General features: G+C 56.9%; 54 protein-coding genes (2 of these 54 cut by a window edge). 26 read left to right on the forward strand and 28 right to left on the reverse strand.

Features of this window, described 5'->3' with window-relative positions:
* A protein-coding gene (locus HK24_RS11185) for a Smr/MutS family protein (RefSeq protein WP_233126244.1) crosses the window boundary here: on the reverse strand, window positions 1–456 show its 5' portion. 78 nt of this gene lie to the left of the window's left edge; only the first 456 of its 534 coding nucleotides appear in the window; the start codon lies at window positions 454–456; its stop codon lies off the left edge, out of view.
* Between the two features lie 355 nt (window positions 457–811).
* On the opposite strand from HK24_RS11185, the gene HK24_RS11190 reads away from it, so the two are divergent.
* On the forward strand, window positions 812–1,018 hold the full coding sequence (locus HK24_RS11190; RefSeq protein WP_086634536.1) for a hypothetical protein: 207 nt from the start codon (window positions 812–814) through the stop codon (window positions 1,016–1,018).
* A 60-nt stretch (window positions 1,019–1,078) separates the two neighbouring features.
* Here the strand turns inward: HK24_RS11190 and HK24_RS11195 are convergent, their stop codons facing one another.
* The 4 genes from HK24_RS11195 to HK24_RS11210 form a co-directional block, all read right to left on the reverse strand.
* On the reverse strand, window positions 1,079–2,539 hold the full coding sequence (locus tag HK24_RS11195) for a cytochrome-c peroxidase (RefSeq protein ID WP_064273998.1): 1,461 nt from the start codon (window positions 2,537–2,539) through the stop codon (window positions 1,079–1,081).
* A 96-nt stretch (window positions 2,540–2,635) separates the two neighbouring features.
* On the reverse strand, window positions 2,636–3,466 hold the full coding sequence (locus tag HK24_RS11200; protein ID WP_046899662.1) for a site-specific DNA-methyltransferase: 831 nt from the start codon (window positions 3,464–3,466) through the stop codon (window positions 2,636–2,638).
* Complete coding sequence (locus HK24_RS11205; RefSeq protein WP_086634537.1) at window positions 3,463–4,608, reverse strand: murein transglycosylase A; 1,146 nt, start codon at window positions 4,606–4,608, stop codon at window positions 3,463–3,465. Before HK24_RS11205 ends, HK24_RS11200 begins: the two co-directional genes overlap by 4 nt.
* A gap of 16 nt (window positions 4,609–4,624) precedes the next feature.
* On the reverse strand, window positions 4,625–5,380 hold the full coding sequence (locus HK24_RS11210) for a Tim44/TimA family putative adaptor protein (RefSeq protein ID WP_086634538.1): 756 nt from the start codon (window positions 5,378–5,380) through the stop codon (window positions 4,625–4,627).
* 180 nt (window positions 5,381–5,560) lie between these two features.
* Here HK24_RS11210 and secB point away from each other — a divergent pair, with 180 nt between their 5' ends.
* On the forward strand, window positions 5,561–6,085 hold the full coding sequence (gene secB, locus HK24_RS11215) for a protein-export chaperone SecB (protein WP_046899665.1): 525 nt from the start codon (window positions 5,561–5,563) through the stop codon (window positions 6,083–6,085).
* A 4-nt stretch (window positions 6,086–6,089) separates the two neighbouring features.
* On the opposite strand, the gene HK24_RS11220 is transcribed toward secB, so the two are convergent.
* Together HK24_RS11220 and hemC are read right to left on the reverse strand one after the other, a co-directional pair.
* On the reverse strand, window positions 6,090–6,761 hold the full coding sequence (locus tag HK24_RS11220) for a uroporphyrinogen-III synthase (protein WP_086634539.1): 672 nt from the start codon (window positions 6,759–6,761) through the stop codon (window positions 6,090–6,092).
* Window positions 6,762–6,763: 2 nt separating this feature from the next.
* Window positions 6,764–7,813, reverse strand: a complete 1,050-nt coding sequence (gene hemC / locus HK24_RS11225) for a hydroxymethylbilane synthase (protein ID WP_064273994.1) — start codon at window positions 7,811–7,813, stop codon at window positions 6,764–6,766.
* Window positions 7,814–7,871: 58 nt separating this feature from the next.
* On the opposite strand from hemC, the gene tsaD reads away from it, so the two are divergent.
* The 3 genes from tsaD to HK24_RS11240 are packed head-to-tail and all read left to right on the forward strand — an operon-like array spanning window position 7,872 to window position 10,771.
* The gene (gene tsaD / locus HK24_RS11230) at window positions 7,872–8,945 is read left to right on the forward strand and encodes a tRNA (adenosine(37)-N6)-threonylcarbamoyltransferase complex transferase subunit TsaD (protein WP_086634540.1); all 1,074 of its coding nucleotides are present in this window, start codon (window positions 7,872–7,874) and stop codon (window positions 8,943–8,945) included.
* A 24-nt stretch (window positions 8,946–8,969) separates the two neighbouring features.
* Window positions 8,970–9,797, forward strand: a complete 828-nt coding sequence (locus tag HK24_RS11235; RefSeq protein WP_086634541.1) for a 23S rRNA (adenine(2030)-N(6))-methyltransferase RlmJ — start codon at window positions 8,970–8,972, stop codon at window positions 9,795–9,797.
* Window positions 9,794–10,771 carry an NAD(P)H-dependent glycerol-3-phosphate dehydrogenase gene (locus HK24_RS11240; RefSeq protein WP_086634542.1) on the forward strand — a complete coding sequence of 326 codons (978 nt, stop codon included), beginning with the start codon at window positions 9,794–9,796 and terminating at the stop codon, window positions 10,769–10,771. The genes HK24_RS11235 and HK24_RS11240 overlap by 4 nt, the downstream gene beginning before the upstream one ends.
* A gap of 8 nt (window positions 10,772–10,779) precedes the next feature.
* Here HK24_RS11240 and HK24_RS11245 read toward each other — a convergent pair whose 3' ends face one another.
* The gene (locus tag HK24_RS11245) at window positions 10,780–12,024 is read right to left on the reverse strand and encodes a NupC/NupG family nucleoside CNT transporter (protein ID WP_086634543.1); all 1,245 of its coding nucleotides are present in this window, start codon (window positions 12,022–12,024) and stop codon (window positions 10,780–10,782) included.
* Between the two features lie 89 nt (window positions 12,025–12,113).
* On the opposite strand from HK24_RS11245, the gene HK24_RS11250 reads away from it, so the two are divergent.
* Window positions 12,114–12,608, forward strand: coding sequence for a glutathione peroxidase (locus HK24_RS11250; RefSeq protein WP_083956279.1), 495 nt, complete (start codon window positions 12,114–12,116; stop codon window positions 12,606–12,608).
* Here the strand turns inward: HK24_RS11250 and HK24_RS11255 are convergent.
* Window positions 12,549–13,004: a DUF4112 domain-containing protein gene (locus HK24_RS11255; RefSeq protein WP_086634544.1), complete on the reverse strand. Its 456-nt coding sequence runs from the start codon at window positions 13,002–13,004 to the stop codon at window positions 12,549–12,551. The genes HK24_RS11250 and HK24_RS11255 overlap by 60 nt on opposite strands.
* Before the next feature lie 105 nt (window positions 13,005–13,109).
* On the opposite strand from HK24_RS11255, the gene HK24_RS11260 reads away from it, so the two are divergent.
* From HK24_RS11260 to HK24_RS11275, 4 genes are all read left to right on the forward strand, one after another.
* Entirely contained in the window at window positions 13,110–13,346 is a 237-nt protein-coding gene (locus HK24_RS11260) for a hypothetical protein (protein ID WP_086634545.1), read from the forward strand.
* Between the two features lie 64 nt (window positions 13,347–13,410).
* Complete coding sequence (gene murJ, locus HK24_RS11265; RefSeq protein WP_086634546.1) at window positions 13,411–14,967, forward strand: murein biosynthesis integral membrane protein MurJ; 1,557 nt, start codon at window positions 13,411–13,413, stop codon at window positions 14,965–14,967.
* 98 nt (window positions 14,968–15,065) lie between these two features.
* The gene (gene mutS, locus HK24_RS11270; protein ID WP_086634547.1) at window positions 15,066–17,696 is read left to right on the forward strand and encodes a DNA mismatch repair protein MutS; all 2,631 of its coding nucleotides are present in this window, start codon (window positions 15,066–15,068) and stop codon (window positions 17,694–17,696) included.
* Window positions 17,693–20,542: a [protein-PII] uridylyltransferase gene (locus tag HK24_RS11275; RefSeq protein ID WP_086634548.1), complete on the forward strand. Its 2,850-nt coding sequence runs from the start codon at window positions 17,693–17,695 to the stop codon at window positions 20,540–20,542. The genes mutS and HK24_RS11275 overlap by 4 nt, the downstream gene beginning before the upstream one ends.
* On the opposite strand, the gene HK24_RS11280 is transcribed toward HK24_RS11275, so the two are convergent.
* Entirely contained in the window at window positions 20,511–22,199 is a 1,689-nt protein-coding gene (locus tag HK24_RS11280) for a tetratricopeptide repeat protein (protein ID WP_086634549.1), read from the reverse strand. The genes HK24_RS11275 and HK24_RS11280 overlap by 32 nt on opposite strands.
* A gap of 152 nt (window positions 22,200–22,351) precedes the next feature.
* On the opposite strand from HK24_RS11280, the gene HK24_RS11285 reads away from it, so the two are divergent.
* From HK24_RS11285 to HK24_RS11310, 6 genes are all read left to right on the forward strand, one after another.
* Complete coding sequence (locus HK24_RS11285; RefSeq protein ID WP_233126245.1) at window positions 22,352–22,690, forward strand: hypothetical protein; 339 nt, start codon at window positions 22,352–22,354, stop codon at window positions 22,688–22,690.
* 37 nt (window positions 22,691–22,727) lie between these two features.
* Complete coding sequence (locus HK24_RS11290; protein WP_233126246.1) at window positions 22,728–23,732, forward strand: major royal jelly family protein; 1,005 nt, start codon at window positions 22,728–22,730, stop codon at window positions 23,730–23,732.
* Window positions 23,733–23,754: 22 nt separating this feature from the next.
* Window positions 23,755–25,155: a threonine synthase gene (gene thrC, locus HK24_RS11295; protein ID WP_086634550.1), complete on the forward strand. Its 1,401-nt coding sequence runs from the start codon at window positions 23,755–23,757 to the stop codon at window positions 25,153–25,155.
* Window positions 25,156–25,223: 68 nt separating this feature from the next.
* Window positions 25,224–26,489, forward strand: a complete 1,266-nt coding sequence (locus HK24_RS11300) for a pitrilysin family protein (protein ID WP_086634551.1) — start codon at window positions 25,224–25,226, stop codon at window positions 26,487–26,489.
* Window positions 26,486–27,817, forward strand: a complete 1,332-nt coding sequence (locus HK24_RS11305; protein WP_086634552.1) for a TldD/PmbA family protein — start codon at window positions 26,486–26,488, stop codon at window positions 27,815–27,817. The genes HK24_RS11300 and HK24_RS11305 overlap by 4 nt, the downstream gene beginning before the upstream one ends.
* Window positions 27,817–28,722 carry a TIM44-like domain-containing protein gene (locus tag HK24_RS11310; protein WP_086634553.1) on the forward strand — a complete coding sequence of 302 codons (906 nt, stop codon included), beginning with the start codon at window positions 27,817–27,819 and terminating at the stop codon, window positions 28,720–28,722. The genes HK24_RS11305 and HK24_RS11310 overlap by 1 nt, the downstream gene beginning before the upstream one ends.
* A 126-nt stretch (window positions 28,723–28,848) precedes the next feature.
* Here HK24_RS11310 and HK24_RS11315 read toward each other — a convergent pair whose 3' ends face one another.
* The 3 genes from HK24_RS11315 to HK24_RS11325 all read right to left on the reverse strand — a co-directional run bounded on the left by HK24_RS11315 (window position 28,849) and on the right by HK24_RS11325 (window position 31,732).
* Window positions 28,849–29,796 carry a heme o synthase gene (locus HK24_RS11315; RefSeq protein ID WP_086634554.1) on the reverse strand — a complete coding sequence of 316 codons (948 nt, stop codon included), beginning with the start codon at window positions 29,794–29,796 and terminating at the stop codon, window positions 28,849–28,851.
* Entirely contained in the window at window positions 29,793–30,968 is a 1,176-nt protein-coding gene (locus HK24_RS11320; protein WP_086634555.1) for a cbb3-type cytochrome c oxidase subunit I, read from the reverse strand. Before HK24_RS11320 ends, HK24_RS11315 begins: the two co-directional genes overlap by 4 nt.
* Window positions 30,969–31,051: 83 nt before the next feature.
* Window positions 31,052–31,732, reverse strand: coding sequence for a class I SAM-dependent methyltransferase (locus HK24_RS11325; protein ID WP_046899684.1), 681 nt, complete (start codon window positions 31,730–31,732; stop codon window positions 31,052–31,054).
* 163 nt (window positions 31,733–31,895) lie between these two features.
* On the opposite strand from HK24_RS11325, the gene HK24_RS11330 reads away from it, so the two are divergent.
* Window positions 31,896–32,102: a hypothetical protein gene (locus HK24_RS11330; protein ID WP_086634556.1), complete on the forward strand. Its 207-nt coding sequence runs from the start codon at window positions 31,896–31,898 to the stop codon at window positions 32,100–32,102.
* Between the two features lie 36 nt (window positions 32,103–32,138).
* Here the strand turns inward: HK24_RS11330 and gshB are convergent, their stop codons facing one another.
* The 6 genes from gshB to HK24_RS13615 form a co-directional block, all read right to left on the reverse strand.
* Complete coding sequence (gene gshB / locus HK24_RS11335) at window positions 32,139–33,116, reverse strand: glutathione synthase (RefSeq protein ID WP_064273979.1); 978 nt, start codon at window positions 33,114–33,116, stop codon at window positions 32,139–32,141.
* An 83-nt stretch (window positions 33,117–33,199) separates the two neighbouring features.
* Complete coding sequence (locus tag HK24_RS11340; protein WP_086634598.1) at window positions 33,200–33,613, reverse strand: NUDIX domain-containing protein; 414 nt, start codon at window positions 33,611–33,613, stop codon at window positions 33,200–33,202.
* An 11-nt stretch (window positions 33,614–33,624) separates the two neighbouring features.
* On the reverse strand, window positions 33,625–34,125 hold the full coding sequence (gene greB / locus HK24_RS11345) for a transcription elongation factor GreB (protein WP_086634557.1): 501 nt from the start codon (window positions 34,123–34,125) through the stop codon (window positions 33,625–33,627).
* Window positions 34,125–35,006: an aldose 1-epimerase gene (locus tag HK24_RS11350; protein WP_086634558.1), complete on the reverse strand. Its 882-nt coding sequence runs from the start codon at window positions 35,004–35,006 to the stop codon at window positions 34,125–34,127. The genes greB and HK24_RS11350 overlap by 1 nt, the downstream gene beginning before the upstream one ends.
* 64 nt (window positions 35,007–35,070) lie before the next feature.
* Window positions 35,071–37,278, reverse strand: a complete 2,208-nt coding sequence (uvrB, locus tag HK24_RS11355; RefSeq protein WP_086634559.1) for an excinuclease ABC subunit UvrB — start codon at window positions 37,276–37,278, stop codon at window positions 35,071–35,073.
* A gap of 98 nt (window positions 37,279–37,376) precedes the next feature.
* Window positions 37,377–37,544 (reverse strand): hypothetical protein, encoded by a 168-nt coding sequence (locus HK24_RS13615; RefSeq protein WP_158093003.1) that lies wholly within the window; start codon window positions 37,542–37,544, stop codon window positions 37,377–37,379.
* Window positions 37,545–37,596: 52 nt separating this feature from the next.
* Between HK24_RS13615 and HK24_RS11365 the strand changes: the two genes are divergently transcribed.
* From HK24_RS11365 to HK24_RS11395, 7 genes are all read left to right on the forward strand, one after another.
* Window positions 37,597–37,821: a hypothetical protein gene (locus HK24_RS11365; protein WP_086634561.1), complete on the forward strand. Its 225-nt coding sequence runs from the start codon at window positions 37,597–37,599 to the stop codon at window positions 37,819–37,821.
* A 106-nt stretch (window positions 37,822–37,927) separates the two neighbouring features.
* Entirely contained in the window at window positions 37,928–38,344 is a 417-nt protein-coding gene (locus HK24_RS11370) for a hypothetical protein (RefSeq protein WP_086634599.1), read from the forward strand.
* 214 nt (window positions 38,345–38,558) lie between these two features.
* The gene (gene gmd, locus HK24_RS11375) at window positions 38,559–39,542 is read left to right on the forward strand and encodes a GDP-mannose 4,6-dehydratase (RefSeq protein WP_086634562.1); all 984 of its coding nucleotides are present in this window, start codon (window positions 38,559–38,561) and stop codon (window positions 39,540–39,542) included.
* Between the two features lie 9 nt (window positions 39,543–39,551).
* Entirely contained in the window at window positions 39,552–40,463 is a 912-nt protein-coding gene (locus tag HK24_RS11380) for a GDP-mannose 4,6-dehydratase (RefSeq protein ID WP_086634563.1), read from the forward strand.
* A gap of 135 nt (window positions 40,464–40,598) precedes the next feature.
* Window positions 40,599–41,813: an HAD-IIIA family hydrolase gene (locus HK24_RS11385; RefSeq protein WP_233126247.1), complete on the forward strand. Its 1,215-nt coding sequence runs from the start codon at window positions 40,599–40,601 to the stop codon at window positions 41,811–41,813.
* Between the two features lie 367 nt (window positions 41,814–42,180).
* Window positions 42,181–43,641 carry a glycosyltransferase family 1 protein gene (locus HK24_RS11390; protein ID WP_086634564.1) on the forward strand — a complete coding sequence of 487 codons (1,461 nt, stop codon included), beginning with the start codon at window positions 42,181–42,183 and terminating at the stop codon, window positions 43,639–43,641.
* Window positions 43,638–45,011 (forward strand): glycosyltransferase family 1 protein, encoded by a 1,374-nt coding sequence (locus tag HK24_RS11395; RefSeq protein WP_158093004.1) that lies wholly within the window; start codon window positions 43,638–43,640, stop codon window positions 45,009–45,011. The genes HK24_RS11390 and HK24_RS11395 overlap by 4 nt, the downstream gene beginning before the upstream one ends.
* A 72-nt stretch (window positions 45,012–45,083) precedes the next feature.
* Here HK24_RS11395 and HK24_RS11400 read toward each other — a convergent pair whose 3' ends face one another.
* The 8 genes from HK24_RS11400 to alkB form a co-directional block, all read right to left on the reverse strand.
* The gene (locus tag HK24_RS11400) at window positions 45,084–46,445 is read right to left on the reverse strand and encodes an AarF/ABC1/UbiB kinase family protein (RefSeq protein ID WP_086634566.1); all 1,362 of its coding nucleotides are present in this window, start codon (window positions 46,443–46,445) and stop codon (window positions 45,084–45,086) included.
* Between the two features lie 7 nt (window positions 46,446–46,452).
* Window positions 46,453–48,270 (reverse strand): M3 family oligoendopeptidase, encoded by a 1,818-nt coding sequence (locus HK24_RS11405; RefSeq protein WP_086634567.1) that lies wholly within the window; start codon window positions 48,268–48,270, stop codon window positions 46,453–46,455.
* Window positions 48,271–48,360: 90 nt separating this feature from the next.
* Window positions 48,361–48,855, reverse strand: coding sequence for a DUF523 domain-containing protein (locus tag HK24_RS11410; RefSeq protein WP_198942126.1), 495 nt, complete (start codon window positions 48,853–48,855; stop codon window positions 48,361–48,363).
* Window positions 48,856–48,943: 88 nt separating this feature from the next.
* Window positions 48,944–51,613, reverse strand: coding sequence for a pitrilysin family protein (locus tag HK24_RS11415; RefSeq protein ID WP_086634569.1), 2,670 nt, complete (start codon window positions 51,611–51,613; stop codon window positions 48,944–48,946).
* 131 nt (window positions 51,614–51,744) lie between these two features.
* Window positions 51,745–52,197 carry a hypothetical protein gene (locus tag HK24_RS11420; protein ID WP_086634570.1) on the reverse strand — a complete coding sequence of 151 codons (453 nt, stop codon included), beginning with the start codon at window positions 52,195–52,197 and terminating at the stop codon, window positions 51,745–51,747.
* Window positions 52,194–53,384 (reverse strand): nicotinate phosphoribosyltransferase, encoded by a 1,191-nt coding sequence (locus HK24_RS11425; protein WP_086634571.1) that lies wholly within the window; start codon window positions 53,382–53,384, stop codon window positions 52,194–52,196. Before HK24_RS11425 ends, HK24_RS11420 begins: the two co-directional genes overlap by 4 nt.
* The gene (locus tag HK24_RS11430) at window positions 53,381–54,775 is read right to left on the reverse strand and encodes a class II 3-deoxy-7-phosphoheptulonate synthase (RefSeq protein ID WP_086634572.1); all 1,395 of its coding nucleotides are present in this window, start codon (window positions 54,773–54,775) and stop codon (window positions 53,381–53,383) included. Before HK24_RS11430 ends, HK24_RS11425 begins: the two co-directional genes overlap by 4 nt.
* A 48-nt stretch (window positions 54,776–54,823) precedes the next feature.
* Window positions 54,824–55,480, reverse strand: coding sequence for a DNA oxidative demethylase AlkB (alkB, locus tag HK24_RS11435; RefSeq protein WP_086634601.1), 657 nt, complete (start codon window positions 55,478–55,480; stop codon window positions 54,824–54,826).
* Between the two features lie 96 nt (window positions 55,481–55,576).
* Here alkB and HK24_RS11440 point away from each other — a divergent pair, with 96 nt between their 5' ends.
* Window positions 55,577–56,032 (forward strand): hypothetical protein, encoded by a 456-nt coding sequence (locus tag HK24_RS11440; RefSeq protein ID WP_086634573.1) that lies wholly within the window; start codon window positions 55,577–55,579, stop codon window positions 56,030–56,032.
* Window positions 56,033–56,116: 84 nt separating this feature from the next.
* A complete protein-coding gene (locus HK24_RS11445; protein WP_086634574.1) occupies window positions 56,117–56,938 on the forward strand; it encodes an alpha/beta fold hydrolase in 822 nt (273 codons plus the stop codon).
* 9 nt (window positions 56,939–56,947) lie between these two features.
* Here HK24_RS11445 and HK24_RS11450 read toward each other — a convergent pair whose 3' ends face one another.
* Window positions 56,948–57,671, reverse strand: partial view of an FUSC family protein gene (locus HK24_RS11450; RefSeq protein WP_086634575.1) — the 3' portion only. The gene runs 1,316 nt beyond the window's last position; 724 of the gene's 2,040 nt are visible here — the last part of the coding sequence; its start codon lies beyond the right edge, outside the window; the stop codon is at window positions 56,948–56,950.

The following is a 57,671-nucleotide window of genomic DNA, read 5'->3' on the forward strand; positions in this document are numbered from 1 at the left end:
GGGTCGGATGTCCGCTCTCTGAAGCCAGAGTGGCAGCTCCCGACGGATCAGTCCGCTCGTGGCGCCACTCCCCAGCCCTGTCACGACTTCAACGCACCGCCAGTTTCGTGCTTTGGCGCGATGCATGAAGTCAAGCAGGCGCTCAAAAGCGTCCTGCACAATATATCCATGCAGATCCAGCTTCGCATCGACCTTGAGCTCCCCGCGGGAGAGGCGCTTCCAGCTCGTATCATCCAGACCAGGTGATCGAACACCGACCCGCAGATCCTGCGGTCTGGGTCGACGAAAAACTGGACGCGCCAAAAGAGCGCGGAATGACAGGTCCTGCTCAGCGGGTGGAGACGGAACAAGCGGAACCCGAGCAGGCTTTACCGCTTCGACTTTTGGCGTGGGTGGCGGGACGGGTTTGGATTTGGGTCTGGAAGGGTGTAGCGGCACGATGTCGCGCACAACCATGCGCCACAGGCTTTCCTCCTCCTCTTTCAGAACCCGTTTTGCCACCAAAGAACCCCACCTGACCTGATTCAGTCTTGCATCCCGCAAATAACCTGCACTGCGTGTAACTGTTTCCATGCTGATCGAACAATGGAAAAGACGTAATTTCAGGCCTCTCGCAATTTTGGCATCAGGCTCTTCTTCAGAACGTTCGGTCCTACAACTCGATGACTGGCCACGATGGCACTGCTCCCTCAAGAGATCCGAACATTTCTGGCGCACGATCAATTCGGGAAGAGACCATTTTTTTTGTCCGAGCGGCGCCTTGTAGAACCGTCGGCAGCGTTCCCAAGTCTTCTCATATAGGAGACAGACCGTGAGCAAATTGACCAAAGAAGAGCGAGACAGCCTACCCGACGATGACTTCGGCCTTCCGGAAAAAAGGGCCTACCCCGTCGACACAAAGGCCCGGGCCCGAAATGCGAAAGCGCGCGCAACGCAGGAGCTTGAACGCGGTCTTCTGACGCCGGAGGAAAGAAATGAAATTGATCAGGCGGCAGATCGCAAATTACAGGAAGAATAATCCAGAATCAGAAACGGCCCCGAATTTCTTCGAAGCCGCTCTCTGACGTCATTGGAACATTTAGTTGGCTTGCGCGCCCCGAAGCGGAGCATCTGCCGGAACATCCTTGAGCGGAATGCCCTGATACTTTCCTGTCAGAGTTTTCAGGAAGGCCACAATGTCCGTAACATCCTGTTCTGTGATGTCATGATCGGGCGTCTCATAACGGGCCATGGCACGAACCGCAGCGTCCAGCGTCTTTGCTGATCCGTCATGGAACCACGGGCCTGTCAGCTCCACGTTCCGCAGGTTGGGGACCTTGAAGCGCTCACGATCAGACGGATTGTTCGTGAAGGCAAAGCGGCCATCATCCACAGCCGTCAGCTTGGTGTGACGATCCTCGAAATACGGCCCTTCCAGACCCAGAATTTCGTAAGCGTCTCCACCGACCGCAACACCGCTATGGCAGCCCGAGCAGCCAATTGCCTTGAAGCGTTCATAGCCACGCTTTTCCTGAGCCGTAATCGCGTCTGCCTTGCCCTTCAGGTACAGGTCGAAGCGGCTGTCTGGGGTGATCAGTGTTTTTTCATATTCGGCGATCGCGTCCGTCACCGTGTTCTTGGTGATATCGTCCGAACCATAGATGGCCGTGAACTGATCAGCATATCCAGGCTCAGCACGCACACGATCGGCAACGGATGCCCAATCATGAGATCCCATTTCCAGCGGGTTCATCACTGGGCCTGCAGCCTGCTCAGCCAGATCCTTGGCACGACCGTTCCAGAACTGACCGATATTGAAGACGGAATTGTAAACCGTCGGTACGTTAATCGGGCCGGTCTGACCATTAATGCCGGTCGCCGTGGTCTGATTATCCACACCGCCCTTGTTCAAACCATGGCAGCTCGCACAATTGAGCTGGCCATTGCCTGAAAGCTGCTTGTCGAAGAACAGGGTCCGGCCCAGTTCAGCCTTTTTCCAGTCTACGGCAATTGTTTCCGGGATCGGCTGAAGAACTTCGCCACGGAATTCTGGCGCCACGTCAGAGCTGGCATAATAGCGCTCACGCTGATCACGTACCCACTTCAGAATGTCCGCACGCTGTTTCTCATCCAGATGAGCATGGGGATGCATCGTCAGGTAAGCCGCAGGCGGCATACGGTTCTGAACAATCACTTCCTCAATACGGGAAAGCTGTTCAACCGATGGGGGCTTGCCCTGCTGGAACGCTTCAATGATCGGCGCAAACTCAAAATGACGCTGCCCCTGCTCCAGATCACGGCTCATAATCTGATTGGCGAGCGGGAGTTTGAAGTAGAATGGCAGATCGGCGTTGCGCGTGTGGCAGTAGTCACAACGGACTTCCTGAAACGCTGCAAACGCTGTCATGGCGATAGGGTCATGCCGTGTGGGGCTGCTCGCGGGAAGCTGCGGCGCACCAGCATGATCGAAATGCTCAAGATAGGTGACTGTTCCGCCCCAGGCGACAACGCCCAGTGCCACCAGACCGGCAATTCCTTTGGTAATTGTGCTGCGACGCACCGCAAATCTCCTCACTGTCACGAGAATGTGAGGTTTGGAGATTGTAACACAAGAAGTCAAAACGATTGATCCTGTCAGACCTACAGGTCTGACCGATCATTCGTCTTCCCAGTCTTCCTCCCGGGTCCCAATCGCAGCCCTGAGGCGCTTACGGGCAATGTTGACGTAGCGTGTGTCTTTTTCCACGCCAATGCCGGACAACCCCTTGCGTTCCGCCGCAATCAGGCTGGTCCCCACCCCCATAAACGGGTCCAGCAGGACCCCGCCCGGCTTGGCGCCATGCAACCGCAGACAGGCTTCCGGCAACGCGATTGGAAACGTCCCCGGATGGCTGAATTTTTCTTTTCGGCTTCGCACGGTCTCATAAGGAATGAACCATGTGTCTCCACGGCATCGACGATCCATCTCATGCTGTCGGCGCGAGATATTGCTCTTGTCCGTAAATGGAACGCCAGCATCCAACCGGGCAACTTTGACGTCCCCCTTTTTCGTCAGATGAAAAATATGCTCGTGATTACGGTTAACAAAGCGGGGTGAATTCAGCGGCTTGAAATGCCCATAGGTAATTTCACCCACCGAAATCGACTTGATCCAGGTGATATGGTTCTGAAGCACAAAAAGCTTCCGCAACCGGGACATCAGTTCGAACGGCAGCCAGGGCTGTGAAGATGATCCAGCGATATTCAGAAAGAACGATCCATCGTCCTTCATGATCCGTTTCACACTGGCACAGACGTCTTCCATCCAGTCCAGATAGGCATCTTCCGGCAATTGGTCCTGATAGGTGCGATATTCGATCCCAAGATTATAGGGCGGAGACGTCACCACGACATCCACCGTCTGCGACGACATGCGCCGCAGAACTGTGGTGCAGTCTCCCCGGATCAGCGTATGGGCGCCGAGTGTTTCCCGGCGGCTCCGGATCATGGAGTGGACGAATCCACTGGAGGACGCGGCAACAGAATGACCATTCGGCCATTTTCATGCAGATTGCCGGCAACATACTGGGCAAAAGCACCCCATCCGGTGAACAGATCGGCACGTCCCGCCCCCTTGATATCGGTTCCGATATCCTGAGCGAACACGAGGTGCTGCCAAGGCGCTGGCTGGCCCTTTGCATCCGGAAGCTTTGTCTCAACCCAGAGCGGGGTCGCAAACGGCACGATCGATCGGTCAATCGCAACGGACCGCCCAGCGGTCAGTGGCACACCGAATGCTCCTGTCGCGCCCTGTGCCAGACTTCCCGTATCTTTGCGGAAGAAAACGTAATTCGGGTTACGCTCCATCATCGCCATCATGCGATCCGGATGCGCCTCCAGCCATGCACGGATGCTTTCCATACTGACAGCAGAGGGAGCCAGCTCGTTATCCTGAACCAGCACACGGCCAAGCGGGACATAAGGCTGGCCATTCTTGCCGTCATAACCAGCCCGGATCTGTGATCCGTCTGGCAGGATCAGACGACCGGAACCCTGAATTTGCAGAAAAAACAGGTCCACAGGACTTTTCAGCCATGCAATTTCCAACCCGCGCCCCGCCAGGGCACCACCGTCAATCTGAGCACGATCGTAATATGGTTTGAACTGACCGTTCTCCCAACGTCCCGTGACCATCTGACCGTTGGTTGCTTTGGCACGAACCATATCTGTCGGACGCCCATACAGAGGCGTCTGGTATGGCCCCTCGCGCGTCAGAGATGCCTCAATCTGAGGTTCAAAATACCCAGTATAAAACGCTTTGGTATCGGTCTCGTAAGGCTGGAACCATGTCTGCAGGTAAGATTTGGCATCCGCAGCACTCTCCAGTCCGGCGCAAGCACCAGACCAGTCTCCAACCTGACGGCCATACGGAAGGATGTCTGCTCCCCCGAGAGGCGTTTCAGGCGGCAATTGCGTCAACCGATGGCACTCCTGCCGCAGAACGGGCAGGAGCGAAGCGAAATCCTCCCGATCCCACCCCGCGAGTGCATCGAAGCCTACAGGCGTCAATGAAACAGAAGATGACGGTTCATTCGACGTGGTGCACCCGGCCAACATGGTCAGGGCAGCCAGACTCAGCAGCTTTTTCATAATGGACGAACTATTTTCAGGCTGGGCGCGATGCCGCAAGACGCCACCGCGCGTCCGACGTCCCAAACTGACGTTCAAACAGCCATAGATCATGGAATTCCGTCACGGCATCCGTGCCCTGTACAGGGTCTCCGTTGCGATCCGTCAGCATATTAACCTGACGAGACACAATCCGAACTTCGATTCGACCAATCTGGGCAGCCGCATCGTTGGTGGGAAGCATCGCATCCAGAATGGCCATGCTTTCGATACCGCGCAGATCGCTGCGCTGTGTTTCGCCTGCTTCGGCGCGCGCGTTGATCGCGGAAAGAAAGGCGTCTTCCGTCTCCTGTGTCATCAGACCTGACAGAGCCGCGCGGTCCCCCGCAGCGAAAGCCGGAACAATCTGGCGGAACGTGTTTTCAGCATCCTTAAGAAAAGCCTGAGGCGTAAAACCCGCATCAAGCTGGGTCATACGACCCAGTACGCTGCCCACCCGGGTTGCCGGAGCGGGAATGTCGTATTCGACCTGCGCCACGACCGTTTCCTCACCCCGCTGGCTTGTACCAGGCAGCGGTGGAGGCGTCGGACGCGCGGAAGCCTGCCCACCAGCAGCGAAAACCGGCGGACGCTCCTGACGCACACCCTGCATGCCAATGCGACGCCCCAGCACGCGGTACAGGCGAAAGCCCAAGGCAATCGCCAGAATTGCCAGCACCACGATGTCCCATGGGAACGCGTGACCGGAATGGCCCATCAGAGCGGAGGGAAGATGAATGTCGTCAGAAGACATGAAGATTATGTTTCACACAGATCGTTGGAATTTCCGTTGTCTTACAGATAGGGCGACAGCGGACCAATCTCAACCTTCCGCATGCAGGAACCCCGTCTTGGCGCGCATGACACATCATGCTACCGCCACTGTATCGCAATCGTTCCATCGCTATCCGCCTCGCGGATCCGGAGACCGTACATGTCCGAGAATACCACCGACAACACTGCACAGAACATGGAAGGCGCTCCGCCGCAGATGCCGCTTGCCGTCAATCTGCAGTACACGAAGGACCTGTCCTTTGAAGTCCCGGCTGGCGCTTCCATTTTCGCAACCCTGCGCGCTGCACCGCAGATCTCCGTGAACATTGATGTTCAGGCAAATCGCCTGGAAGAAGAGCAGCCGGTTTATGAGGTTGCCCTGGCCGTCCGCGCCGAAGCTGCTGAACCCGCAGCAGAAGAAGGTGGCAAGGCTGGCCGCACGGTTTTCATTGCCGAGCTGACCTATGCTGCCATCGTAACTCTCGGCAACGCTCCGCAGGAACTCGTCGAGCCGATCCTGCTGGTTGAAGTGCCGCGCCTGATCTTCCCGTATGTGCGTTCCATCATCAGCGACGTCACCCGTGACGGTGGCTTCCCGCCGGTGGTTCTGCAGCCGATCGACTTCGTTGCTCTGTGGCAGGCCAAGCGCGCCCAGCAGTTCCCTGAGCCAGCTGGCGAAGCCTGATCCTTCAGGCGACGAAAGGCCCGAGCCGTTCCAGCGGATCGGGCCACTCCACTGCACGCCAGTCCTTTTCGGTCAGGCGTGTAGCGATGGCCTCTGACAGGCAGAGCGCCCTCACACCGGACAGAGCATTTCGCTCCGGCGCTCCCAAAGCCTCCATGAAGGCTTCAGCCGTTTTTCCGGAATAAAGAACAACCCCTTCGACACGGTCGCTCAACAAAGCGTCTCGCGCAGCATCCGTAAGAGCTTGCCTCTTCGTCACTGCGTATGCGTCGATGCGCCTGGCCCTCAACGCTGCGGCCAGATCGAGGCCATAACCCTTGCCACATGCCAGCATGAGGGACTGTCCCGCCAGGTTGTGACGACGGCAGAACTCCAGCAGAGCTTCAGCGTCGCCATCTGCGGCATGAACATTGGAAAAGCCCATGGCGCGAGCATGTTCAGCCGTTTTTGCTCCTACCGTGACCATCAAACGGTCTCGCGGCCAATTTTTAAGAGCGGCCAGCGCATTGGCGCTTGTCAAAGCTACAGCCGCGCAGTCAGTCACGGCTATAGGTTCGTAGGTCTGAATTTCCAGCATCGGGCAGGCAATCGCCTTCCATCCCTGAAGCTGAAGGGCCTCGGAGGTAGAAGCCAGACCCGGCTCGGGACGCGTGACCAGAACAGCGCGCCGCGCCATGATCAGGCGCGTGTCATCTCGGCAAAAATTGCAGCAGGCGTATTGCGGCGCAGCTCGTCTGCCAGTTCCGTTCCCATCCGGGCGGCCTCAAGTGGCGCACCAGTGATTTCACGGCGGATCAGGAACGTTCCGTCTTCGCTCGCAACCATACCTGTCAGCTTCAGTACGCCAGCCTCAATTCTGGCATATCCGCCAATTGGCGTTCGGCAGGACCCGTCAAGCTCGGCCAGCAGAGCACGCTCCGCAGTTGAAACGGCCCGGGCTTCCGGGTCTTCGATGGCAGACAGAAGCTCACGCAGCTCCGTGTCACTCTCGCGTACCGTTACACCGACGATACCCTGCCCTGCGGCTGGAAGCATCTGGTCCGGCTCAAGAACGATATCGACACGGTCTTCCATCCCGAGACGCCGTAGTCCAGCAAGCGCCAGAAGCGTGGCATCACACGCCCCCGCCTGCAACTTGTCGAGACGCGTCTGAACATTGCCACGCAGCAGCCCAAACCGGAGATCCGGGCGACGGCTCAGCATCTGCGCCTGTCGACGGACGGACGCACAACCGATCAAGGCACCCTCTGGCAAGGACGCATACGGATCAGCCGGGTCAACTTTGGTGGACCGGTCACGCAGGATAATGGCATCCCGAGCGTCTTCACGCTTCAGCGTGCACGCCAGGACAAGACCGGGAGGGAGATTGGTTTCGAGATCCTTGAGGCTATGAACTGCGAAGTCGATCCGGCCCGCTACAAGAGCTTCATGGATTTCCTTGGCAAACAGGCCCTTGCCACCAATTTCCGCCAGACGCTGGCTGAGGTTCCGATCACCTTCAGTGCTGATCTGATGTTCCTGGAACGCTCCCATGTCACGCAGGACCGGGCAAAAACGGGTCAGACGTGTCAGAAACGTCCGCGTTTGCCACAGCGCCAGCGGTGACGCGCGCGAGCCCACTCTGAGTGGGAGTTTGCGCTGGCCGGACGGGCTGGCGGCATGAGATCGGCGGACGGCTTCCGCCGCGACCTTTTGAAGGGCGTCGGAAGACAGGACGGAAGCATTCATGGACCGCACCTGTAGCTCATTCAGGCGGGGCTGTCATGATATGAGAGACTCGGTCATAATGCATGCCATGTCTGACCCTGCTGCATCCCGCCCCCTTCTGGCGATCGAAACGTCCTGCGACGATACCGCCTGCGCTATTCTGGCCTATGACGGCACCATTCTCGCCGAAGGTGTTCTTTCCCAGAACGATCACGCCATTCTTGGGGGCGTCGTACCAGAAATTGCAGCACGAGCTCATCTTGATGCCTTGCCCGCCCTTGTCCAGTCCGTGCTCGACAAGGCCGCCCTCACCTTGCAGGACATTGATACCTTCGCAGGAACGACTGGCCCGGGCCTGATTGGTGGGCTGATTGTGGGCAGTTCCTATGCAAAAGGGCTGGCTCTCGCACTGGGCCGACCTTTTATTGCCGTCAACCACATTGAAGGGCACGTCCTGACGGCTCGACTGCCGTCTCTTGAGGCTGATCTTCAGTTTCCCTTTCTGACGATGCTAGTCTCAGGCGGTCACTGCCAGTGCATTTCCGTGGAGCAGACAGGCCAGTACGTGCGTCTTGGTGGCACCATTGATGACGCCGCCGGCGAGGCCTTCGACAAAGTTGCCAAAATGCTTGGTCTTGGCTGGCCGGGTGGGCCTGCTCTTGAAAAGCTGGCACAGGAAGGCCGCGCTGATGCTTTTGCGCTTCCTCGCCCGCTTAAAGGGCGTGAAGGCTGCGACTTTTCTTTTTCCGGCCTGAAAACAGCCGTCAGCCGCCTGATCGAGCCCTTGGGATCAGGCGCTCTTCCGCGCCAGTTCGCTGCCGACGTCGCCGCATCCTTCCAGCAGGCTGTGGCAGATGTCATGGCAGACCGTGCGGAACATGCGCTTGCAATGGCGCCTCACACGACTGCACTCGTCGTCGCAGGTGGCGTAGCTGCGAACCGGACACTTCGCGGTGCGCTGGAAGCTGTTGCAGACCGCCACGGTATCCCATTTATCGCTCCTCCGCTTCGCCTTTGCACGGACAATGCTGTCATGATCGGCTGGGCAGCCCTTGAGCGCCTCCATGCGGGTGAGCATCCCAACGAAATAGATGTCGCAGCCCGCCCCCGCTGGCCTCTTGCGGAACGTCATCCCGCTCACAGCCCTTCCTGATTCCATAGCCGGAACCCGTCTCCCGTGAACTACAGACACGCCTACCACGCCGGAAATTTTGCGGATTGCATGAAACACGCGATCCTTCTGGTGCTTCTGAAGTCCCTCGCGCGCAAACCTGCGGGATTTTGTGTTCTCGATACACATGCAGGCTGCGGACAGTATGACCTGTCTTCTGAAGAAGCCCAGAAAACCGGCGAATGGAAAAGCGGGATCGGCCGACTTCTGGACTCGGAAGATCCCGCTCTTCAGGATTATCTGTCCGCCGTGCGCGACCTTGGCCTTTATCCGGGATCACCGGCCCTCGCTCGCCATGCGCTGCGCCCCCAGGACCAGCTTGTGGCCTGCGAACTTCACCCAGAAGATGTTCGCCCGTTACGTCGCCTTTTCCGGGATGACCCGCAGGTCTCCATTCATCATCGCAACGGTTATGAAGCTCTACGCGCGCTTCTCCCCCCTAAAGATCTGAAGCGTGGTCTGGTTCTGATTGATCCGCCATTTGAGAAGCTGGACGACTTTACGCAATGTGCTGAGGCGATCTCGCTGATCCGCAATCGCTTTCGCGCAGGCATTGTCGCGGTTTGGTATCCCATCAAGCACCGCACCCCGGTTCGAGCCTTTTACAATGCCCTGAAAGATGCAGGCATTCGCGACATTCTGGCATGTGAATTTCTTCTGCGCCCGGCGTTGGACCCGTCTCGCCTGAATGGATGCGGAATGCTGGTCGTGAATGCTCCTTTCGGATTTAAAGAAGATGCCGCGCGCGTCCTGAATGCGTTGAAGCAGGGGCTTGCGACGGATGACCCGGAAGACGACATGCAGGTGCATATTGAACGTCTGGTAGAGGAATGAACATGAACGGGCGCCATATCGCAGTCATCGGCGCAGGCGCCTGGGGAACGGCTCTCGCATGTGCCGCGGCCCGTACTGGAGCACGCGTTACACTCTGGATGCGAACTCCGGTTCCTGCTGGCGTCCGGGAGCTTCCTCGCTTGCCCGATATCCAGCTTCCTGACGCGGTCACCGTTACAGGCGTTTTCCCAACACATGCGGACGTTGTGCTTCTGGTTGTGCCCGTTCAGACTGCCCGATCCGTATCCGTCGCACTGGAAGGTGTTCTCGCTCCAGGTGTGCCGGTCGTGACGTGCTGTAAGGGCTTGGAACAGGCGACCTCGCTTCTGCCACTTACCGTACTCGCCGAAACGATGCCTGATCGGCCAACTGCCGTTCTCTCCGGGCCAAACTTCGCCATTGAAATTGCAAAAGGCCTTCCGGCAGCAGCGACATTGGCCAGCACAGATCTGGCGCTAGCAAAAGATCTCACCAGTATCCTCAACTCGTCATCGCTTCGTCTCTATGCCAGTGATGACATTGCGGGTGTGCAGCTTGCCGGAGCAGCAAAAAACGTTGTGGCGATCGGCGCGGGTATCGTGATCGGAGCAGGCCTGGGCGAAAATGGCCGGGCAGCCCTTATCACCCGGGCTGTCGCAGAGATCGCGCGCCTGGCCGAAGCGTTGGGCGGACGTGCTGCCACTCTGGCGGGCCTATCTGGCGTTGGAGACCTGATCCTGACCTGTACCGGGCGAGGCTCACGGAACTACAGTCTCGGTATTGAGCTCGGAGAGGGTCGCCCCCTGTCAGAAATCCTCGCTTCCCGTACAACGGTTGCTGAGGGCGTTTTGACGGCGCCAGCGCTCGTGGCGCTCGCTCACAAGATGGGCGTACATGTCCCGATCCTTGAGACGATCACCCATCTGCTTTCAGAAAAACTTACACTGGAAGAAGCCAGAACGCTGCTGCTGGACCGACCTCCGACGCTGGAATAATCGGCTTTTCAGACGAACAGCCCGGCGATCACAGCGCTCATGGCGTTAGAAAGCGTACCGGCCACCACGGCGCGCACCGCCAGTTTCGATACATCCGTCCGCCTGCGCGGCTCCGCACTGCCAAACGCACCAATCAAAATGCCAATGGTGGAAATATTCGCAAATCCACACAGTGCGAAAGACAGGATCGTAATGGTTCTATGCGAAAGGACATGCGCATGAATCATTGGAGAAAGATTCACGTAGGCGACGAATTCATTGAAAGCGATTTTCTGGCCGAGCAATCCACCCGCCACTACACACTCAGACCATGGCACGCCCATCAGCCAGGCAAAGGGCGCAAAAACGTAACCAAGGATTTGCGCGAGAGACAGCCCGACCATCGCCAGAAGACCATCTGTCAGGGCAATAATGCCAACAAAGGCAATCAGAACTGCCCCGACTGCAACCGCGATTTTGGCACCGTTCATGGCACCTTCGGCTAAGGCCTCAAACATGCTGTGATGGCCATGATCCGCCCCAGCAATCTCTGTGCTGACATGCCTCGGGCCGGGGAACAGAACACGTGAAAACAGCAGGCCACCCGGAATAGCCATTGCAGATGCAGCGAGCAGGTTCTCCATCGGAACCCCTAGCGATGCATAACCTGCCAGAACTGAGCCTGCGATGGATGACGTCCCGCTGCACAGAACCGTCGCCAGCTCTCCAATAGAGAGACCGGCCAAGCAGGTCTGGAGCGCAATCGGCATTTCACTCTGGCCAAGGAAAATGGTCAGAACGGCTGAAAAAGATTCCAGCTGCGTGGTGCCGAGAATTTTCGCGAGAGCGCCACCGATGATGCGCGACAGGAACTGAAGCACACCCCAGTGCTGCATCAGCCCCAGAAGCGCCGCGACATACACGATTTCAGGCAGAACCTTGAGGGCGAAGATAAATCCTCCGTCCCCGAAAACCGTGTCCATTTTCGGCCCTACAAGACCACCGAAAAGGAAGGCACTTCCCTGATCCCCGTAAGACAGGACCTTCGTCACGGCCCCGGAAATCATGTGGAGCCCATGTGCCCCGGCAGGAATCCAGAGAATTACGGCTGCAATAGCCACCTGAAGGGCTAAGGCACGCGCAACCAGTTTCCAGTCGATCGCCCGCCAGTTCGTGGAAAATAACGCGCCAAGACAGAGAAGACCGGCCATGCCGATCAGGACGCGCAGGATCACGAAGGCAAGCTCCCTTTCAAAAACAGAACGGTTGCACAACCTGTCTGCATGACAGCGCCATGTCCAGCCCTGCTCTCGCCTCTTTAGCAGTATGATATTACAGTAGATGAAAATGAGGGGGAGAAACCATGACCTGCGCCTATGATTTCCACCTGCCCGGGCTGTCTGGGGAAACAATTGATCTTTCCCAGTTCCGTGGTCGGCCACTCCTGATCGTCAACACAGCCTCAAAATGCGGCTTTACCCCCCAGTATGAAGGCTTGCAGCATCTGTGGTCCCTCTATGGGCGCGACTACCCGGACGGCATGACGGTTCTTGGCGTACCTTCGAATGATTTTGGCGAGCAGGAGCCGGGCTCAGCAGAAGAGATCAAGACATTCTGCCACCGCAATTACGGGGTCTCATTCCCTATGGCGGCCAGAGCCCATGTCAAAGGGCCAGACGCCATCCCGCTCTTCAAATGGTTGGGTAAAGAGGGCGGATTTTTATCCCGCCCCCGCTGGAATTTTTATAAGTATCTCGTGAACCGTGAAGGGCATCTCGTGCGATGGTTCACACCGCTCTCAAAACCGACGCCCGGACGGGTAGAAGAGGCCGTCCGCCGGATTCTTCTCGATCACTGAATTATAGGGTGCCCCGGTTTCCGGCCGGGACAGCGCCTCTTCAATCAGGCGGACATTGCGCATGTCGGCTTTGAACACGGTATCGAACAGGTCCCCCATTAGCGGAACAACACCAACTACCCCTTCGATGCCCACATTAAGCAGCATCTTGCGAACGGTTGCTGCTCCCACACCCATCCGGTGGCCTTCCCAGACAATATAGAGGGACAGGAGCGTTCCAAGAGCCAGCCCTCCTCCGGGAATGAGCCCCAAGACCGTATCAATACCTGCTCTCAAGCGAAGCCCGGGAATTCGGACAGCCGAGTTCAGAACCCAGGCCAGACGCTTGAGCCGCTCCAGCCTTCGTAAGAGTTCTGCGGTGTCTGATGGAGATGAGGAAAATGCGGTTTTGACCATGATACAAAATAACACGCAGACGGGATCGAGAGTTTCCTCTTTTTCCTTGACGCAGCGTATCAAAAAACGCGAGCCTCATGACAGGAATATGACAGGAGACTTCTCATGACAGCGTCTCTCCTTCGGCCCATTCTGCCGCTTCTGGTGGTTGCTGCCCTTGGCGCCTTCACGCCTTCTGTCGCACATCACGTCACGAGCTTTCTGGGCCTGCCCGGCATCTTCTGGGCGAGCGTCATGCTGACGCTGGAAATTGTTCTGCTTTGTATCGGTCTGGCTGCCGTTCGCCCTTCCATGATGCGTCCTTCGGAAAAACTTTACGCGCGCGAGACTGTTCTTCGCTAAAAATCGTTCCTTCTGGCTTCAGGAGGATATGTTACCCGTCAGCGGGATACGCTAGAGACAGGAAATGCTTCGCAATTTCCTGACAGTTGGCAGCTGGACCATGCTTTCGCGTGTTCTGGGCCTGATTCGTGACCAGCTTCTCGCTGCCTTCCTTGGAGCCGGCCCCGCACAGGACGCCTATCTGGTGTCCCTGCGCCTGCCGAACATGTTCCGGCGACTGTTCGGAGAAGGCGCGTTCAACGCAGCCTTCGTGCCGATGTTCACTGCCAAGTATGAGACTGAGGGACGCACCGCAGCCCTGCGTTTTGCGGGGCAGGCTCTGTCCGCTCTGGTGGCATGGCTGATGATCCTGACGATCATCTGTGAACTGTGCATGCCCCTCATCATCTCGATTCTTGCCCCCGGTTTTCAAGGCGAGCGTTTTGAGATGGCCCTGACGCTGACACAGATCACTTTCCCCTACATGGTCATGATCTGTGCGGCGGCTCTGGTTTCCGGTGTGCTGAATGGTCTGGGGAAATTCAGCGCTGCATCCGCTGCCTATCTGAGTTTCAACATCATCGGCATCGCAGCGATCTTTCTAGGGGCCTATGTCTGGCACAGTGTTGCCCTGACCAGTGCATGGGGTGTCGTTATTTCGGGCATTGTCCAGCTGGGTGCCCTCTACTGGGCCGCTCATCGTGCCGGTGTCGCTCCGCATCTCGTTCGCCCCAGCTTTTCAAAAGATATCCGTGGTCTGATGCGCCGGATGGGACCCGGTCTCGTCGGATCGGGTGTCACACAGATGAACCTGATGGTGGACACGATCATTGCCACCAGACTGCCCGTTGGTTCCCCGTCGATTCTGTACTTCGCGGACCGGATCAACCAGCTCCCTCTTGGCGTTCTTGGTGCGGCGGCGGGTACAACCCTCTTGCCGCTTCTCACGCGACACGTGGCCAACAACGACCGAGCTTCCGTACATGCCAGCCTGAACCGGGCCCTCGATTACGCCCTGCTTTTGACGCTTCCCGCAACGATGGGCCTCATTGCACTGGCTCCCTCGATCATGGCTGGCCTGTTCAGCTACGGTCACTTCACGGTCGCAGATGCACTGAAGTCCGCCCAGTCCCTGCGGGCCTACGCCCTTGGGCTTCCAGCATTTGTACTCATCAAGGTCTTTTCGCCCGGCTTTTTCGCGGAAGGGGATACCAGCACTCCGGTCCGGATTGGTTTCTTTACCCTTGGATTGAATCTGGCGCTCAATCTGTTGCTCTACAAGCCACTGGCTCATGTGGGCCCTCCATTGGCCAGCACGATTGCAGCGGTCGTGAACGTTGCCATTCTGGCCGTGCTGCTGCATCGCCGTGGCATCTTCCAGCCTGACCCACGACTAAAAAGCCGCTCAGCCCGCATAATCGGCGCCTCTCTCATGATGGCCCTCTGGGTTGCCGCAGCGCAGAAGTTCGCCGCTCCCGACCTGCCGAACTGGCACGGAATCTGGCGCCTAAGCATGCTGGGCGCACTGATCGTGTTCGGGGGCGTGGTCTACGCCATTTCTCTCGACGCCCTGAAGGTTCTGAAACTCAGTGACGTGCTCGCAGCGTTGCAAACGCGCATCGCCAGAAGACGCACACGCTAAGACACTGATCCTGCCGGTTCACACACCGGCAGGGACACGGTAGTTTCCCCTCCCCTCCTCATATCTCACCACCGGAGACCGGACCCATCGGCACGTTCATGCCCCTGCCTTCTGCCGCCAATGCCACGCCTTCCATGGCGCAATGGTTCGCGCTCAAGCATCAGGAGCCAGATGCTCTTCTGTTCTTCCGAATGGGTGATTTCTACGAGCTATTCTTCGCAGATGCCCAAGCCGCCGCGATGGCACTCGATATCGCGCTGACAGCACGGGGCAATCACAACGGCGAGCCGATTCCCATGTGCGGCGTTCCGGTTGCAGCGGCACCGGCCTATCTGTCTCGTCTGATTCGCCGAGGCTTTCGCGTTGCTGTTGCTGAGCAAACGCAGGCACCGCAAAAAGGCCAGAAAGGCCCGCTTCCCCGTGCGATCGTCCGTGTCGTCACTCCGGGCACTCTGACGGAAGACGAACTGCTCGAAGCTGGCCGCGCCAATCTGCTTCTGGCTATTGCCCGCTCCGGAGACCGCCGCTCCAAAATGATTGGCGCAGCCTGGATCGATATTTCTACAGGCGCGTTCGAGACAACGTCCGTGCCTGAAGTCGCCCTTCCAGAGCTGATGGCCCGCCTGGACGCTGCGGAAGTTCTTTCAGATCCGGAACTCATCCCGGCAGACCACGCCAGCCGGCTTGCACCAGTCGCTGTTCCGCCGTCTCTGGATAGCGCCCGCACTCTGATTTCCCGCGCCTACGGGGTGGCACAGATTGATGCGCTCGGAGACTTCCCGGACGAGCAGGCCATCGCCTGTGCCATGGCACTTCACTATGTGCAGCGCAGTCAGGCCGGAGCGCTTCCCAGACTCTCGCGTCCGATGCCGCAGGGCATCAGCGGCGTGCTCGGGATCGACCCAGCAACCCGCGCCAGCCTCGATATCCTGCGTACCCGTGATGGGGAGACGAAATACAGCCTGTTCGGTGTGATCTCCCGCACTGTCACAGCAGCAGGCTCCCGCCTGCTCTCTCAGTGGATTTCCTCTCCACTCACTGACGCCATCACCATCACCGAGCGTCAGAACGCATGGCTGTGGCTTCAATCCGTTCCGGGTTTTACAGCCGCATTGGGCGATATTCTCAAACGCACACCAGACCCGGCTCGCGCCCTCGGCCGCCTTTCGGCAGGACGTGGCCAACCGCGCGATCTCGCATCCATTCGCGATACTCTGATTGCCGCTGACGACCTGACAGCCCTTTTCCAGCCAGCCTGCGACAAAAACACACCGTCTCTGATTCGCACGCTGACGGCTGGCCTTTATGGCCGCGCCGATGCCCTGTTGGACACGCTGAGAGCTGCGCTTGCGGAAGAATTGCCTGCACGCATCGAGGACGGTGGTTTCATCGCCGTCGGATTTGATGCCGAGCTGGATCGATACCGGACACTCCGGGATGAAAGCAGACGGATCGTCGCAGCACTTCAGGGGCGCCTCTCCGAAGAGTACGGGATCGGCAATCTCAAGATCCGCCATCATGCTCAACTGGGTTACGTCATCGAGGTCCCTGTCGCAGCCGGGGCGAAGCTGAAAGAACGACCTGAGCTTTCTTTCCGACAGGGCACAGCGAGCCTCGCACGCTTCTCCACCGAAGAACTCGCTGCGCTGGATCGCGCCATCCTCGAAGCAGCAGACAAAGCGAGCACGCTGGAGCGCCGCCTTTTCACAGCGCTCTGCACCCGCATCCTCGAAACTCCAGCGCTGGACAAGGTCGCAGAACATCTTGCCCTGACAGACGTCTTACGATCCTGCGCAATTCTGGCAGAGGGAGGATCGTGGTGCCGCCCAACGGTCACGGCCGATACCGATTTCGAGCTGGTCGCTTGCCGACATCCCGTTGTCGAAGCCGCCCTCACAGAAACCGGCAGCGCGGACGCACGCTTCATTCCCAATGACTGCGCTCTTCCCCCAGAACACCGCGCCATGCTTCTCACCGGCCCGAATATGGCGGGTAAATCCACATTCCTCCGCCAGACTGCTCTTGCCGTGATCATGGCGCAGGCCGGGCTGCCGGTTCCGGCGAAAAGCGCCCGTATTGGTGTTGTGGACCGGCTATTTTCGCGTGTGGGTGGTGCAGACGATCTGGCGCGTGGGCGCTCCACCTTCATGGTGGAAATGACTGAAACCGCTGCCATTCTCAATCAGGCTGGTCCCAAATCTCTTGTCGTCGTCGACGAAATTGGACGTGGAACGGCAACGCTGGATGGCCTCTCTATTGCCTGGGCAACGCTTGAAGCGCTCCATACCCAACTTGGCTCGCGCACGATTTTCGCTACGCATTTCCATGAGCTGGGCGCTCTGACCGAATTTCTGCCGCGTCTGGCTCCGTACACTATGGCCGTCAAAGAGTGGCGCGGCGAAGTCATTTTCCAGCATGAAGTCCGTCCTGGCTCAGCCCGTAAGAGCTGGGGCCTTCATGTGGCCAAACTGGCCGGGATTCCGCAATCGGTGGTGAACCGTGCTTCCCGGCTTCTCAGCACATTCGAACGTGAACAGGCTGAAGCCCGCTCTTCGCTGCCTTTGTTCGAAGCCGTTGCAGACGCATCAGAAGACGCCCCGGAGCCGCAGGTTCTGCACTCTCCGGCCCTCGATGCGCTCACAACCATCAATCCGGATGATCTATCTCCCCGAGAGGCGCTAGCCGCGCTATATGATCTTAAACGCCTCGCTACAGGAGACAGGACTTGAAAAGTGCTGGTTTCTGGGGCGAAAGTCTTCCCTCCCCTTTCGCTGACGATACGGATACGACCCTGTCTGACCGCAAAGCCATGACCCCGTCGCTGCAAACAGCTCTTCAGACTGCCGCCGCACAGGGGCTGACGTCCCGAGATGACGTCCTCTCCATCCTTCGTCGTCATCTTGGCAATGGCCATGCAGATATCCGCATCAGGTTCGAAAAGCGCCTGATCTCGGGGATCGATGCGGCACGCGCGCTCGCGGCTCAGGCCGACAGCGTTGTCTGTGCGCTGGCTGATCTTTCTGCCGCCCAGGACAATGCGTCCTCCGAAGAGCCACTCTGTCTGTGTGCCACCGGCGGCTATGGAGCGGGCCTTCTCGCCCCCTTCAGTGATATCGACATCCTGTTTCTCATTCCGGAAGATGCATCTCCGGCCCTGACCACACGCATTGAGTTCATTCTCTATGCCCTCTGGGATCTTGGCCTCCGAGTCGGTCATGCGACGCGCTCCATCAGCGCCTGCATCAAGGACGTGGCCGAAGATCTGACCATCCGCACGGCCCTTCTGGACCTGCGCCCCCTTTATGGTGACCGGACGCTCGCCCGTAATCTCCGCTCAGCCCTTGGCGCGGACCTCCAGAACGACACGCTGTGCGATTTCGTCCGTGGCAAGATTGAAGAGCGTGAGCTGCGCCATCGCCGTTTTGGTGACAACCCATACATGGTTGAGCCGAACATCAAGGAAGGCCGCGGCGGCCTCCGTGATCTTCAAACGCTGAACTGGATGGGCCGTGCTGCTCTTGGCTGCGCCATTACAACGCCAGACCAGAGCACGGCCCCTGCCGAAGCCGTCCCGACACCATCCTTTATTTCCTTTGGCCTCCTGACCAACCGTGAAACCCACCGCGCCCGGCGTGCGTGGGATTTTTTCTGGACTGTCAGGCTGCACCTTCACTACATCACCGGCCGCGCGGAAGAGCGGCTCACCTTTGACGTTCAGCCCGTCATCGGTGGCCGGATGGGCTATGCCACGCACGGACGTCAGCGCGGTGTCGAGCGCTTCATGCGACACTACTTCCTGACAGCACGGGACGTCATGCGCCTGACGCATGTTCTTCAGCCGATCGTGCTGATGCGCCTGCAGGATCAGGCAAGCGACACTCATCCGGAAGCACTCCCAGGGCCAGAAGGTTTCGAACGTATTGCCGGACGCCTCTGCCCTGTTGATCCGGTCACGTTTGCGAAGAACCCGCGTGATATGTTCCGAATGCTGGACTGCGCGCGCCGGCATGATCTGGAACTGCACCCACTTGCCATTCAGCAGCTTATCCGCAACGAACGGCATGCCGTTGAACTGCGGGATGATCCGGAAACAGCGCAGATCTTTCTTAATCTGCTCTGTGAACCGAGTGCGGATGAGACAAAAACCGTTCCGTTCTGGCTTCCCATTCTGAACGAAACCGGCCTGCTCGGTCGCCTGCTTCCGGACTGGTCACGCGTTGTCGGCCAAATGCAGTTCGACAGCTATCACATCTATACGGTGGACGAGCACATCATCGAGGCCGTCCGTATGATGGGCCAGATCGAAGCGGGTCATATGGCGGATGAGATCCCGCTGGCTTATGGGCTCGCCAAGGATCTGCGCTCACGCCGGGCCCTTTATGTCGCGGTTCTTCTCCATGACATTGCCAAGGGCCGTGGCGGCGATCATTCGGAGCTCGGGGCGGATCTGGCCCTCACCATCTGCCCACAACTGGGTCTGGATCCTGAAGAGACAGAGACAGTCTCATGGCTGGTTTTGCATCATCTGCTGCTGTCCCAGACAGCATTCACCAGAGACATTGATGATCCCCGGACGATCCTTGATCTCGCAGACACCATTCAGTCTCCGGAACGCCTTCGCCTTCTCCTCCTCCTGACAATCGCGGACATGCGCGCCGTCAGCCCCAAAGTCTGGAATGCATGGAAGGCCACGCTTCTACGTGAGCTGTTTTCCCGCGTAGCAGAAGTTCTGGAAGGCGGACTGGCCGCAACGGAGCAGGACGGCCGCGTCACGCATGCTCGTGAATTGGCCCGAGATGGTCTGAGCTCGCTGCTGCCAGAAAGCAGTATCGAGCACTTTCTGGCTCTCGGATATCCCAGCTACTGGCTCGGTTTCGACACCGATACCCATATGCGCCATGCGCGCATGATCCACGATTCGGACCGATATCGCTCACCGGTCACGGTCGAGGCTTATCCAATTCCGGAACGCGGCGTGACGGAGCTGACAGTGCTCTGTGCTGACCATCCAGGGCTGTTCTCACAGATTGCTGGCGCCCTTGCTGTCGCAGGCGCATCCATCGTTGATGCGCGCATTCACACCCTCAGCGATGGCATGGCTCTGGATACTTTCTGGGTTCAGGACGCTGATGGATGTTCCTTTGAAGATCCTCACCAGCTTGGGCGTCTTAATCATCTGGTCGAACAGGCCCTGTCTGGTCGCCTCGACCTGAAGAAGGGTATCGCAGAGGCGCGTCATCGCGGAGCTTCCCGTCGGATGCGCGCTATTCACGTTCCACCCCGTGTAGTGATCGATAATACCGCTTCGGACCGGCACACCGTCATCGAGATCAATGGTCGTGACAGATCTGGCCTGCTCCATGACATCACAACGACGCTGAGCGAGCAGTCGCTTCAGATTTCCTCTGCTCACATTACCACCTATGGAATGCGGGCTGTGGACGTTTTCTATGTTCGTGACCTTCTGGGCATGAAGATCACAGATCCAACGCGCCTGTCTCACATACGTGAGACACTCCTTGCTTCCCTGACGTCACAAACCGTCAAGAAGGCTGTTGCTGCGCCCACTCCCTGAGGTTTTCGGCCACCTGTTCCACAACGGGTGGCCACGCTTCTGGCAGGAAGCCTTCTGGTCTGAATTGCCGCACATTCTGGTACCAGGGAGTTGTTTTCCAGCGCCAGTCACCGCCTCGGCGATTCAACAGCCAAAGCGGGCGCCCCACGGCACCGGCCATATGTGCCACCGCGGTATCCACACTAATAACAAGCGAGCACCGCCCTACAGCGTCCGCAAGCTCTTCGGGTGTTTCGAGAGAGACCTTTTCCATCCATTCCGGGCAACTTCCCTGTTGAAGGGACACAAAACGAACGCCCTCAACACGTTGCAGCGGCTCCAACCATCTCAGGCTTAGAGAGCGACGCCGATCAAACTTGTAAGACGGATTTCCCGCCCAGCAGAGTCCAACAACCCGCGGTTGCGGGATCGACGCAGACTCCAGATAAGGCGCTGTTCCTCCCTGGCCCGCCAGCCCCAGAACAAATGGTAAGCTCAGAAGACTGATTTCTCCTGCGACAGGTCCTTCTGGTTCCAGAATCCGAGCATGGTCCATCGTAGGCATCCGGCTTACTAACGCAGCCACTGGCACATGCAGTCGGAGAGGTCGTCTGGTGGCGGCTAAAGGCAGAAACCTCAAAAACTGGATGCTATCTCCCAGACCCTGCTCTGCCGTCACAGCAATCGGCAATTCACCTTCGGAGCCGTCCCACACTGGAGAAGACTGCGGCGTATTCAGAAGGCGATGTCGACTTTCAAATTCCAGCCAGCCTTCCGAAAATTCGCCGTCTCCCAGCAAAATAGTCGCGCGATTGAAGCGAGCCTGGGCTTGCTCGTAACCAGACGTCCGATCAGCGATGACCGAAAAAAGCCGCTTGGCTGTCTCTTCCTCGCCCATCTCCATCAGAACCGTTCCAAGGTTATTGGCGATCCGGGCATCCTCGGGAGCAAAGCCCAGTGCTTCTTCCAAGGCGTGGCGTGCTTCCGGCAAATTCCCAAGAGCCATCTGAACCAAGCCGAGACTATTCACAGTTGCTCCGGTTCGGGCTCCCAACTCACATGCCTTTTCCAAAGCCTGCAGGGCTGACTCTAAAAGTCTGCTTTCAAAAAATGCCGCTCCGAGATTAGCCCAGCCACGCCCATCGCGCGGCGCACGTTTCGTCACTCTGTCAAAACTGAAAAGTGCCTTATCCGGACGCCCATCCTGCAGATAGATTTCACCAAGCCTTGTGAGATATTCGACATCGTCTCGCGCAAGGGCGCACGCCTCCTCCAGAGCTTCACAAGCCTCTTTACGCTGCCCCAGCAGCAAAAAGACTTCAGCACTCGCGGCATGGGCGCGCGGGTCAGCAGGCTGCAATGTTCGCGCTACGGAGAGCGCCGCACGTGCGGGTTCAAAGTGGCCCTCTGCAGCGAGTGCCAACCCCAATGTGATATGAACACGCGCTGATCTTGATGCTGGAATGCCACCAGCCTGCAAAGCCCGTCCCGCCATCGCAATAGCTGTCGCATTCTGCCCGCGAGCACGAGCCAGACAGGCCATGCCGTGCCATGCATCAGGTTGCGCAGGGTCATGAGCCAAGATGTCACGAAAGGATTTTTCGGCGCTCGCGAGGTCGCCTCTGGCGAAGCAGTCAAAAGCAAAACGCGTCGGATCTGGCTTGTAATGACCTGTCATGCGTCAGTGATGCGGCCAAATGCCCTGAAAATCCATTCCTTCGAGAAGATTTCGGCAAGACAACCCAAAGAAACACCATGAGGCGTTAACGAAATTTTTAGACTCTCGGCGTCATAACGTCTTGTAACAAGACTAGCCAGAGGCGTCTGACCATGCATCTTGAACAACGGACAGGCAGCGTTCCGGGCCTGGTTTATGCAACTGTGCGCCAGGGTATGACCACGCGCACGTTCCCTATTGAAATCAGACAAACGGCATCCGGTCATTACATTGCCCGGATGCCCGACCAACGCTGGTCCATTGAATGCATGACCGTAGATGCGGCGTTGCTTATGCATGCAGCCGTGCTTTTCCCGGTTGAGCATGAACACGCCCCCTGGCTGTCCAACCCACGACCGGCACTGTCGCCCGTGCAACGTCATGCAGCCCGCATTCTTTCATCGAAAACCCGAGAAGAAAAAACGGAGCGAGAAGCCACGCTGGATTATTAGTCCTGTTTGAGGCTTGCCAAATTTTCTGGACGGGCCGATGTCTGGAGCTATGAAAAGCCGGTTTGTATATTCCGTCGCGAGCGTCCTTCTGGGCGCTGCTGGTCTGTTCTCTTCACCTGCTTATGCAGACCATCCTTGGAAAGATGCTCCGCAGTCAGCACAGATTGTTGCTGATGCTGCGCTTGAGCGTGTTCAGCTTGGCTCCCTGCTTCCACATGGCGCAGACACTTTCCTGGCTTTGAGTGAAGAGGGTCGCCCTGTTTTACTCGATTCCCAAAATCACACTCATCCGTTTCCGATTGATACCGCTGCGCAGGAACAAATCTCACCCCTCGCATTTCTGACGCAGGCAGGATCGGATTACTGGGGCCTAGCAGTATCGCCTCAGGCTAAGCTTGTTCATCTCTCTGTGGATGGAAAGCTCATTGGAGAGGTGCCATTCGTCGGTGGAACGCTGAAAGGCAGCAATCTCACGGCACTTCAGGTCCATGGCAGCTTTGCCTATGTGACGGATGAAGGAAAACCGGCCCTCGTTGTCGTTTCCCTGAAGAACGGTAAAGCACAGCGCTTTCTGCCCTATGATCCCTCCGTCACAGGACGCAGACCGTTCACGCGCAACGCACAAATTACCAACGGACCAGACGGGCACCCTCTGACTGGCGGAAATGTTCGGCTTTTAGCGCTCGACGCCAAGGGGCAATGGCTGTTTTACATGCCCGCCTGCGGCCCCCTGTATCGGATTGATGCCTCCCTCCTGACAGATCCGGCTTTCACGCCCGTTGAGCAGCTTGATGGCATTGTGGAATGGCGCGATACGCCGAGCCTCGGCGGCATCACCCTAAGCCCTGAAAACGTCTTCTATATGTCTGACCTTACGGATGGCGCTCTCCTTCAGTTCGGCAGCGAACGCAATCCTCTGATCCTCATCCGGGATACTCGCCTTCTCGAGGCTGGAGCACTGGCGGTTTCTGACAGTCATCAGGTTGCCGTTCTGACATCAGAAGATGGAAAACCGCACATTCTTCGCATCGCCTTGCCATAGAAGGTCGTGATATAAACTTCCCATGCGCTACCGATCTACTCGCGGCGACCTAACCGCCGACGCACCCAACTTCTCCGACATCCTCCTTGCCGGCCTTGCTGGAGACGGTGGTCTCTACATGCCGGAGAGCTGGCCAAAAATCAGCGCCCAGACGTTCCGTGAATGGCGCACGCTCTCCTACGCGGACCTGACTGCCGAAGTCATTTCCCTGTTTTCCGACGGCGCCATTGACCGCGATACTCTTCGCGACATGGCCCGCGACGCCTATGCGGGCTTTGATCACGCCGCTGTCGCGCCGCTTTGCGAAGTGGAGCAGGACCTTTTCTCACTTGAACTGTTCCATGGTCCTACGCTCGCCTTCAAAGACATGGCGATGCAGATGCTCGGCCGCCTGTTCGATCATGTCCTGACCCAGCGGAACCAGAAAGTTACGATCGTCGGTGCGACATCCGGTGACACGGGCTCGGCTGCCATCGAAGCCTGCCGTGGCCGCGAGCGCCTGTCCGTTGTCATTCTTCACCCCAAAGGCCGGACATCAGAAGTTCAGCGCCGCCAGATGACGACGGTTCCGGACGACAATATCCTGAACATTGCCGTCGAGGGTGACTTCGATACCTGTCAGGACATGGTAAAGGCCCTCTTCGCAGACACGACGTTCCGCGACGAAGTCTCTCTTTCCGCCGTCAACTCCATCAACTGGGCCCGTATCGCCGCCCAGATCCCGTATTACGTCCGGGCAGCGCTGGCATTAGGCGCACCAGACCGCGAAGTGTCTTTCTCCGTTCCGACCGGCAATTTCGGCAATGTGCTGGCAGCCTGGGCCGCACGCCAGATGGGTCTCCCCATCCGTCGCCTGTGCATCGGGTCGAACCGCAATGACATTCTCACGCGCTTCCTGATTGAAAACGATATGAGCGTCCGTACGGTGGAGCCAAGCCTCTCGCCGTCCATGGACATTCAGGTCTCGTCCAATTTCGAACGTCTGCTGTTCGAACTTCTGGACCGCAACCCGACGCGTTGCGCTGCGATCATGAAAGAATTCCGTGAAACTGGCCGAATGGCCGTACCACACGATGCGTGGACGCGCATGAAAGACGTCTTTGACGGCATGACGCTCAGTGATGAGCAGACCAGCGAAGCCATGCGTCACTTCTACAGCGAAAGCCTCTATCTGGCGGATCCCCATACGGCGATCGGCCTGGCGGTTGGCAAGCGCTTTCAGGAGCCGGGCATTCCGATGGTTGCGGCAGCCACTGCACATCCTGCCAAATTCCCAGATGCTGTTTTCGCAGCGACCGGAATCAAGGCTGCTCTGCCGCCTCACCTCGCTGATCTTTTCGAGCGCCCAGAGCGCTATGACACCATGAGCAGTCAGCTCGCCGGTATTCAGGATGCGGTTCGCACCCATATCCGCCGCCACTGACAGGCTTGTTCCTTCCTACAGGCTCCCCATCTCAGGGAGCCTGTCTTTTTATGATTTTACGGAAACTCATGCCCGATACGATTGAAGTCACCACGCTCGACAACGGTCTGACCATCATCACGGAACGCATGGAACGCGTTGAGACCGTATCCTTCGGCGCCTATGTTTCGATCGGTACACGCGACGAAACTGCCGAAAACAACGGCGTCTCCCACTTTCTCGAGCATATGGCCTTCAAAGGCACAGAAAGACGGTCCGCAGCCCGTATTGCCGAAGAAATCGAGAATGTCGGTGGTCATATCAATGCTTACACTGCGCGGGAAACCACCGCGTATTACGTCAAGCTCCTCAAGGAGGATCTGACGCTTGGTGTAGACATTATCGGCGACATTCTGACGCACAGCACGTTTCTGGATGCTGAAATCGATCGTGAGCGTGGTGTCATCCTCCAGGAAATCGGTCAGGCCAACGATACACCAGATGACATCATCTTCGATCACTTCCAGGAATGCGCCTTCCCGGCTCAACCGATGGGCCGCCCGACGCTAGGAACCGAAGAGCTTGTTTCCGGCATGACGCGTGAGACGCTGATGGGCTACATGCGTGAACATTACACCACGCGTAACATCACGATCGCCGCGGCCGGCAATCTGCATCACCAGCAGGTCGTGGATCTCGTGAAAGAGCACTTCGCTGACCTTCCCACTCATCAGACCCCAACGCCCCGCAATGCGGACTATGCCGGGGGTGACATCCGCACCACGCGCGAACTTGATCAGGCCCACCTGGTGATGGGCTTTCCATCCGTCAGCTATCACCACCCTGATCATTACGCTGTCATGATCCTGTCCACCCTGTTGGGCGGCGGCATGTCTTCGCGGCTCTTTCAGGAAATTCGCGAACGCCGCGGGCTGGTTTACAGCGTCTATTCGTTTGCCTCCCCATTCAGCGACAGTGGTCTGTTCGGACTTTATGCGGGAACGGGCGAAGCCGAGGTGGCTGAGCTGGTGCCAGTCATGATTGACGAACTCAAGCGCCTTCAGGACGGCCTGACACCTGAAGAGCTTTCTCGTGCCCGTGCGCAGCTCAAATCATCCCTGCTGATGTCTCTGGAGAGCACGGGTAGCCGGTGTGAACAGCTGGCACGCCAGATCCAGGTTCATGGCCGCCCTGTTCCTGTTACGGAGACAGTCGGCAAAATTGATGCCGTAACGGAAGCTGACATTCTTCGGGTTGCGAAGACCATCTTTGCAGGCACCCCAACTTTCACGGCTATTGGGCCCGTGAAGAATGTGCCTGCCATTGAAGACATCACTGCGAGGCTTGCTGCATGACCACTACGCCCATTGAGGCCCTCCTCGCCGCTGCCAAACGACATGGTGCCGATCACGCCGATGCCGTGTTCATCAGAAATGAATCCGAATCCGCGATGGTTCGGAAAGGTGTCCCTGAAGGCATAGAGCGCTCAGAAAGTGTCGCGCTTGGTCTCCGTGTTTTTCGGGGCCAAAAAGCCGCATCAGTGTCAACCAGCGTTCTGGATGAGGCCGAGTTTGATCGGCTGGCAGAACAGGCCTGTGCCATGGCGCTCGTCGTGCCAGAAGACCGCTTTGGCGGTCTTGCGCCTGACAGCATGGTTGGACATTTTGATGCGTCCGGTCTGGATCTGGAAGACACGGCAGCACCGCACATGGACGCGCTCTTGGCACGTGCTCGGGAAGCAGAAGACGCTGCCCTGGCTGTATCGGGTGTTACCAATACCAACGGCGCTTCTGCCGGACATGGCCGCACAGTTATTGCGCTTGGTACGTCTGCGGGCTTCATGGGGCGTTACAGCCGTACTGGGCACTCCATCAGCGCCAGCGTACTGGCCGGTGATGGCGCGCTGATGCAGCGGGACTACGCTCATCACGGCACTGTCCATTTGGAAGATCTGGACGCGCCTGCCCTTATCGGCCGTGAGGCAGGAGAACGTGCTGTCTCGCGCGTGAACCCCTCTCGTCCAAAGACTGGCACATACAGCATCATTTATGATCCGCGGGTTTCCTCCAGCCTGTTGGGTCATCTGGCGAGTGCCATCAATGGCGCATCCGTTGCGAGAGGCACGTCATTCCTGAAAGACGCCATGGGGACGCGTATTCTGTCCGCTGGCCTGACAGTCCGTGACGATCCTCGCCGTATTCGTGGTGCGGGCTCGCGCCCCTTCGACGGTGAAGGCTGCCCTGCGACAGCTCTGGATCTGATTTCGGACGGCGTTCTCACCACATGGCTGCTGGATTCCAGAAGCGCCCGTCAGCTTGATCTGCGGTCCAACGGGCGCGCAAGCAGAGGCGTTTCAGGTCCACCGAGCCCAAGTGTGACAAATCTTCATCTTGAACCAGGTGATCTTTCCGCAGGGGATCTGCGTTCCGATATAAAGGAAGGAATACTGGTCACGGAACTCATGGGGTCATCCATCAATATGCTGACGGGTGATTACAGCCGAGGGGCTTCCGGCTTCATGATCCGTAACGGCGAGCTTGCTGAGCCCGTTGCGGAACTCACGATTGCTGGAAATCTTCGGGACATGTTCTCCCGTATGGTTCCAGCCAGTGATCTTTCCTTCCGGAGCAGCGTGAATGCGCCGAGCATCCGGATTGATGGCATGAGCATTGCAGGACTTTGATGCGTAATTTTCGTCTTTTCTCCGTCGCCTGTGCGCTACTTTGCGTGCTGGGTTCCGCCGATGCCCGTCCGGGTGGCGGGGCCTCTATGGGGAGCCGTGGTTCACGCACCTGGAGTGCGCCTCCACGGACATCCATCACGCCGAGCTGGACACGCCCAATGGACCGGACAATGGCGCCGCAGTCCAACTATGGTGCACAGACCGCTCCCCGTCCGATGGCTCCCATGACGCCGGGTTATCGCCCGTCCTTTCCAAACCGCCATCCTTTCATGACAGGTTTTGCAGGAGGCCTGCTGGGCGCTGGTCTGTTCGGAATGCTGAGTGGGCACGGGTTCTTTGGTGGCATGAACGGCGGCACGTCATTCCTTGGATTTTTGTTCCAGGTGTTCGTGATTGGTGCGCTGATTATGTTCGTTCTTCGGCTGTTTAATCGTCGCAAGATGGCAGCAAACGGGATGTCTGGCAGTGCTCCGTTCAGTGCGGCTGGAGGAAGCGCGCCCGTCACGTTGAGCAACGACGATTATACCAGCTTCCAGCGCCTCCTTCTTGATATCCAGGCAGCCTGGAGTGCACAGAACACACGTGCGCTTTCCAGCATGACCACACCGGAAATGGCTGGATACTTCAACGAACAGCTTTCCGATCTCGCCAGCCGTGGCGCACGTAACATTGTCTCCAATGTTCAGTTTCAACGCGGCGATCTGTCTGAAGCCTGGCGTGAACGCAACCTGACCTATGCAACGGTTGCCATGCGTTATTCCATGACGGACGTCACAACCGACTCGTTTGGCAATGTGATTGATGGAAGCTCAACAGAGCCCGTAACCGTTACGGAACTCTGGACGTTTGTCCGCGCAGACGGGCGCGGCAACTGGATCCTTTCAGCCATCCAGCAGGCTGGCTGAAAGCCCGTTCTTAGAAACGGATCAGTGTAATCACATAGAAAATTGCAGCGAGGGTAATAACCCCTCCTGCAATTCCGACGATACGGCTCTGACGCCGTTTCGCTGCGAGATCAGGCATCGTTGTTTTCATGACAGCAGAACCCGATCCACCAGAAGACCACAAAATAGAAAAAACAGATAAGCCAGCGAGTATCGAAAAGCAAAGCGCGCTGGCTTGTCTTTTGTCAGGCTCACGCCCGTTGCATCCTGCTGGTCCATCAGCACACGCACGGCACACAGGATGAAGCCCAGATCCAGCAGGCTTGTCGTCACTGTGTAAAACATTCCGCATTCATGCGCGAAAGATGGCCACAGTGAGACGGCCGTGAGGATAAATGTGTAAAGAAGGATCTGCCAGCGTGTGTGACGGGCGCCTTTGACGACCGGCAGCATCGGGATGCCCGCTTTGTCGTAATCCTTGCATGCGTAGAGCGACAAAGACCAGAAGTGCGGTGGCGTCCAGAGGAACACAATGGCGAACATGGCAACGGGCAGAATTGCCATGGAATTCATGGTCGCTGCCCAGCCGATCATTGGAGGAAACGCCCCTGCGGCACCACCAATCACGATGTTCTGTGGCGTACTCCGCTTGAGCCACATCGTGTACACAACGCTGTAGAAAAAGATCGAGAACGCCAGAATACCTGCGGCAAGCACATTTGTGGCAAGCCACAGCACGACAACCGACAGTACGGACAGCGCGATACCATAAACCAGCGCACTATCCGCTGGCATTCTGCCATCAGGGATCGGGCGTACATTTGTTCGGCGCATGACTGCGTCGATATCGCGATCGTACCACATATTGATCGCACCGGCGGCGCCAGCACCGATACAGATGCACAGGATGGTAATAAGACCGATGGGAATGGATGGCCATTGGGGAGCCACAGCCATGCCCGCCGCGCCCGTAAACACAACAAGGGAAATAACCCGTGGCTTCAGCAGAGCCAGCCAGTCCTTGAGCGACGAGTCTCCATTATCGCCCAGAACTGAAAAAAGCCCCGAGGGGGCTAGGGGTGTTGCTTCACTCATGCTTTGGCCCGGGCGCGCCCGGTCTCCTTGATCAGGAAAAGTCCGAGTATGCCGAATGTCAGCAGGCTGAGGCCCATCAGACCTTCTCCGACCACCATCAGCGCGGGCGTCAGAGAGCAAAGAGCCCCCACAAAGGTCAGGCCTGCATGCATACGGCTCAATGGAGACGGAATATGATCTGGGAGCACACGCATCATCCAGGCATAGAAACCACCACAGAGAGCCATGATGCCACCAAATGCCGCGGCTGAATGATCTGTTCCATGCCCCGGCATGAACTCTGCAATCCAACCCGCTGAGAAAAGGATCACGCTGCCCAACGCCCAAAGCGTCGTTCCGTCCAGTTCCTGTCGCTGCTTCCAGACGTCAATGCAAAGCGCAGTCACCAGCAGGACTGACGGTGCAAGCTGCGTCAACACCACGAGGCTTCCCTGCACTGCCGCAGGCACACCACCAAAGAGGCCGTCCATCCAGAAGAGCGGACCAACGACGGCCATCACGCCAAAAGCATAGGGAGCCAGCCGGTCAGCCAGTCCCGGCTTACTCCGGCTCGACGACAGCAGATAGCAGACCAGCCCCAGAGCTGGCGTCAGCATCAGGGATGTTTCTGGAAGATGAAGCAGACTGACCAGTTCATGAGCAGCATTGGCCGGAGCCCCGTTGATCATCATCCGTGTCATGATTGCACCAAGAACAGGCGCAACAATCGTCACACCTGATGCCGTGGCAAGCATGGACCACGCCAGTGGGGAAAGCTTCCGGAACTGAAGAACACGTCCTTCAAGAAAAGTCGTGATTACATCCAGAGCGACAGCGAAAACCCCGACAGCCCAGAGCGCGAGTGCAATAATTGGCTGGATTGGAAGAAACACAACGCCGGCTGACAGAAAACAGAAGCCCGTGAGTGTCAGAGCCGGAAGAGTTGTTCTGTCTGTCCCAAGTTCAGCGGGAAGTAGCCACTGGCCGAATCCACCGAGCGCAGCCGGGCAGATTACAAAGAAAGCCATCAGAATGCCGTGGCAGAAAGCCTGCCCGGCAGTCGGATGAATCTGAAGGAATGGCAGAGCCAACGACCCACCCAGAAGACCAGCAAACAGTGCCAGTAAAATAAAGGATGCGCCGATCCGTCTATTGGAAAGAGCGGGGGTAGAGTCGAAGGCCTGATAAGTCATGATCGCGTAGTCGGTCCCTGCCAAGGAATACCGCAGCGAGCGTCGGAATACTCGGCGCCGGCTTAACCGGAGCCATACGCCGATCAGGCGACCAGGGCTGCGGCGTCGCTTTTACTCTCGCATTGCGGCAATGTCACGAGTGTAAACAGCCCGGCAGGCGGAACGGGCGTCATAGTCGCGCGTTTTAGGTCTTCTGGGGGCAGAAGAGACTCGATTGCGAAGTCCGGATGCCAGCCGAGGGAACGCGAGGCACGGGCCATGCCGCGCTCTACCGTCAGCCGCAGGCCACCCGTTGCAAGAAAGTGGTTCACAAACAGGATGTGACCACCCGGACGAACAACGCGCTTCAGTTCGGCAAGAAGACGGTCGGGGTGTGGAACGACGGACGCGACGAACATTGCAACGGCAATATCAAAGCTGTTGTCTTCGAAAGTCGTGGCTTCCGCATCCATTTCCAGCAGATCGTCGACGTTAGTCAGACGGTCCTGAAGAACGCGCTGGCGGGCACGGTCAAGCATGTCTTCCGACAGATCAATGCCGGTAATGCGTTTATCCGGAGAATATGACGGCAGCGCGAGGCCTGTCCCAACGCCAACTTCAAGAACCCGCTCTCCTGGGAGAGCATTTACGGCTTCAACAGCCCTCTTGCGTCCATAGCCGGAGATACCACCAAAAACAGTATCGTAAACTCGCGCCCATCGACGATAGGCCGCCTTGACGGCCTCCGCATCCAGTGCAGAACGCGGGGAGAGAGTTGAAGACATAATATATGCGACCTTCTGTGTCCGCTCCCCATCAAGACTGGAGAGCTTGTCCGGAAACTTCGTTCAGTTGGGTCCTTCTTGCCCTTCCAGACATGCATCTGGCAAGACACGCGTTGCGGATGACGGGCGAGTTACCCGTTTTTCACCGTTTTGGAGGTCCCGGATGCTGAATTTCCTGCTGATCCTGCTCTGCCTCGTTACATGGGGTGGTGTCTACGTGTTTCATTTTCGGGGACAAATTACGGAATGGTGGGATAACCGTTTTGTAAAGGACAAGGCACCGGAACCGCAGGACGAGCCTACGCCCGAGTTGCAGCTTCCCATCCGCTATGATGCGGCGTCAGCTGAAACAGAAAAAAAAGACGCCTGAGCTGTACCGCTCAGACGTCTTTCTTGCTCCGTCACTTCAGGACGGGTAGCGCCGCTCAATCGCGTCCCAAACCAGCCCGGCACTGTTAATGCCCTCGAACCGGTCCAACTCCTGGAGCCCGGTCGGGGATGTGACATTAATCTCCGTGAGCCAGTCCCCGATCACGTCAATACCAACGAAAATCAAGCCGTGATCTCGAAGATACGGACCGATCGAATCACAGATCTCCCGATCGCGCTCCGTCAGTTCCACCCGTTCTGCGCGCCCGCCAACATGCATGTTTGACCGCGCTTCCCCTGTAGCTGGAACGCGGTTAATCGCACCGATGGGCGTACCATCCACAAGAATAATGCGCTTGTCTCCAAGGCGCACGGCGGGCTCATAGCGCTGAATCATCAACGGTTCGTTGGTGCGGGCGAAGTGCATTTCCAGCAGAGCCTTCAGATTTTCATCATCCGGCTTGATACGGAAAATTCCGGCGCCGCCATTGCCGTAAAGCGGCTTGACGATGATGTCCTTGTGCTGCTCGCGAAATGCCAGAATATCCCGGCTATCCCATGCAACCAATGTCGGCGGCATAAGGTGTGGGAAATGCGTGACAAGCAGCTTTTCAGGCGCATTCCGAACGGCGACTGGATCGTTCACGACAAGTGACAGCCCCTCGCCCACCCCATGAACGTGTTCAAGCATATGGGTCGCGGTGATGTACCCCATGTCAAACGGCGGGTCCTGCCGCATCAGGATCACATCGGTCTCGCCCAGTGGAAGAATTTCTTCTTCACCAAACGTCGCATGATCTCCACGGACACGGCGAACCTCAACCCGGCGCGCGCGCGCCTGAAGGCGGCCGCCCTTGCCCTGACCTTCAATCAGACTGAGCGTGGTTACAGGATAAACCCAGAGCTCGTGTCCACGCGCCTGCGCTTCAAGCATGAGGGCAAAAGTGGAGTCGCCATCGATGTTGACCTGTTCTAACGGGTCCATCTGTACGGCGACCCGGAGTGAGCGGGACATGTCGGAAACTCCGGCTAAGGAAAAATGGGATTTTATTCTGTAGCGGCCAGAATAGCTTTTTCAAAGCCACCCACAGCTCGCTCTCAAAAGATGTCGGCCCGGCTACGCAAAGCGACCATAGCCTGCACTGTCGGTGTGGTCAGGGGAGAGGGAAGCTCACCCAAAGGAAACCAGCCAAAATCACTATGCTTTTCAGGCTCCATGAGCGTTGGCGTTCCGGTCAGTTTCGTCACCAGATAAACGGGGGCGATCCAATGCGTACCGCTGTCCTGATCAGACTGCTCGACCAGACACAGCATGTCCCGGGCGTGGATCGTAATGCCAAGCTCTTCCGCAACTTCCCGTTCGACAGCACGCGAAACAGGCTCAAACAGATCTACTTTACCGCCGGGCAGTCCCCAGTATCCGGCTTCGGGCGCCTTTTTGCGACGAATCAGCAGAAGCTTTCCATCCACGAGAATGGCAGCGCCACATCCAACACGCGGCTCAGATTGCACGACGCCCTCTTTCAACCCTGTGACTCAGGATAAGTGATTTTGAGAATTTCGATTTCGACAGGGCCACGAGGGGTCTGCAACATGGCCACATCTCCGACACGGGTTCGCATCAGGGCACGTGCGATGGGTGAAATGAGACTGACCTCCCCTCGCACCAAGTCCGACTCGTCCACACCGAGGATCGTTACGGTGTGTTCGACATCGTCCTCATCGACATAAGTCACGGTCGCGCCAAAAAAGACCCGATCCCGCGTGGTCTGCGCCGCTGGATCAACGATGACCGCATTTTCAAGTCTTTTTCCCAGGAACCGCAAACGCCGGTCGATCTCTCGCAATCGGCGTTTGCCGTACTGATAATCGGCATTCTCAGATCGATCCCCATTGCCGGCGGCCCAGGAGACGATTTCGACAATGCGCGGACGCTCTTTCTGCGCCAGCTCCTTGAGTTCCGCTCGCATCACCTCCGCACCGCGCGGGGAAAGATAATGAGAGAGTGGTGTTTTTTCAGACATCAGAGCGCCTGAACCCGAAAGCGCATCCGACCACCAATCCGTGTTTTTGGTTTGAGAAGATGCAGCCCGCTGGCGACAACATCAGTCTGATTAATGGCGTCCGTCATGTTCGTGACGGGTTCCACAGCGACAAACGGGCTATCCGGTGAGGTAAAGACGACCAGATGCTTGAAGATTGGATCCGCCTCAACCGTCACTGCCAGCCCATCGTCCGGACGCTTCAAAACAACCCGCCCGCCAAAACCTGCAAAGCAGTTATCGATAAAACGATCATGAGCGGGCTTGGGCGTATGAAAAGACCACTCCCCGTCACAGGGAGCACCCTGCACAGGCAAACCATCCGGAGACGTCAGCCAGACCTTTTCAGCATCAAATGACAGCGTTGCGTTTTCATCTGCGGCGAGAAATGGATGAAAACCAAACCCGACTGGCTGCTCCGCCTCACCCCGATTTTCAATGGCAATCTGCACGTCCAAACCTGCGTCTGTAAGTTGGTAAGACAGAGCAGCACGATAGGCGAAAGGCCACGCTTGATCATTGTCCTGCGGGACGTGATCGAGCCTCAGTACCGCATGGCTTTCCCCTTGATGAGCAACAGTCCAGGCCTGCTCCCAGGCGTTACCGTGAATTGTATGCGGATGATCCGCCATGTTCGGAGCCAGATCATAACTCTGGCCGCCGAACGAAAAGCGCCCATTGGCAATACGATTTGAATACGGAATCAGAGGATACGCACCGACTGCTACTCCATTCAGCGCGCGCAACGCTGCATTCGGGGTTGGTAGAAAAATATCTTTTCCATCCCGCTTCCAGAGGCCGACAGAGCCTCCCGTTTCGGGAAGAAGAGTGAGCCGGCTCTTGCCGCAACTCAGTTCAATCATGACAGTCTGCAATCCTGATAATGGCGGTCGGTCATGGGCAACCCGGGGCCCTCATATAGCCGGATCAGCGACGCCCGCCACGTTTGCGCTTGTTCGGGTCATAGCCTCCGCCGCCCGGCCCGAGGGGCGTTGGGCCTTTTGGCTTTTTCCCGCCCCCCGGCCGCCCGGCGGTAGACGTTGCCAGCGGCGGTGGCTCCAGCCCCATATCAATAGCCTCCAGACGCCGCACCTCGTCACGCAGCCGGGCAGCCTGCTCGAAGTCCAGATTGGCGGCGGCTTCACGCATCCGCTTTTCCAGCTCCTGAATCGTAACAGGAAGAGACTTGCCAACGAATTCTTCCGTGTCGCCAGCATCGTCAGGCGCAACAGTGACGTAGTCCTGCTCAAAGATAGACGACAGCGCATCACCAATCTTGGAACGCACCGTCATCGGCGTAATCCCATGAGCGTCGTTCCACTCAGTCTGCCTTGCGCGTCGCCGAGCGGTTTCCTCAATCGCGAATTTGAGGCTGTCCGTCATCTTGTCGGCATACAGCAGAACTCGACCATCCACGTTACGGGCTGCACGGCCGATTGTCTGGATCAAGGATGTCCGGGATCGCAGGAAGCCTTCCTTGTCTGCATCCAGAATGGCGACGAGGGCACATTCCGGAATGTCGAGCCCCTCTCGCAGCAGGTTGATCCCGACCAGAACATCAAAAGCACCCAGACGCAGATCACGAATAATCTCGATCCGCTCCAGCGTATCCACATCAGAATGCAGATAACGCACTTTGATCCCCGCTTCGCCCAGATAATCCGTCAGATCTTCCGCCATCCGCTTGGTCAGCGTTGTGACAAGAATGCGTCCACCCTTGGCAATCGTCTCACGCGCTTCGTGCAGCAGATCATCGACCTGCCCTTCCACAGGCTTCACATCCGTCACCGGATCAATCAGACCTGTTGGGCGAATGATCTGCTCGGCAAACACACCTCCCGTCTGTTCCATTTCCCACGGACCAGGCGTTGCCGAGACGAAGATACTTTGCGGCCGGAAAGCATTCCATTCACCAAAGGCAAGCGGACGATTATCAATGCAGGAAGGCAGCCTGAATCCAAAGTCAGACAGCACGGACTTCCGTGCCCTGTCCCCTCGTTCCATTCCACCGATCTGAGGCACTGTTACGTGGCTTTCATCTACAATCAGAAGTGCATCTTCCGGTAGATATTCGAACAGTGTCGGCGGCGGATCGCCGGGGCCACGGCCTGAGAGGTAACGGGAGTAGTTCTCAATCCCTTTGCACGCCCCCGTCGTTTCGATCATCTCCAGATCAAACGTCGTCCGCTGTGACAGGCGCTCCGCCTCCAGCAATTTTCCTTCTTCAGTAAACTGCGCAAGCCGCTGCCGCAGCTCGTTCTTGATCCCGATCATCGCCTGATTCAACGTTGGTCGCGGTGTCACATAATGCGAATTTGCGTAAACGCTGATCTCGGCCAGATCAGCCGTTTTGTTTCCCGTCAGAGGATCAAACTCGGTGATCTGATCAATTTCATCTCCGAACAGAGAGACACGCCAGGCGCGGTCTTCATTCTGCACGGGGAAAATGTCGATCTGTTCGCCACGCACACGGAATGTCCCGCGCTCAAAAGCCGCATCGTTGCGACGATACTGAAGCTCGACAAGGGCTTTGATGAGCTTCTCGCGATCAATCTCGCCGCCCACCTCAAGCCGGACGACCATTTTCGAGTACGTTTCAACCGAACCAATACCGTAAATGCAGGATACGGACGCAACGATGATAACGTCATTTCGCTCCAGCAGAGCCTGCGTTGCCGCATGGCGCATCCGGTCGATCTGTTCGTTGATCTGGCTGTCTTTCTCGATATACGTATCTGACCGTGGAACGTAGGCTTCAGGCTGATAGTAGTCGTAGTACGAGACAAAATATTCGACGGCATTATCAGGAAAAAACTGCCGCATCTCGCCGTAAAGCTGAGCAGCCAGCGTCTTGTTTGGCGCAAGGATCAGGGTAGGCTTCTGTGTCCGCTCAATGACCTTGGCCATGCTGAACGTCTTGCCCGACCCCGTCACACCAAGCAGAACCTGATCCCGCTCTCCAGCCTCTACACCCTGAACAAGCTCCCCGATTGCGGTGGGCTGATCCCCTGCGGGCTCATAGTCAGCCTTGACCACAAACTTCCGCGTCTTTGCCTTGGTGGGCTGCTTTTCGGGAATGAATGCCGTCAGGGGCATTTCGGTCGCATTGCGGAGCGCGGAAGGTTTTTTGGCCATAGGGTCCAAGATGGGAAAGAAACGGGAACATCACAAGAGCGTCTCACCGGGCTTGTCGTTTCGTTCTTCGCAAAGAATTCCTGCAACCGGCTATCACTCTAATGCCGCACGAGAGGGGATGAACTTTCGTAAGCCTCCCCAAAAGCCTTTAAATTCGCACCTGTAACAGGATCATGATCGATATCAGCACCTAGCCGCACATGAACGCGAGCTCCTGGCCAGACCTGAACATCACGCTCCGTATGCCCATCCGGAAACTGACGCATCAATGGTTCTTTCACAGCAGGCCGCATTATCGACTTACGGCCCTGCACCTGAATGACCTCTCCTTTCACACCGTCCGGCTGTGATGTGGCGGAAAAAGACAAATCCTTTGCAGACAATATCGGCATGCTCGCAAACGTGCTGGCAGGCTGGGCTTGCGCCATAGCACCATGCAGGACGATTGCACTTAAGATGCCTAAACCAACTGCTCTGCCCCGACCGGCCAAGCTCCTGCTGTCCCGCATTCTGACATCCGCCACAGCCACATTTTCTCAGTAGGGCAAGTGATGAAATATCATTCATGACATAACATTTCTAAAAATGGATAGTGAAACTCGTTTTCCCGCGCTATGCAGACCAGCATATTTCTGAAGGAAGACCGATCATGGACGTCCAGACGATCGAACAGACGTATAATCAGCTTCAGCAGCAGGCCCAGCAGTCTGCGCAGGCGCTCCAGGCGCTGGGAGCAAAGATGCAGACCGCGGCTCAAACCGGGGACATGCAGGCCCGCGAGTGGTCTTTGGACCTGCGGGAATTGGCGCTCTCTTTTCAGGCTGAACAGCAACAGGTCACCAACCTGCTTCAGCAATTGCACGCAGCGCTTACAAATGCGGCTTCAAACCAGCAGCCGGTGGCGACCGCCCAATCCCCATATGATGCCCAACCCCCTGTTCAGGTTGTTGGGCAAGCGCAGGATAACGGATTTTTCTCGAATATCCTTAATTCAGGCTTTGCACGGTCCGTAGAAGCTGGTGCAGGCTTCAGCATCGGCAATGATCTGATCAAAGAGATTTTCTGAGCCTGTTCATTCTGCTGCGGCGCTTGAGGAGAACTTTCATTCCTCCCCTCAATGGGGGCATACATTTTTGCTTCCATTAAATTGCCACCTTTGCCGAAGACACCAGAGTGCGCTCGCGCATTGACCGTCTTGAGGCTGAAGCGCTAACCCACCACGAACTCATGCGGCCGGAAGACAGTCGCGGATCGGGACCGAAACCGGGATCAGGAAAACCATGACTACAGCGCTCATCACAGGAATCACCGGCCAGGACGGTGCATATCTCAGTCAGCTTCTGCTTAAAAAGGGCTACCGCGTTGTAGGTCTTCTGCGTCGCTCCGCCTCAGCCGATGTTGTCGGAGAAAGACTTCGCTGGCTCGGAATTATCGACGATGTTGAGCTGGTTGATGGGAACCTGACGGATCTTTCTTCCTTGATCCGCATCATGGAAACCGTCCGACCAGACGAGATTTACAATCTAGCCGCCCAAAGTTTTGTTGCGGCGTCATGGCAGCAACCGCTCCTCACGGGAAACGTGACGGGCATTGGCGCTGTCAACGTTTTGGAAGCAGCTCGCATTGTTCAGAGCAAGGCCAGATTTTATCAGGCGTCTTCATCTGAAATGTATGGCCTGATCCAGCAGCCGGTTCAGAACGAAAACACCCCGTTCTATCCCCGCTCTCCCTATGCAGTTGCCAAGCTCTACGCTCACTGGATGACGGTGAATTATCGCGAAAGCTTCGGAATGCATGCGTCGTCGGGCATCCTCTTCAACCATGAGAGCCCTCTTCGCGGCATTGAATTCGTAACCCGCAAAGTTACGGACGGCGTAGCGCGCATCAAGTTGGGACTTGCGAAAGAACTTCCGCTTGGGAACCTGGACGCCACACGGGACTGGGGCCATGCCCGCGATTACGTTCGCGCCATGCATCTCATGCTTCAGCAGGACACCCCAGACGACTATGTCGTCGCGACCGGTCGCACGACGAGCATTCGCGACCTGTGCCGCATCGCGTTCTCTTACGCTGGCCTGAACTACGAAGACCATGTGGTCACAAACCCGGCTTTCCTGCGCCCCGCTGAGGTAGAAGTGCTCTTGGGAGATGCCGACAAAGCCAAGCGCGTTCTTGGCTGGGAAGCGGAGACAACCCTTGAAAGCATGGTTGCCGAAATGGTGGATGCTGACCTGGCCCGCCATCGCAACCGAACGGCCATTTAAGGACGCTTCATGCGTATTCTTGTTACGGGCCAGCGGGGCTTTGTCGGGCAGCATTTAAAAAACCGACTGAAGACTCGCTTTCCGCAAAGCGAGATCCTTTCGTCCAGTCCGGACGTTCGTGATGCAAAAGCCGTCGATGCGGCTGTAGCAACCAGCAAACCAGATCACTGCATTCATCTGGCGGCCATCTCGAGCATAGGAAACGCCAGGCAGGATCCCGATCATGCCTGGCAGGTTAACCTGCGGGGTACGCTCCATGTTGCACGAAGCATGCAGCGTCATGCTCCGCAGGGCCGACTTCTGTTTGCGTCAACGGCGGAAGCCTATGGCTCCACCTTCCAGCGCGGAACTCCCGTCGCAGAAGATGCAGCTCTTGCCCCTGGCAATACCTATGCCGCCACCAAGGCTGCCGCAGATCTGGCACTGGGCGCTATGGCAAAGGAGGGCTTGAATGTCATCCGGATGCGACCGTTCAATCACACTGGCCCGAACCAGTCAGCTGACTTTGTCGTTCCGGCTTTCGCCTTACAGATCGCCCGCATTGCCAAAGGGCTTCAGGCCCCAGAAATCCGCGTAGGGAACTTGGAAGCCCAACGTGATTTTCTGGACGTACGGGATGTCTGTGATGCTTATCTTGACGCCCTGATGCCCGACAATGCTCTGGAACGCGGTACAATCCTCAACCTCTGTTCCGGACAGACACGCTCAATTCGTTCCATTCTGGATGACCTCATCGCCCTCAGCGGGGTTAAGGCCGACATTCTAACGGACCCAAACCGTCTGCGCCCTTCAGACACGCCAGTCGCCCGCGGTGATGGGGCCTTAGCCAGACAGCTTCTCTCATGGGCGCCTCGTATCCCGTGGGAGCAAACGTTGAGTGATATTTACACAGATTGCTTAGAACGTGTTGGAAATGAATAGTCATGTTCTACAATCACAGCTGCTGCAGAACAGTGATTTCAGTCATACACCGTTCCTAAAGCAGACGTCAGAAAAACCCGTGCTTGAACTATTTGTACCTCCTTATCTGCGGTCGAGCATAAGCGGACACCAACTGTGAGCCATTTTCCTGTCCGACAATGTGTCTTCCTGCTCGAACCCACAGAACCACACGGTGAAACAGATACACCTCCACACGCTCTCATGCAGTGTGGAGATAGACCGTTTCTGGCATGGCTCATGCGCGAAATGCAGCGTTTTGGAATAGAAGATTTCGTACTGCTGGCGACAGAGCAGTCCGTGCTGCACTTCGAAACTGCTGTTGAGTTGATCCGCTCACGCCTTCCGAAACCGGCAAACATTACTCTTTTAACAGCACCTCATCAGGCTGGCAGTGGCGGCATGCTCCATCATGCGCGTCAGCACCTTCAGGAATGCTTCCTCTTTTGTGACGGAGAGGTTCTCTTTTCAGGCAATCTGGCACGGTTTCTTACGCATGCCGGACAAGGAAACTGGGCATTGCTGCGTGCGGACGACAGCGACGATCAAGAGAGTTTGGCTTGCCCGGGGGAAGACGACGAAAAGGTCGCCCCGTCTCTTTTAACAACACAGCACAGTTATCCCGCCGCCCCTGAAAAGAGCGGTATCTTTCTGTTCGACCACTCCATATTCCAGTATCTGACGGCAGCATGCTCGCTAGAGCAGGACGTCCTACCCGCCCTTGTTAAGCACGGGGTCCTGAAAGGTTTGTCGCTTCCCGGAGATGTCTGGGATGTGCGGCGACCAGAAGACCGCGCCAAAGCGAAGAGGCACCTCTCGACCACACTCCTCCGTCCAGCGGTATTTCTTGATCGTGATGGCGTGATCAATTACGATCATGGGTGGGTTGGAACACGCGACCGCTTCGAGTGGGAGCCGGATGTGCTGAAGACCATCGCGAAGATTACTGACAGCGGCCATCACGTTTTCATCGTGACAAACCAATCCGGAATTGCCCGCGGGTTTTATACTGAGGACCACCTCGAACAGCTTATGAGCTGGATGATCGACACAATTCGCGAACATGGCGGAACGATCGATGACTGGCGATACTGCCCCATGCATCCGGAAGCTGTGGTGGACCGGTATCGTGGCCAAAGCCCGAACCGCAAGCCGGCGCCAGGTATGATACTCGACTTATCAAGCCGGTGGGAGTTAGACCCCGCGCGTTGCGTTATGTTTGGAGACCAGATTTCGGACATCCAGGCTGCCGAAGCCGCTGGAATCAAAGGCGTTCGTGTTGGTCCGCTGCTTCTTTCCGAACTGGCTTCTCAAATGAGCGCATTCCAGTAAATCAGGGTTTTCAGGCTCCGTCGGGTACCTGTTTACGCAAATTTTTCGCGTTTATCGTATGTGGTCTGACAGGACGAAGTTTCTGAAATGAGCGCGTCATCGCGAAAAACTCTTTACCTTCGCACTGCCGGTATGTGTCCATCGTCTATGTACCTTGCAACGTGTTTTCTGCTCCGTCGCGACACCCACAGATCAAACAATTGTGTCAAAATCAAAGTAATATCGAGAAATAAATAACAACTTCTCGATACTCTGGAAGTTAGGCACACGCCCTTGATCACTGGACGACACTTGTCATACAATCTTCGTTCAAAATGATTTGAATGAATGCCGTTTCCGTCGGCCAAACTGAAGCTAGCCTGGACCCATGAACAAAGATTACGTTATCTGGATCGACGTCGAAGACATCTTTCAGTACTTCGAAAACAATGCGCGTCCTAGCGGAATTCAGCGCGTTGTCTTTGAAATACTGCATGTTATCCGGCAGCAGGCTGCCCAAAAGCCAGGTATCGGTCGCATAGTTCTGACCCGGCGCGGCAAAGAGGAAGCCTGCCTTCTCTCGTCAGTTACTTTTGAGGAACTGGAAGCGCTTTTCTCCGTCCGTTCGGAAGAAAAAATCACGCCGCCCCGGACGACAGCCGCCAAAAAAACGCGACAGAACGCCCGCTCGCTCATGCGCAGCTTTCGTCATACCGTTATCCGACGCCTGGAAAGTCTGCCACCAGAGCTTGCCCGCCCACTCCTGAACATCGCTGTTAATCAGCTGCGCGCATTACAGCTCCTGAAACGTTACGCGCGTTCAAAGCTTCATCGCCCGGCATCAACTGCTGTACAGCCCGCTCCCGTGGCTCAGCCCTCCCCCGCCTATGTCGCAGAACACCCAGAGGCATCACCGCGCCCAGGGGATATTTTTCTGATCCTTGGTGCGGCATGGTCCGAGCCAGATTTTGGGGAGCGCCTGGCGCGCCTTCGCAAGGCTTTTGGCGTTAAACCCGTTCTCCTTGTTTACGACCTCATTCCAGCCGTCAGGCCAGAATGGTGCGCTCTTTCGCTCATTTGTGATTTCCGTCACTGGCTGGACACGACGCTCCCTCAGTGTGGCCGCCTGTTAGCCATCAGTCATTCCACGGCTAGCAGCGTTGAAGAGTATGCCCGCAAACAGCGCTTGGCTTTACAGGGTCCGGTTCAGACCATTCCAATTGGCAGTGGCTTTGGCCCTCCTCGACACGCTGAGGGCGAAAGACCACTGGGTCTTCCCGCGAAGGATAGTTACGTCCTTTTTGTCTCTACACTTGAGGCACGCAAAAACCATCTACTAGCGTTTCGGATCTGGCGGCGTATGGTCATTGACCTGCCACGAGATCAGGTACCAACACTCGTTTTTGCAGGACGCGTGGGTTGGCTGGTTTCCGACCTCATGCAGCAGCTTGAAAACACGGAATGGCTGCGCGGAAAAATTCGCCTTCTGCGCGACCCGAGTGACGATGAACTGGCCCATCTTTATGACGGCTGCATGTTCACTCTTTTCCCATCGCTTTATGAAGGCTGGGGACTGCCAGTGACCGAAAGCCTCGTGAATGGCCGCCCCTGTGTAGCGTCCAATTCAACCTCCATTCCCGAAGCTGGTGGCCCGCTGACGCGCTACTTTGACCCTGAAGACTTTGACGACGCCTATCGTGTTGTGCGCGGAACAATCGAAGACCGAGCTGGTTTGAAGGCCTGGCAGGAGCAGGTCCGCACCCAGTTCAAGCCTGTGCCATGGGAAGATAGCGCAAATGCAGTGTTGGATGCATGCCACGCCGCTTATCTGAGCGGAGGTCTGTCATGACACTCTGGGTAGATATTGACGACCTGCTGTTCCATCTCCTGCATCATAGTCGACCGAGCGGAATTCAGCGCGTCGTTTTCGAGATCTGTGCAGCCTTGCGGGAACTGCGTAGCCATGACGTTCAGTTCGTCCGCCGTGGAGCAGACTCTGCGGATCCCCGTGGCTTTCGGACAGTAGACTGGTCTTCTGTTGAAACTCTCTTCCGACAAATCATGGAAGGCAGTAGTGCCTCGAAAGGGTCTTTTCGCTCAGCCGGTTCGTTCCCTGTTGCCCCCCCGATCGACAAAGTGGCCTCGCAGGACGTCCTCTCCACTTTCCTGCAAGCAGAAAGCTGGGCGCTCAAAGAGCTTGTCACTGTCCCTCGCGCCCTAGGACATTTTGCCCTGGATCTCGGCCGGGCAAAAATGCAGGAGCGCCAGCAGGAGAAGCCATCAGCTCAATACGACGAGGGCACCAAGCTGGCGGATGCGGCCCAACCAGGCGACGTTTTCCTGACTCTCGGCGCACCCTGGCATCATGCCAACTATGTTCAGAGCATTCGATGGATGCGCGACGAGCTGCGCATGTCGTTTGGAATGCTCATGCATGATCTGGTTCCCGTTCGTCACCCCGAATGGTGCGATCGTGGCATCATCATCACGTTCAAAGCCTGGCACAGCGCAATCCTTCCTTTGGCTGATATGATTTTTGCCAACAGTGACGCAACAGCACGGGACGTTCAGTCTTATCTGGCTGAACAGGATGTGGGCACTCATGTCACTGTCCAGACCGTTCCACTTGGTACAGGCTTTGGCCTTGCCGACGCCCCTATGGCTCCTGAACCAATTGTACGGGAGCCATACGTTCTTTTCGTTTCCACCATTGAAGCACGCAAAAACCATGCCCTTCTTTTCCGGGTCTGGCGGAGAATGCTTGAGGAAATGTCGGCAGAAAACGTTCCCACGCTCGTCTTTGCGGGTCGCGAGGGGTGGCTGGTTTCCGACCTCATGCAGCAACTCGAAAACGCTGAGTGGCTGGATGGAAAGATCCGCTTTATCCAGAACCCGACAGACGCCGAACTGCGACGCCTTTACGCTGATTGCAGTTTCACGATTTTCCCCTCCTTCTTTGAAGGCTGGGGCCTGCCTGTGACGGAAAGCCTGTCTATGGGACGCCCTTGTCTGGCATCAGAAACCACATCCATTCCGGAAGCCGGGGGCCAGCTGAGCCGCTATTTCAACCCGGATAATATCAATGAAGCCTACCCGCTCATTCGCAAGACCATTGAAGATACTGAGGGCCTGAAAGCCTGGACGGAACAGGTTCGCTCAGAATTCCAGCCGGTCCCGTGGACTGAAAGCGCCAAAGCCATTCTCAAGTTTATAAGCTGAGAATTTCTTCAGTCATTAGCTTAGCCTGAACTTAAAAAGGGCGTCTTCCGCATGGAGGACGCCCCTTTTTAATTAGAGGGATGACAGCGCAGGAGGTACTTTGGCCTTAGCCAAAGCTTCTTTCTGACGTGCCGCCAGAACATTTACGTCGAAACCGTCAATCAGCTCCTGAAACATCTGATGCCAGTTCAGACGCGCGCCCAGACGGAGGAACGCGCTTCCCAAGCCAATTGCCGAGCGATCCATCAGAACAAACTCACGAGGCAGCTTCACGCCGCCTGTTCGTTTCAGCCCATCATAGACCCTTTCCAGAACCTGCTTGGCTTCAGCTGGATCATTGCTCTCCTGCATAGAGCAAACACGATCTGTCATCAGCGGCCGATAGAAGAAACGAGCCCACTCGTTCAGAACCTCAGCGGTCTCTCGCGACAGACCTTCGAAGCCCCACTTGCTATAGGCGTGAAAAGCTCTGTCTTCATCGTTATCCCGAAGCGCGGCAAACAGATCCACCACGCCCTCAACAAAGCGAGGGGAGAAGATACGGACAGCGCCGAAATCCAGCAGGTTCAAACCGTAATCATCGCGCACGGTGAAATTGCCCATATGCGGGTCACCGTGAATGACACCATAGCGATAAACCGGTGTGTACCAGGCGCGGAACAACGCCCGTGCCATATCGTCCCGCTGTTCCTGCGTTGCCTCAGACGCCAGAACCGCCTTCATGCCGCGACCAGACACCCAGTCCATCGTCAGAAGACGCCCGGTGGACAGTTCCTCAATGGGGGCCGGAACGGTCACAGTCGGGGTTTCAGACAGCATGTCCCGATATAGGCGCAGATGGCTGGCTTCCCGACGATAATCCAGCTCCTCCCGAAGACGGTCGGACAGTTCGGTGTAAACCTCGTCCTGACGGATCGTTGTCTCAAACCGCTTATACACGCCTAGAGCCGCACGGAACTGCCGCAGATCGGAATCTACCGCCCCCTGCATGTCCGGATACTGGAGTTTGCAGGCCACCTCGCGTCCATCAACCAGACGGGCCCGATGCACCTGCCCCAGAGACGCCGCAGCTACGGCTTCGTGACTGAAAGAGCGGAAGTTCTTTTCCCAGCCAGCCCCCAGTTCCGCCGTCATCCGACGACGCACGAAGTTCCAGCCCATCGGGGGGGCATTGGCCTGAAGATGAGCCAGTTCTTCCGCATATTCGTCCGGCAGAGCGCCGGGAATGGTGGACAGAAGCTGAGCGGCCTTCATGAGCGGCCCCTTCAGATTGCCCAGCGAAGACTTCAGGCCTTCAGCGTGGACACCCTTGTCCGTCTTGATACCAAGACGGTTTCCAGCCAGGCGCGCAGCGATGCCGCCGACAGCACCAGATGTCCGAGCCATCCGGCGAAGTTCGCCCATCAAACCTGTATTATCGAGATCGCGCGCCATGGTGCCCTCAGCCCTCCTGCTCGAGCTGATCAATCAGACCCGAGATTACATCCAGTCCTTTACGCCAGAAACCCGGATCCGTCGCATCAAGACCGAACGGCGCCAGCAATTCCTTGTGGCGAAGTGTTCCGCCAGCTTCGAGCATGGTCCGGTATTTGTCCGAAAAACCGTCAGGCTGATCCTGATAGACGCCATACAGCGCATTCACTAGGCAGTCACCGAAGGCATAGGCGTACACATAGAACGGTGAATGCACGAAGTGCGGGATATAGGACCAATAGGCGTCATAATCCGGCGTGAAGTGGAACGCGGGACCAAGGCTGCGTTCCTGTACGTCGCGCCAAATGGAGCCAAGCTGCTCTGCTGACAGCTCACCCTTGGCGCGCTCGTCATGCACGCGAACCTCAAACTGATAGAACGCGATCTGGCGGACTACCGTGTTCAGCATGTCCTCCACTTTCGCTGCCAGAAGATGACGACGACGCTTCGGATCAGTTTCCCGGTCGAGCAGAGACTGGAACGTCAGCATCTCACCGAAAACGGAGGCCGTTTCAGCCAGGGTCAGAGGCGTCGCGGAGTTCAGATAACCCTGCTTCTGGCCAGCAAGGATCTGATGCACACCATGCCCAAGCTCGTGAGCCAGCGTCATCACGTCGCGGGCGCGACCATGATAGTTCATCAAAATATAGGGATGGACGGACGGTACGGTGGGGTGGGCAAAAGCACCTGAGGACTTACCGGGCGCAGCTTCCGCATCAATCCACGGATGCGTCAGGAAGCGGTCCACCAGTGTTCCAAGCGCGGGGTCGAAACCCGTATAGGCATTGAGAACGATCTGTTTGCCGCTCTCCCACGGAATAACCGTGTCAGCCACACCCGGCAGGGGCGCATTCCGGTCCCAGTGCTCCAGCTTGTCCAGACCGAGCCACTTGGCCTTCATCGCGTAATAACGATGGGATAGACGCGGATAAGCCTCATCAACGGCGCTGACCAGCGCGTCCACAACTTCGTCCTCGACCATGTTGCCACGGTTCCGGCTACTGGACGGACGCGGATAGCCACGGAGCTTATCCCCGATTGCCTTGTCCTTGGCGAGTGTGTTGGTAATCATTGTGAGCAGACGGGAATTGTCTGCCAGCACAACGCTGATCTGCTCTGCTGCTGCGGCACGCCTGTCACGTTCAGCGCTCGTCAGAGTGTTGAAAGCCGCACCGAGGGGTTTTGTCTCCCCATCAAGCGTGACGGTCAGGCTGGCCATGGTTTCATCGAACAGCCGGTTCCAGGCACTCCGTCCAGTTACGGACTTGTCCATCAGAACCTGCTCAACCTCATCCGAGAGCTGATAAGGACGGAATACCCGCAGATCCCGCAGGAACGGCTGCCATTTGGTCATTTCTGGCGCAACTGACACGTTGTCCAGAACGTCGTCATCCAGACGGTTCAGTTCCAGCGAGAAAAAGAGCAGGTCAGCGGAAATATCTGTGACACGCTCCTGAATGCCCTGTGTGAAACGGCCCCAGACCGGATCTGTCGTATGAGCGGCAAAACCTAACTGGGCAAAGGAACCGATGCGTCCCAGCCCTTCCTCGATCCGCTCATATTCTGCGAATGCCTTCGCCAAAGCAGCACCATCGGCCTGACCGAGCTTGCCTTTCCAGGTTTCGCTGAAAGCCCTGGCGGAGGATGTCAGAGTCGCGAAATCCTGTTCGATCGCCGGATCGTCCAACGAAGCGTACAGATCGGACAGGTCCCAGCGCGGCGGAGCACCATTCTCGGCCGAGGGGGCAGACGGGCCAGTGGCCGCTGAGAGATTTTGACTGTTCATATTTTGAATTTAGACGTCCCTGCCGCCGGGTCAAACGGGAGGTTGATGACAAATCGGTAGGAAATGCACTGGCCCCATTCAGAGCAGTATTTAATGGGCCGACTGAACAGCAATCCTCAGATCTTCAATCGTGTCCTGACTGAAAACCTGAATCCCGTTCTGGCGGAGCAGCGCAGCCGTTACACCTGCTCCGGCATGTTTCTGCCCGCTGAAACTGCCGTCATAAATCATCTGACTTCCACAGGATGGGCTACCTTCCATGAGCAACGCGAACCCACATCCCTGTGCCTGCGCGACGTTCAAGGCAATCCGCGCTCCCGCTACGAACTCATCCGTCACATCTGCACCGGACGTGTCGGTCACACGCGCCTCGCCCAGAAGAACATCTTTGCCATTCTTCCGTGCCCCGATTTCCGCCGGGGGGCGTGGAACGGGCATCCCACCTGCAAGTTCAGGACAGACCACAACCAGACGTCCCTCTTCCTGCCATTGCTGAAGCAGCGGGTGCAGAAGAGTCTTTGCCTTGCCATCATATCGGACTGGCTGACCCAGCAGACAGGCACTGACCAGAATTCGGTTCTTCACAAGCGGCAATATCCTGCTTTCGGAGCATCTGAGAATTCTGTTCTGATACCCTCATCTGCCCGAAAACAGAACGCCTTCTGGTTCTGCTTCAGTTCAGACCCTCCGGCATCGGCCCCAATATGAACGTCGCAAACCCATCCGGACGAATATAGCTTTTGAATGCCGCCTGAACGCTTTCAGGTGTCGCAGCCTGATAGGCTTTGGCGGCATCGTTCAAATGCTCCCAGCCAAGTCCATGTAGTGTCAGATCTGCATCAAGGCCGCTTGGTGCCGTCATAGTCGCATTTGAGAGAATCATATCGCGGATCAAATGAGCTTTGGCCCTGTTCAGTTCCTCAACAGGCACCGGCTTTGCTGCCATGATCTCGAGTTCCTGCACAACATGCTGCCGTGCCGCTTTCACAGAACCCGGATCAGCGCCAAACAAAACACCGTAAATCCCGAAGTTTTTCTGGGCAGAAACCTGCGAGCTTACCGTATAGACATATCCCGTCCTGACCCGAAGATCCTGATACAGGCGACTGTCAAACCCTTTCGTCAACATGGTATCGGCCAACCCTACGTCAAAACGCCTAGGATCGGTCCATCCGTGCGCATTGGTCTGAATCATGGCTACCATATCCTGTGATCGAACAGGATCAGAGACAGACTGAACTGCCGGAACCGGATTGAAGGGAATGGCAGGCAAATCTACCTCCGGCTTTGGTCCGAAAGCTTTCCATCCCCCAAAGGCCGCCGTGATCTTTTTGCGTGCGTCTTCAACAGAAATATCGCCAACAACTTCTATCGTCGTCATGTCCGGTCGATAAACGGACTGGTAATAAGAGAGCACGTCTTCGCGCGTCAGAGCCGAAAGACTCTTCACACTCTGCACACGAAGTGCAGGAGAACCGGCTGGCATCATGGTCTTCATAATGCTTCGCTGAAGACGATAACCAGGCGTTTGCTCAACACCCGCCTGCATACGGATCATGTTCTGGCGCACAAGATCAAAGGCATATTGCGGGAACGCAGGGTGCAGTTCGAGGTCTGCAAAAATAGACAGAGCCGCATCGAAATCCTGCGTCCGGCCGCTGACGGAGAAATTCGTACCACCATGTGCATTGGCAGCCAGATCATCCAGACTTTTTTCCAGCGTCGCCCGATCCCGAGTGACTGACCCGAACGAAAACAACTGACCTGTCAGAGAGCCAACACCCTCTTTTCCCGCTGGAACCTGAATGTCTGGATTGGACTTTATACGCCCGAACAGAAAGACCGTTGGGCTGACATGCTTGGTTCGCACCACAACGCGTAGACCGTTTGGAAGCGTGAAATCCGCATCCGGCGCTGCGTAAACTGGAGGCGCGGGAACATTATTAATCGGCTTGGCCCAATCCGGAAGCTGCCCTGTCGCGCCGGCCTGACCGCCAAAGGATTCTGCGCCACCAAAGCCTTTCCCGGCAGGCGGTGTAGCGTGATCTGATGCCAGCATCGTCATCGCGACAGCACGCTCCGGGTCCAGCAGCTTCCGGGCCAGAGCATTGACGTCCTCTACTGTTACTTTCGCAAAGCGATCAAAAGATGCATCAGGACTGTCAGTATTTTCCGCCGTTACAGCGCCAGACCAGAGACTGCCCAGTCCGGCAATGGAATTTTTCTCGAAGTCTTTCGATGCCAGCCACCGCTTCTTCATACCCTCGACCAAATCCGCGGATACACCTTTGGCCCGGATATCAGCAAGTGTCGCCTTGAGAAGGGCCATAGCGGCTTTCGGGTCACCGCCCCGGGGAATTGTCAGAGAAGCCTGAACAGTTCCCGTATAAATATTCCGATCGACGTCCAGTCCGGCTGCCAGCGCCTTATGCTGTAGAACGAGCGGATACATAGGACCACGATGACTCGACAGAACGGCGTCCAGAAGAGCGACTGCGGGAGCATCGCTATCGCGAATAGACGGCCCCCTCCAAAACAGAGCAACGATATCAGCCGGATAATTCGATTGTGCACTCACCGACTGGGCAACAACTGGCGTGCCAGGAAGCTGGGCGCGCTCTGGCAGCGGTCGGGACGGAATGGAGCCGAAGATCCGTTCAACGTGCTTCAGGGTTACAGCCGGATCAACACCACCAACGATAACCAGAACTGCGTTATTGGGCACATACCATGTCTTATAGAAATCCCGCAGGAGTTTGACGTCGGTGGCTTCAAAGGATGAGCGCGTTCCAAGCGGTGAATGATCGTAGCCACTGTTTCCAAACAGAATAGGCTGTAATTGTTCGAGGACTCTAAAGCCCTGGTTTGACAAATCCATCGAAACTTCCTGTTCGATGGCCCCCCGTTCCTTTGCCCAGAGCCCCGCATCCAGCGAAAGATGCTGCATCCGATCCGCTTCCATATGCAGAACGACATCCAGATCCTGCGATGGAATCAGACAGTGGTACCGGGTCAGGTCCGTCTGCGTGAAAGCGTTAAACTGGCCTCCCAGTGTTCCCATCACTGTTGAAAGCTGGTCTCCACTAAGAGACGGCGTTCCACGGAACATCATGTGCTCAAGCGCATGGGCGGTGCCCGGAAAGCCTTTTGGAGCCTCAGCAGACCCCACCATATAGGTCAGTTGCACGCTGACGGCAGGGGCGATCGGATTGCGGACCACAATGACCCGCAAACCATTCGGCAAAGTTTCGCGCCCAATGTCTGCGCCATAAGCCGTTGAGCAGGCCAGACCCGTGAGCAGGGAAATCGCTAGAAATGTCTTTTGAAAAATATGCATCGACATGACTTCATCAGTGTATCGGTCAATGTAACGTAACAGTTACAGATCCCAAGTCATGTGGATATTTTGTGACCCCATTCGGTGCGGGGATGCCGCCCTTGTGAGACTATTGTTTCACAGGGGCAGCAATTTATTCAGTGACGAATGACTTCGTGGGTATTTTCGTCGTCTTCATCATCTTCGTCATCGTCTGGAGGACCAGCAATCTCGTCGTCATCCACGAGACGACGCGGATCAATAGCGCGCCAGTCGCGCTCCATGGGGGTCGCCCGATTGGCAACGAAGTCATCCAGTTCCGTGGAAGACTTCCAGCCATCATCTCCCGCATCAACAACTTCCGCGTTCTCACCAAAAGCCATCCAGCTTTCCAGCACTTCACGACTTGTCGCACCGGAAACGCGGCAGCGCTCAATACTGTCTCGCACATAGGCGCGGGCGTAAGCATTGGCGTGCATCAGGTCCATGAAGTCTTTTACAACTTCTACAGTGTCATCCTCAGATGCACCGGAGAGATCGATGATCCTGACACTCCAGGACTGGCCCTGCCCGGCAGTTTCCGTTCCCGGGTTTTCGGCTTCGTCGCTCATGAGACCTCCTGTTCGGCTTTTGCCTTGTTCAGCAGAAATTCACGCCCAATCTTGACGCGAAGCGTGCCGTCATAGGCCACGATGTCTGCCGTTGCATAGGTCTCGGACCAACGATCAGGAATAAAAGAGCCACTGCCAACAACGTCAATCGGCGCGTGAGCATCGCGCATGCTTGTGCACTTGGACACATTGAACCCTGACGACACCGTAATTTTCACTTTCGGAAAACCAGCCTCATTCAGAGCTTCGCGCATCCGCCAGATCGCAGCAGCCGAAACACCCGTGCCAACCAGATCCCGCAGCTCTGCATCGGAGCGGTAGCGACGGATCGTACCCGGCGTGTAGCGTTCCAGCACGGCGTAAGACGACTGTGGGTCCAACCCTTCCAGAAAGCGCCCACCATGCGTATCGAGGCGGACACTCAACTGCCCGGCAGCAGCTTTTTCCGGGAAACGTCGGCAGACTTCCAGCGCATCCGTCACTTCCTGTCCGAAATAGTCCACCAGAATGGTCAGCGGATCATTCGGGTAGACTTCGGCATACATCTCGGCAGCCCGGAGCGTTGAACCTGCATACCCGATCAGAGCATGCGGCATGGTCCCAAGACCGTGCTCCTGACCAAAGAAGCCAGCTGTTGCATCATTGGCATTTCCAATGAACCCACGAGCCCCTTCCTTTTGAGCTGCACGGGAGCCAACGGCTGCCGCATAGCCCATTTGTTCCTGCATTTCGAAGCCAGAACAATGACGCGCTTCCATTGCTAGGAACGGGACTTCCGGCAAGGCCATCGCCATCTGATACGCATTATGGGCAGCGACACAGGCAGCACCAAGACGCTGAAGGAGCAGGGTTTCGAGAGGAGCAAGTTTTGTGAACGGGCCAGTCAGATACAGAAGCGGTTCACCCGCGCCGACCCACTGCCCTTCTTCATAAACTTCGCGGATATGGAGGTCGAAACTCTGGGCCTTGGCCACATTTCGCAGCCAGGTGACTGCTATGCCACAGGCCGCGATGACCGGGCGGCGGATAAAAACCGCATAGGTGACTTTCGCGTCACCAAAATGTTCGACGATTTTTCGGGTTCGTCCGAAATAAGCATCGGTCCTGGATTCAATTGTTTGTTGATCCAGCGGGCCGATGGCACCGCTGGACTGTTCTAATGCGCTTTGAGAAACGGAAGAATTCATTCCTGCTTTCCTGCTCGTCGGCCTGTCAGTTCATGCGCAAGTAGAAACGCCATTTCAAGCGACTGTTCCGCATTAAGGCGTGGATCACAGAATGTTTCATACCGATCACCCAGATCGGCTTCCGTCAGGCACTGGGCACCACCAATGCATTCGGTCACATCCTGACCAGTCATTTCAAGGTGGATACCACCCGGACGACGGCCTACGGCTTCAAACACATCGAAGAAACCAAGCACTTCGCCCAGAATACTCTCGAAAGAACGCGTCTTGACCTTACTGGACGTTGTGGTGGTGTTGCCATGCATCGGGTCACACAGCCATGTGACCGTACGCCCCGTCTTGATGACGGCATCCAGAAGCGGCGGCAGATGCTCGCGCACCTTGTCCTTGCCCATACGCGAGATCAACGTAATACGACCGGCCTCGTCATTCGGATTCAGGATCTCAAGTAGCTTTTCCAGATCGGCAACTGTGGTCGTCGGACCAACCTTGATACCGATCGGGTTCTGAACGCCACGCAGGAACTCAACATGCGCGCCATCTGGCTGACGGGTGCGATCACCAATCCACAGGAAGTGCGCAGAGCAGTCATAGTAGTTACCGCTGGTGCTATCGATGCGCGTCAGTGCCTGCTCGTAGGGCAGCAGAAGAGCTTCGTGAGACGTATAGAACTCCGTCTCATCAATCTGGGATGCTGCACTGTCGAAACCACAAGCCCGCATAAAGGACAGCGTTTCGTCAATGCGATGGGCCAGATCCTGATAGCGGGCTGCGAGCGGTGAGCGCTCCACGAAGCCGAGGTTCCAGCTATGAACCTGATGCAGGTTTGCATAACCGCCATTTGCGAACGCACGCAGGAGGTTCATCACACCGGCAGACTGGAAATACCCCGTTTCCATGCGGGCAGGATCAGGGATACGGGAAGCCGCCGTGAATTCCGGACCATTGATGATGTCACCGCGGTAGCATGGCAGCGTCACACCATCGATCGTTTCCGTATTGGACGAGCGCGGCTTGGCGTACTGACCCGCCATACGGCCGATCTTCACGACAGGCACCTTGGCGGCAAATGTCAGAACCACAGCCATCTGAAGCAGCACACGGAAAGTGTCGCGGACGATATCAGCCGTAAACTCGTCAAAGCTTTCCGCACAGGCCCCACCCTGAAGCACAAAGGCTTCACCGCGGGATGCTGCGGCCAGACGCGTCTTCAGGCGGCGGGCTTCACCCGCAAAAACCAGCGGAGGATATCGATGCAGACGAGCCTCGACAGCAGCAAGCGCAGCTTCGTCTTCATAAGACGGGGCCTGGACGATCGGACGGGAACGCCAGCTTGCAGGAGACCATGACATCGTGTTGTCGGACGTCTGGGTCTTGGTCGAGGGGTGCATTGAATGCCCTCCGGGGGTCGGGAAGTGAACAGAATTGCGGGGCGCTGTTTATGGCTGAAAAAGCGCCGGGTTGATAGCGCGAAAAGTTAGATTGTAACGCATGGCACCTGTCTGCTGATGGAATGTTTCACGCACGGGCGAAACGCCGTGCCATGCCAGCCGAGACGGCCCGCCCCACACCATGACGTCTCCATGCCTCAGATCAAAGCGCCTGACCGGGTCAGTCTTCAGTAAGCCTCCAAACGCAAATCGGGCCGGAACCCCCAGAGAAACGGACACAATCGGAGATGCCAGGTCATCTTCATCCCGATCCTGATGAAGCCCCATCTTTGCGCCTGGCTCGTAGCGGTTCACCAGACACGACACGGGAGTGAAATCTGGAAATCCGGCCTCCTGCGCAGCCGCGACCGCGATATGACGAAATATATCCGGCATCTGCGGCCAGTCTTGGCCAGTCATCGGGTCGTGTCGAACGTACCGGTATCCACGGTTGTCAGTATGCCAGCCGCAGGCCCCACAACTGGTCATGGCAACAGACATTGAGCGACCACCCGGCGTCATCATGAAGCGGAAGGGAGAAATCTGGGAGAGAGAATGGATATGCTGCAGGAGCTGGTCCGCAACGGAGTCGACAAAGCCTGGAAGCCAGACCGCGCCTTTCCCGAGCTCTGCGCGAACCCGCATTTCCGCAAAGAGATCCTCCACTGCTTCCTCCTGCTCCCGCCATTCAAGATGAAAAGAACTCTTGAACCTCAGCCCAAGCGGACCGATTATAAAAAAACATGCGGTTCTGCTTTCCATATGGTGATGGGGCCGTTGATTTCCATGATTGGTTCAGGACCAGATCCCATGCTGCCCTCTTCCCGCTTTTTCTGCCATGCCCTGCTGGCGACCGCTCTGCTGGGAGGGGTGGCTCAGGCTCAGAGCACAACTTTCGGTCAGCCCTACGAAACAGCCCCCCAGCAAAACAGCACCCAGTCTCAAGTGCCGGGCGCTGAACAGAAGGCCAATGGCGGAGAGCATTTCCGTGCCCGTGGCCACCGGTCCCTGCCACCTGGCTATCAGGATGCTCCGAGCACAGAATTCGAGCACGGGCCCGATCCGGACCATGAGGCCGGTGTGGAACGCGATAGCGTAACGGGTGCCAACCTCTCCAAATTCGGGTCGTCCTATCAGGGCAGCAACAACACCCAGTCTGGCCAGCTCGGTGATGCCACCGGCAACGGCTATGTCGCTCCGCGCGGCAACGGCTGGTAAAAGAAACCAATCTTCAGCGCAGGGGTTCTGCTCTTCAGGATGCGGCTGGTATCATCCAGCCAGATCGTATGAGGAGCAGACTCCATGCCGTATATTACTGCTACTGACGGAACGAGCCTTCATGTGAAGGATATGGGCGTCGGACGCCCGGTTGTTCTGATCCACGGCTGGCCACTGACCGGCGATATGTGGGAAAAACAGACCCTCGCACTTGTCGAAGCTGGCTACCGCGTCGTTACCTATGACCGGCGCGGCTTTGGTCTCTCAGGCCACCCCATCAACTGCTACAATTACGATGTTCTGGCCGATGACCTTGCGGTCATTCTGGAACAGCTTGACCTGTGGGATGCGACCCTCGTGGGCTTCTCCATGGGCGGTGGCGAAGTTGCCCGCTATCTGACGCGCCATGGTCGCTCAAGAATTTCAAAAGCTGTGCTTCTGGCCTCCATCGTTCCATTTCTTCTGAAAACTGCGGACAATCCCGAAGGCGTGGATATTTCTGTTTTCGATGGCATCAAACAGGAAATTCGACAGGATCGCTTCGGCTTCCTGAAGAGCTTTCTGCCGGGCTTTTATGGCACGACCATGCTGCACCACCCTGTCAGTGAAGGCGTGCTGGAATGGTCTTTCACACTGGCCAGCATGGCAAGCCCAATGGCGACGCTCGACTGTGTGGACGCTTGGGGAAAAACCGATTTCCGCAGTGATCTACAATCTTTCACCATTCCCACGCTCATCATCCATGGAACGGCTGATTCAGCGGTTCCAGCTGATATCGCTGGTCGGCGTGCCGCCGATCTGATCCCGGGATCGATCTTCCGGGAATATGATGGTGCTCCGCATGGGTTGTTCTTCACCCATGCCGAACAGGTCAATGCAGACCTGCTGGAATTCCTGGCGTCCTGACCTTGAAACTCAGGTTGTTGCCCTGAGAAATGCCCTGCTGGTCGGCAGTTCTGACTGTACGATCAGCAGGGAGCCAATCGCCAGCACGAGATCATGACGAATGGACGGGTCCTGAGATTCACGCTCGAGGGCGTAAAGTTCCGTCAGTGTCGGCTCAATCGTTGCGGCTGTATGGGTGAGCGGCAGTTTACGACGCAGAAGATTGCGGATCAGACCATCCACCGCAGCTACGGCAGTATCTGGCAAACTGCCATGCTGCGCCAGCTTTCGCAGCATCAACACATTTCGCCCAACAGTCATGACTGACAGCGTCCCACGCAGCATCTCTTCAGCGCGATCGCTCGCGAGAGACCCTGCAAATCGGACGGCACGCTCCATGCTTTGCGTACCATCATTAATCCAGACGTATTCGTCCATGACGACGCCTGGAAGCGCCAGACGCCGTAGACTGCGACGCAGCTGATACCGTAGCACCTCAGCCGCCCGACGTGGCGTAAAGGGCAGAACTGCGCGGAAAATTACAACGCCGGCTCCAAGACCAAGCAGCAGGGCGATCGTCGTGTTGAACCACGAAATCTCGTCCATGCGTCCCTGATTATCCATTCCGAGAAGGAACGGGAAAAACGTACCATACGACGCTGCCATGACGGCCGTGCCAGGATTACGCGTCGCAAGGCCGCCCAACATCATGAAGAAGCCAACGGTCAGACAGAAAAAGACATAGCTGGCCGTC

The organism is Gluconobacter sp. DsW_058 (assembly GCF_002153615.1).
Classification (GTDB): Bacteria; Pseudomonadota; Alphaproteobacteria; order Acetobacterales; family Acetobacteraceae; genus Gluconobacter; species Gluconobacter cerinus.

What these genes read in the sequence shown, in the direction of transcription:
- HK24_RS11200 (WP_046899662.1), bottom strand. Translation starts at nt 3,466, where the DNA reads ATGATCCGGAGCCGCCGGGAAACACTCGGCGCCCATACGCTGATCCGG.
- HK24_RS11205 (WP_086634537.1), bottom strand. Translation starts at nt 4,608, where the DNA reads ATGAAAAAGCTGCTGAGTCTGGCTGCCCTGACCATGTTGGCCGGGTGC.
- HK24_RS11210 (WP_086634538.1), bottom strand. Translation starts at nt 5,380, where the DNA reads ATGTCTTCTGACGACATTCATCTTCCCTCCGCTCTGATGGGCCATTCC.
- secB (WP_046899665.1), top strand. Translation starts at nt 5,561, where the DNA reads ATGTCCGAGAATACCACCGACAACACTGCACAGAACATGGAAGGCGCT.
- HK24_RS11220 (WP_086634539.1), bottom strand. Translation starts at nt 6,761, where the DNA reads ATGGCGCGGCGCGCTGTTCTGGTCACGCGTCCCGAGCCGGGTCTGGCT.
- hemC (WP_064273994.1), bottom strand. Translation starts at nt 7,813, where the DNA reads ATGAATGCTTCCGTCCTGTCTTCCGACGCCCTTCAAAAGGTCGCGGCG.
- tsaD (WP_086634540.1), top strand. Translation starts at nt 7,872, where the DNA reads ATGCATGCCATGTCTGACCCTGCTGCATCCCGCCCCCTTCTGGCGATC.
- HK24_RS11240 (WP_086634542.1), top strand. Translation starts at nt 9,794, where the DNA reads ATGAACATGAACGGGCGCCATATCGCAGTCATCGGCGCAGGCGCCTGG.
- HK24_RS11250 (WP_083956279.1), top strand. Translation starts at nt 12,114, where the DNA reads ATGACCTGCGCCTATGATTTCCACCTGCCCGGGCTGTCTGGGGAAACA.
- HK24_RS11255 (WP_086634544.1), bottom strand. Translation starts at nt 13,004, where the DNA reads ATGGTCAAAACCGCATTTTCCTCATCTCCATCAGACACCGCAGAACTC.
- HK24_RS11260 (WP_086634545.1), top strand. Translation starts at nt 13,110, where the DNA reads ATGACAGCGTCTCTCCTTCGGCCCATTCTGCCGCTTCTGGTGGTTGCT.
- murJ (WP_086634546.1), top strand. Translation starts at nt 13,411, where the DNA reads ATGCTTCGCAATTTCCTGACAGTTGGCAGCTGGACCATGCTTTCGCGT.
- mutS (WP_086634547.1), top strand. Translation starts at nt 15,066, where the DNA reads ATGCCCCTGCCTTCTGCCGCCAATGCCACGCCTTCCATGGCGCAATGG.
- HK24_RS11280 (WP_086634549.1), bottom strand. Translation starts at nt 22,199, where the DNA reads ATGACAGGTCATTACAAGCCAGATCCGACGCGTTTTGCTTTTGACTGC.
- HK24_RS11285 (WP_233126245.1), top strand. Translation starts at nt 22,352, where the DNA reads ATGCATCTTGAACAACGGACAGGCAGCGTTCCGGGCCTGGTTTATGCA.
- HK24_RS11290 (WP_233126246.1), top strand. Translation starts at nt 22,728, where the DNA reads ATGTCTGGAGCTATGAAAAGCCGGTTTGTATATTCCGTCGCGAGCGTC.
- thrC (WP_086634550.1), top strand. Translation starts at nt 23,755, where the DNA reads ATGCGCTACCGATCTACTCGCGGCGACCTAACCGCCGACGCACCCAAC.
- HK24_RS11300 (WP_086634551.1), top strand. Translation starts at nt 25,224, where the DNA reads ATGCCCGATACGATTGAAGTCACCACGCTCGACAACGGTCTGACCATC.
- HK24_RS11305 (WP_086634552.1), top strand. Translation starts at nt 26,486, where the DNA reads ATGACCACTACGCCCATTGAGGCCCTCCTCGCCGCTGCCAAACGACAT.
- HK24_RS11310 (WP_086634553.1), top strand. Translation starts at nt 27,817, where the DNA reads ATGCGTAATTTTCGTCTTTTCTCCGTCGCCTGTGCGCTACTTTGCGTG.
- HK24_RS11315 (WP_086634554.1), bottom strand. Translation starts at nt 29,796, where the DNA reads ATGAGTGAAGCAACACCCCTAGCCCCCTCGGGGCTTTTTTCAGTTCTG.
- HK24_RS11320 (WP_086634555.1), bottom strand. Translation starts at nt 30,968, where the DNA reads ATGACTTATCAGGCCTTCGACTCTACCCCCGCTCTTTCCAATAGACGG.
- HK24_RS11325 (WP_046899684.1), bottom strand. Translation starts at nt 31,732, where the DNA reads ATGTCTTCAACTCTCTCCCCGCGTTCTGCACTGGATGCGGAGGCCGTC.
- HK24_RS11330 (WP_086634556.1), top strand. Translation starts at nt 31,896, where the DNA reads ATGCTGAATTTCCTGCTGATCCTGCTCTGCCTCGTTACATGGGGTGGT.
- gshB (WP_064273979.1), bottom strand. Translation starts at nt 33,116, where the DNA reads ATGTCCCGCTCACTCCGGGTCGCCGTACAGATGGACCCGTTAGAACAG.
- greB (WP_086634557.1), bottom strand. Translation starts at nt 34,125, where the DNA reads ATGTCTGAAAAAACACCACTCTCTCATTATCTTTCCCCGCGCGGTGCG.
- HK24_RS11350 (WP_086634558.1), bottom strand. Translation starts at nt 35,006, where the DNA reads ATGATTGAACTGAGTTGCGGCAAGAGCCGGCTCACTCTTCTTCCCGAA.
- uvrB (WP_086634559.1), bottom strand. Translation starts at nt 37,278, where the DNA reads ATGGCCAAAAAACCTTCCGCGCTCCGCAATGCGACCGAAATGCCCCTG.
- HK24_RS13615 (WP_158093003.1), bottom strand. Translation starts at nt 37,544, where the DNA reads ATGCGTCAGTTTCCGGATGGGCATACGGAGCGTGATGTTCAGGTCTGG.
- HK24_RS11365 (WP_086634561.1), top strand. Translation starts at nt 37,597, where the DNA reads ATGACCTCTCCTTTCACACCGTCCGGCTGTGATGTGGCGGAAAAAGAC.
- HK24_RS11370 (WP_086634599.1), top strand. Translation starts at nt 37,928, where the DNA reads ATGGACGTCCAGACGATCGAACAGACGTATAATCAGCTTCAGCAGCAG.
- gmd (WP_086634562.1), top strand. Translation starts at nt 38,559, where the DNA reads ATGACTACAGCGCTCATCACAGGAATCACCGGCCAGGACGGTGCATAT.
- HK24_RS11380 (WP_086634563.1), top strand. Translation starts at nt 39,552, where the DNA reads ATGCGTATTCTTGTTACGGGCCAGCGGGGCTTTGTCGGGCAGCATTTA.
- HK24_RS11390 (WP_086634564.1), top strand. Translation starts at nt 42,181, where the DNA reads ATGAACAAAGATTACGTTATCTGGATCGACGTCGAAGACATCTTTCAG.
- HK24_RS11395 (WP_158093004.1), top strand. Translation starts at nt 43,638, where the DNA reads ATGACACTCTGGGTAGATATTGACGACCTGCTGTTCCATCTCCTGCAT.
- HK24_RS11400 (WP_086634566.1), bottom strand. Translation starts at nt 46,445, where the DNA reads ATGGCGCGCGATCTCGATAATACAGGTTTGATGGGCGAACTTCGCCGG.
- HK24_RS11405 (WP_086634567.1), bottom strand. Translation starts at nt 48,270, where the DNA reads ATGAACAGTCAAAATCTCTCAGCGGCCACTGGCCCGTCTGCCCCCTCG.
- HK24_RS11415 (WP_086634569.1), bottom strand. Translation starts at nt 51,613, where the DNA reads ATGTCGATGCATATTTTTCAAAAGACATTTCTAGCGATTTCCCTGCTC.
- HK24_RS11420 (WP_086634570.1), bottom strand. Translation starts at nt 52,197, where the DNA reads ATGAGCGACGAAGCCGAAAACCCGGGAACGGAAACTGCCGGGCAGGGC.
- HK24_RS11425 (WP_086634571.1), bottom strand. Translation starts at nt 53,384, where the DNA reads ATGAATTCTTCCGTTTCTCAAAGCGCATTAGAACAGTCCAGCGGTGCC.
- HK24_RS11430 (WP_086634572.1), bottom strand. Translation starts at nt 54,775, where the DNA reads ATGCACCCCTCGACCAAGACCCAGACGTCCGACAACACGATGTCATGG.
- HK24_RS11440 (WP_086634573.1), top strand. Translation starts at nt 55,577, where the DNA reads ATGGTGATGGGGCCGTTGATTTCCATGATTGGTTCAGGACCAGATCCC.
- HK24_RS11445 (WP_086634574.1), top strand. Translation starts at nt 56,117, where the DNA reads ATGCCGTATATTACTGCTACTGACGGAACGAGCCTTCATGTGAAGGAT.